Source organism: Sedimenticola selenatireducens (genome assembly GCF_963675335.2).
Taxonomy (GTDB): Bacteria; Pseudomonadota; Gammaproteobacteria; order Chromatiales; family Chromatiaceae; genus Sedimenticola; species Sedimenticola selenatireducens.
The window spans coordinates 1,782,358-1,828,532 of the sequence record NZ_CAXXYC010000004.1; the positions used below are offsets into that span (position 1 = coordinate 1,782,358).

At 58.7% G+C, this 46,175-nt stretch carries 40 protein-coding genes (1 of these 40 running past the window's edge); 18 read left to right on the forward strand and 22 right to left on the reverse strand.

What is annotated here, in order from left to right:
* Positions 1 to 1,582, reverse strand: partial view of a 2-succinyl-5-enolpyruvyl-6-hydroxy-3-cyclohexene-1-carboxylic-acid synthase gene (gene menD / locus ACHZBF_RS19545; RefSeq protein ID WP_321529363.1) — the 5' portion only. It extends 152 nt beyond the left edge of the window; 1,582 of the gene's 1,734 nt are visible here — the first part of the coding sequence; its start codon is at positions 1,580 to 1,582; its stop codon lies off the left edge, out of view.
* Positions 1,575 to 2,972 carry an isochorismate synthase gene (locus ACHZBF_RS19550; RefSeq protein WP_029133188.1) on the reverse strand — a complete coding sequence of 466 codons (1,398 nt, stop codon included), beginning with the start codon at positions 2,970 to 2,972 and terminating at the stop codon, positions 1,575 to 1,577. The genes menD and ACHZBF_RS19550 overlap by 8 nt, the downstream gene beginning before the upstream one ends.
* On the opposite strand from ACHZBF_RS19550, the gene ACHZBF_RS19555 reads away from it, so the two are divergent.
* The 5 genes from ACHZBF_RS19555 to ACHZBF_RS19575 all read left to right on the forward strand — a co-directional run bounded on the left by ACHZBF_RS19555 (position 2,957) and on the right by ACHZBF_RS19575 (position 7,455).
* Complete coding sequence (locus ACHZBF_RS19555; protein ID WP_157606772.1) at positions 2,957 to 3,139, forward strand: hypothetical protein; 183 nt, start codon at positions 2,957 to 2,959, stop codon at positions 3,137 to 3,139. The genes ACHZBF_RS19550 and ACHZBF_RS19555 overlap by 16 nt on opposite strands.
* Positions 3,140 to 3,335: 196 nt before the next feature.
* Positions 3,336 to 3,941, forward strand: a complete 606-nt coding sequence (locus tag ACHZBF_RS19560) for a c-type cytochrome (protein ID WP_321529364.1) — start codon at positions 3,336 to 3,338, stop codon at positions 3,939 to 3,941.
* A gap of 492 nt (positions 3,942 to 4,433) precedes the next feature.
* Positions 4,434 to 5,081 carry a thiol:disulfide interchange protein DsbA/DsbL gene (locus tag ACHZBF_RS19565; protein ID WP_321529365.1) on the forward strand — a complete coding sequence of 216 codons (648 nt, stop codon included), beginning with the start codon at positions 4,434 to 4,436 and terminating at the stop codon, positions 5,079 to 5,081.
* 29 nt (positions 5,082 to 5,110) lie between these two features.
* The gene (locus ACHZBF_RS19570) at positions 5,111 to 5,881 is read left to right on the forward strand and encodes an endonuclease/exonuclease/phosphatase family protein (protein ID WP_029133186.1); all 771 of its coding nucleotides are present in this window, start codon (positions 5,111 to 5,113) and stop codon (positions 5,879 to 5,881) included.
* A gap of 5 nt (positions 5,882 to 5,886) precedes the next feature.
* On the forward strand, positions 5,887 to 7,455 hold the full coding sequence (locus ACHZBF_RS19575; RefSeq protein WP_321529366.1) for a GGDEF domain-containing protein: 1,569 nt from the start codon (positions 5,887 to 5,889) through the stop codon (positions 7,453 to 7,455).
* 19 nt (positions 7,456 to 7,474) lie between these two features.
* Here the strand turns inward: ACHZBF_RS19575 and ACHZBF_RS19580 are convergent, their stop codons facing one another.
* Positions 7,475 to 8,059 (reverse strand): zinc ribbon domain-containing protein, encoded by a 585-nt coding sequence (locus tag ACHZBF_RS19580; RefSeq protein ID WP_321529367.1) that lies wholly within the window; start codon positions 8,057 to 8,059, stop codon positions 7,475 to 7,477.
* 125 nt (positions 8,060 to 8,184) lie between these two features.
* Here ACHZBF_RS19580 and ACHZBF_RS19585 point away from each other — a divergent pair, with 125 nt between their 5' ends.
* Genes ACHZBF_RS19585 through yidD form a run of 5 tightly spaced genes read left to right on the forward strand, consistent with a single transcriptional unit; the run spans position 8,185 to position 11,344 of the window.
* Positions 8,185 to 9,060 (forward strand): metal ABC transporter solute-binding protein, Zn/Mn family, encoded by an 876-nt coding sequence (locus tag ACHZBF_RS19585; RefSeq protein WP_321529368.1) that lies wholly within the window; start codon positions 8,185 to 8,187, stop codon positions 9,058 to 9,060.
* On the forward strand, positions 9,057 to 9,788 hold the full coding sequence (locus ACHZBF_RS19590; RefSeq protein ID WP_029133183.1) for a metal ABC transporter ATP-binding protein: 732 nt from the start codon (positions 9,057 to 9,059) through the stop codon (positions 9,786 to 9,788). The genes ACHZBF_RS19585 and ACHZBF_RS19590 overlap by 4 nt, the downstream gene beginning before the upstream one ends.
* A 7-nt stretch (positions 9,789 to 9,795) precedes the next feature.
* Positions 9,796 to 10,650: a metal ABC transporter permease gene (locus ACHZBF_RS19595; RefSeq protein WP_321529369.1), complete on the forward strand. Its 855-nt coding sequence runs from the start codon at positions 9,796 to 9,798 to the stop codon at positions 10,648 to 10,650.
* Positions 10,647 to 11,114 (forward strand): transcriptional repressor, encoded by a 468-nt coding sequence (locus tag ACHZBF_RS19600; protein WP_273438026.1) that lies wholly within the window; start codon positions 10,647 to 10,649, stop codon positions 11,112 to 11,114. The genes ACHZBF_RS19595 and ACHZBF_RS19600 overlap by 4 nt, the downstream gene beginning before the upstream one ends.
* On the forward strand, positions 11,111 to 11,344 hold the full coding sequence (gene yidD, locus ACHZBF_RS19605; RefSeq protein WP_029133180.1) for a membrane protein insertion efficiency factor YidD: 234 nt from the start codon (positions 11,111 to 11,113) through the stop codon (positions 11,342 to 11,344). The genes ACHZBF_RS19600 and yidD overlap by 4 nt, the downstream gene beginning before the upstream one ends.
* 295 nt (positions 11,345 to 11,639) lie before the next feature.
* Here yidD and ACHZBF_RS19610 read toward each other — a convergent pair whose 3' ends face one another.
* A complete protein-coding gene (locus ACHZBF_RS19610) occupies positions 11,640 to 13,085 on the reverse strand; it encodes a glyceraldehyde-3-phosphate dehydrogenase (RefSeq protein ID WP_321529370.1) in 1,446 nt (481 codons plus the stop codon).
* 445 nt (positions 13,086 to 13,530) lie between these two features.
* Complete coding sequence (gene phbB / locus ACHZBF_RS19615) at positions 13,531 to 14,253, reverse strand: acetoacetyl-CoA reductase (RefSeq protein ID WP_321529371.1); 723 nt, start codon at positions 14,251 to 14,253, stop codon at positions 13,531 to 13,533.
* A gap of 356 nt (positions 14,254 to 14,609) precedes the next feature.
* On the opposite strand from phbB, the gene ACHZBF_RS19620 reads away from it, so the two are divergent.
* Positions 14,610 to 15,302, forward strand: coding sequence for a hypothetical protein (locus ACHZBF_RS19620; protein WP_321529372.1), 693 nt, complete (start codon positions 14,610 to 14,612; stop codon positions 15,300 to 15,302).
* 16 nt (positions 15,303 to 15,318) lie between these two features.
* Here ACHZBF_RS19620 and ACHZBF_RS19625 read toward each other — a convergent pair whose 3' ends face one another.
* The 4 genes from ACHZBF_RS19625 to ACHZBF_RS19640 form a co-directional block, all read right to left on the reverse strand.
* The gene (locus ACHZBF_RS19625; RefSeq protein ID WP_245621701.1) at positions 15,319 to 16,017 is read right to left on the reverse strand and encodes an exonuclease domain-containing protein; all 699 of its coding nucleotides are present in this window, start codon (positions 16,015 to 16,017) and stop codon (positions 15,319 to 15,321) included.
* Positions 16,018 to 16,020: 3 nt separating this feature from the next.
* Positions 16,021 to 17,877, reverse strand: a complete 1,857-nt coding sequence (locus tag ACHZBF_RS19630) for a putative nucleotidyltransferase substrate binding domain-containing protein (protein ID WP_029133175.1) — start codon at positions 17,875 to 17,877, stop codon at positions 16,021 to 16,023.
* Between the two features lie 458 nt (positions 17,878 to 18,335).
* Positions 18,336 to 20,069, reverse strand: a complete 1,734-nt coding sequence (locus ACHZBF_RS19635; RefSeq protein WP_321529373.1) for a sodium:solute symporter family protein — start codon at positions 20,067 to 20,069, stop codon at positions 18,336 to 18,338.
* A gap of 16 nt (positions 20,070 to 20,085) precedes the next feature.
* A complete protein-coding gene (locus ACHZBF_RS19640; protein ID WP_029133174.1) occupies positions 20,086 to 20,349 on the reverse strand; it encodes a DUF4212 domain-containing protein in 264 nt (87 codons plus the stop codon).
* A gap of 397 nt (positions 20,350 to 20,746) precedes the next feature.
* Here ACHZBF_RS19640 and ACHZBF_RS19645 point away from each other — a divergent pair, with 397 nt between their 5' ends.
* The gene (locus tag ACHZBF_RS19645; protein ID WP_273438086.1) at positions 20,747 to 20,944 is read left to right on the forward strand and encodes a hypothetical protein; all 198 of its coding nucleotides are present in this window, start codon (positions 20,747 to 20,749) and stop codon (positions 20,942 to 20,944) included.
* 1 nt (position 20,945) lies between these two features.
* Positions 20,946 to 21,977, forward strand: coding sequence for a hypothetical protein (locus tag ACHZBF_RS19650; protein WP_321529374.1), 1,032 nt, complete (start codon positions 20,946 to 20,948; stop codon positions 21,975 to 21,977).
* An 88-nt stretch (positions 21,978 to 22,065) separates the two neighbouring features.
* Here the strand turns inward: ACHZBF_RS19650 and ACHZBF_RS19655 are convergent, their stop codons facing one another.
* The 11 genes from ACHZBF_RS19655 to aceB form a co-directional block, all read right to left on the reverse strand.
* The gene (locus ACHZBF_RS19655) at positions 22,066 to 23,412 is read right to left on the reverse strand and encodes a sigma-54-dependent transcriptional regulator (protein ID WP_321529375.1); all 1,347 of its coding nucleotides are present in this window, start codon (positions 23,410 to 23,412) and stop codon (positions 22,066 to 22,068) included.
* Positions 23,413 to 23,662: 250 nt separating this feature from the next.
* Complete coding sequence (locus ACHZBF_RS19660; protein WP_321529376.1) at positions 23,663 to 25,516, reverse strand: sensor histidine kinase; 1,854 nt, start codon at positions 25,514 to 25,516, stop codon at positions 23,663 to 23,665.
* Between the two features lie 248 nt (positions 25,517 to 25,764).
* Positions 25,765 to 26,490: an ABC transporter ATP-binding protein gene (locus tag ACHZBF_RS19665; RefSeq protein ID WP_029133170.1), complete on the reverse strand. Its 726-nt coding sequence runs from the start codon at positions 26,488 to 26,490 to the stop codon at positions 25,765 to 25,767.
* Positions 26,487 to 27,248 carry an ABC transporter ATP-binding protein gene (locus ACHZBF_RS19670; RefSeq protein ID WP_029133169.1) on the reverse strand — a complete coding sequence of 254 codons (762 nt, stop codon included), beginning with the start codon at positions 27,246 to 27,248 and terminating at the stop codon, positions 26,487 to 26,489. Before ACHZBF_RS19670 ends, ACHZBF_RS19665 begins: the two co-directional genes overlap by 4 nt.
* Positions 27,248 to 28,231, reverse strand: coding sequence for a branched-chain amino acid ABC transporter permease (locus ACHZBF_RS19675; protein WP_051302069.1), 984 nt, complete (start codon positions 28,229 to 28,231; stop codon positions 27,248 to 27,250). The genes ACHZBF_RS19670 and ACHZBF_RS19675 overlap by 1 nt, the downstream gene beginning before the upstream one ends.
* A 12-nt stretch (positions 28,232 to 28,243) precedes the next feature.
* Positions 28,244 to 29,110, reverse strand: a complete 867-nt coding sequence (locus ACHZBF_RS19680; protein ID WP_029133168.1) for a branched-chain amino acid ABC transporter permease — start codon at positions 29,108 to 29,110, stop codon at positions 28,244 to 28,246.
* Positions 29,111 to 29,197: 87 nt separating this feature from the next.
* Entirely contained in the window at positions 29,198 to 30,409 is a 1,212-nt protein-coding gene (locus ACHZBF_RS19685) for an ABC transporter substrate-binding protein (RefSeq protein WP_029133167.1), read from the reverse strand.
* A gap of 209 nt (positions 30,410 to 30,618) precedes the next feature.
* Positions 30,619 to 32,169 (reverse strand): benzoate-CoA ligase family protein, encoded by a 1,551-nt coding sequence (locus ACHZBF_RS19690; RefSeq protein ID WP_321529377.1) that lies wholly within the window; start codon positions 32,167 to 32,169, stop codon positions 30,619 to 30,621.
* 592 nt (positions 32,170 to 32,761) lie between these two features.
* Positions 32,762 to 33,256 (reverse strand): ribonuclease E activity regulator RraA, encoded by a 495-nt coding sequence (gene rraA, locus ACHZBF_RS19695; RefSeq protein WP_029133165.1) that lies wholly within the window; start codon positions 33,254 to 33,256, stop codon positions 32,762 to 32,764.
* A 72-nt stretch (positions 33,257 to 33,328) separates the two neighbouring features.
* The gene (gene aceA, locus ACHZBF_RS19700) at positions 33,329 to 34,639 is read right to left on the reverse strand and encodes an isocitrate lyase (protein WP_029133164.1); all 1,311 of its coding nucleotides are present in this window, start codon (positions 34,637 to 34,639) and stop codon (positions 33,329 to 33,331) included.
* 97 nt (positions 34,640 to 34,736) lie between these two features.
* Complete coding sequence (aceB, locus tag ACHZBF_RS19705) at positions 34,737 to 36,347, reverse strand: malate synthase A (RefSeq protein WP_321529378.1); 1,611 nt, start codon at positions 36,345 to 36,347, stop codon at positions 34,737 to 34,739.
* A 252-nt stretch (positions 36,348 to 36,599) separates the two neighbouring features.
* On the opposite strand from aceB, the gene aceK reads away from it, so the two are divergent.
* Complete coding sequence (gene aceK / locus ACHZBF_RS19710; protein WP_029133162.1) at positions 36,600 to 38,354, forward strand: bifunctional isocitrate dehydrogenase kinase/phosphatase; 1,755 nt, start codon at positions 36,600 to 36,602, stop codon at positions 38,352 to 38,354.
* A gap of 77 nt (positions 38,355 to 38,431) precedes the next feature.
* Here aceK and ACHZBF_RS19715 read toward each other — a convergent pair whose 3' ends face one another.
* Positions 38,432 to 39,610, reverse strand: a complete 1,179-nt coding sequence (locus tag ACHZBF_RS19715; protein ID WP_029133161.1) for a pyridoxal-phosphate-dependent aminotransferase family protein — start codon at positions 39,608 to 39,610, stop codon at positions 38,432 to 38,434.
* Positions 39,611 to 39,759: 149 nt separating this feature from the next.
* Complete coding sequence (locus tag ACHZBF_RS19720; RefSeq protein ID WP_051302066.1) at positions 39,760 to 40,530, reverse strand: type 1 glutamine amidotransferase; 771 nt, start codon at positions 40,528 to 40,530, stop codon at positions 39,760 to 39,762.
* A 748-nt stretch (positions 40,531 to 41,278) separates the two neighbouring features.
* On the opposite strand from ACHZBF_RS19720, the gene ACHZBF_RS19725 reads away from it, so the two are divergent.
* The 4 genes from ACHZBF_RS19725 to ACHZBF_RS19740 all read left to right on the forward strand — a co-directional run.
* Positions 41,279 to 42,001, forward strand: a complete 723-nt coding sequence (locus ACHZBF_RS19725) for a 4Fe-4S dicluster domain-containing protein (RefSeq protein WP_084609968.1) — start codon at positions 41,279 to 41,281, stop codon at positions 41,999 to 42,001.
* Between the two features lie 11 nt (positions 42,002 to 42,012).
* Positions 42,013 to 42,900, forward strand: coding sequence for an NrfD/PsrC family molybdoenzyme membrane anchor subunit (gene nrfD, locus ACHZBF_RS19730; RefSeq protein ID WP_029133160.1), 888 nt, complete (start codon positions 42,013 to 42,015; stop codon positions 42,898 to 42,900).
* 10 nt (positions 42,901 to 42,910) lie between these two features.
* On the forward strand, positions 42,911 to 45,580 hold the full coding sequence (locus ACHZBF_RS19735) for a molybdopterin-containing oxidoreductase family protein (RefSeq protein WP_037375027.1): 2,670 nt from the start codon (positions 42,911 to 42,913) through the stop codon (positions 45,578 to 45,580).
* Positions 45,581 to 45,642: 62 nt separating this feature from the next.
* On the forward strand, positions 45,643 to 46,175 hold a 533-nt coding region (locus tag ACHZBF_RS19740; protein WP_321529379.1), incomplete at its 3' end, for a TorD/DmsD family molecular chaperone.

Consider the following 46,175-nt stretch of genomic DNA (forward strand, 5'->3'; position numbering starts at 1 on the left):
AGCCCGACTGGCGGGTTACCCGCTGATAACCGAGGTCATACAGCGCGGCACTGTGCTGAAAGTCCAGATTGGTGGCGGTGTTCCAGTAGGGTTCATAACTCTCCAGCGCCGACTGGGGCAGGTAGCCGAAGATGCCGCCGCCGTTGTTGTTGAGCAGGACGATCACCAGGTTGCGTCCGGCCGCTGCCAGCAGGCCGTTCATGTCGTGATAGAAGGCGAGGTCCCCCAGCAATGCGACGGCTGCGGGGTAGTCGCCGCAGCTCATGCCGATGAAGGTGGAGAGGTTGCCGTCGATGCCGCTGACGCCCCGATTGGCGTGTATACGCAGACGTTTCGCGGACGATCCGCTCCAGCTGTCCAGCTGCCGGATCGGCATGGAGTTGCCGCTGAACAGCAGGCTGCCTTCCGGCAGGGTCGCCAGCAGGTCCTGGATCAGGCAGCCCTCGAACGGTCGGTCATCCCGGGTTTCAGCTGACATTATCCTGTGGCTGACCTGCTCAAGCCGCTGGAACCGCTCCAGCCAGCCGGCGGGGCCGGGAGCAGGCGCTCGCGTGTGGATGGCGTCACACAGCAGGGCCGGGTCGGCCGCCAGGGTCAGCGCGGTGTTGGGTGGGGCAACCGGCCACTGCCGATAGGGATCGCACAGGATAACCGGGGCAACGGTCCGTTCCATGAACTGCAGCAGGGGCTTGGAGACCGGCAGGGCGCCGAAGCGCAAAATCCAGCCTGGCTTCAGTTCCACGCTGCTGGCGTCCAGATAGGCGTCATAGCGACAGATCACGGTCTGCCTGTCGTGTGCGCCGAAGCGCAGGTTGCTCAGGGGATCGGTGAGGATCGGGCAATGAAGCTGTTGCGCCAGCCGGGTGACGGCGGCGGCAAAGGACTCGTCGTGGTCCGTGGCGCCGCAGACGATTATCCCCGGTTGGCCAGAGATCAATGCCAGGGTGGTATTGAGTTGTTCCGGGTCTGGCGCTGGGCGCGAGATCGGGAGGGCGGATGCATCGTCCGGTTGGGGCAGGTCAATCCTTGACTCGGGTACTAGCGGCTCCCGCAACGGCAGGTTGATCTGCAGTGGACCGGGATGGGGTTGAAGGGCCTGTTTGGCGGCGCTGTTTCCCAGGCGATGCATACGCCTTCGTGCGGCGCTATCCGCTATGGCCGGGCCCGGATCATGGAAGGCGCGCAGATGGCTGCCAAACAACCGCTGCTGATCGGTGGTCTGGTTGGCTCCCCAGCCGTGCAGTTCGGGCGGACGGTCGGCGCTCAGGAGGATCAGTGGGATGTTGCTGTGGCTCGCCTCGATCACGGCCGGATACCAGTGGGCAGGTGCACTGCCGGAGGTGGCGATCAGGATCACCGGCCGGCCACTGGCACGGGCCTGCCCCAGGGCAAGGAAGGCGGCGCAGCGTTCATCCACCTGAATGCTGATCTCGATGGCCGGGTGGGCATCGCAGGCCAATACCAGCGGGGTGGAGCGGGAGCCGGGAGAGATGACGGCACGGGTTACCCCGGCGCCGGCAAGACCATCAATCAGTGCAAAGGCCCACAGGAGGTTGCTCACTCCCTGTGGCTGGTCAGGCATATTCCAGCGCCTCCAGCATGGTGCCGAATTTCAGTTCGGTCTCCTGGAATTCGGCAATCGGACAGGATTCACTGGTGATCCCGGCGCCGGCAAACAGTTCGGCACTTTCGCCATTCAGCAGGGCGCAGCGCAACAGTACCGCCAGTTCCCCGTCTCCCTGGTGATCCAGCCAGCCGGCCGCGCCGGTATACCATCCCCGGTTATCATTCTGGTAGGTACTCAGCCAGCGTCCTGCGCTGGCGCTGGGAAAGCCGTTGACGGCGGCGGTCGGATGCAGGTCGCTGGCAATTCGCAGCAGAGTGGTGTCACCCCGCAGCTCGCCGCTGATCCCGGTCCAGAGATGTTGCAGTTTGCGCAGCCGCTTCAGTGCCGGGCTATCCGGGGCCGCCAGCTTGTCGCAGTGTGCGTTCAGGCTGGCCAGGATGCCCTTGACCACCAGGGCGTGTTCATGGCGGGATTTGGGGTCATTCAGCAGTTGCCTGCCCAGTTCGTGATCCTCGTTGCGCTCGGTGGCGCGTCGGATAGTGCCGCCGATGGCGTCGCAGCGGATCAGCTGGTTGCTGCGGGTGATCAGCCGTTCCGGGGTGGCCGCCGCGAAGGTGCTGTTGTCCAGGCAGATGGAAAACAGCAGACTGCTGGGATAGAGATCATCCAGCGAGGCCATCAGGCGTGCCGGATTGAGCGGGTGGTCGGCGCGTACACTGATGCGCCGGAACGGGACCACTTTGTCCAGACATCCCTGGCGGATCTGTTGGGTCGCCTCGTTGACCTGAACTATCCACTCATCGTAGGAAGGAATAGCGGCGGTTCTGGCCAGTCGATTGGGACCCCGGCTGGGTTCCGGGTTACGCCCCAGGGAGTCGGTCAGTTCCTGCAGCAGGTGCCGGGCGCGCAGTCTGGCGCGTCTCGGGGCGGCGTGTCTGAAACTGAAGGTCAGGGCGCAGTTATCCGGCGTCTGGTGCAACAGCAGTTCAGGAAAAAAGATCGCGGCATTGGGCAGTCCGGCCCAGTTCTGCTGCATGGGGTCGTTCGGGTCGAAGGCAAAACCGGTAAAAGCGGCGGCGCGGAATCCGCACGTGTCCGGGTCCAGGTGGTGCCAGCTGGCGCGTTGTTGCTCGAATTGATCGGACAATCTGCTGAGCCGATCTTCACCCGTTGCGGTGAGGCGCAGGGCTTCGCCAATACCGAGCAGATAACGTTGTCGGCTGGGCTCGCCCCAGTAAAACCAGTTGCCATCCAGTCGCGGCAGCCGCTGCATATGCAGCTCTGGAGTTGTCAGGGTGATACTGATCAATTCATGGGTCTGTTTGCCGGCTCTGGGCGGCAGCGAGGTCAGGGCGCTTTCAAGGCGGCCCAGTATCGTCTGGATCAGTGATGGCCGATTGGGCATGTGGCTTTGCCACCTCTGGTATTAATGACAGGGCTGATCATACTGCATTCCGGCAGTGTGGCGCATTTCATCAGGCGATGATTTTTCTGCATATGATAATTATCAAGCCGCGCGATGCGCCATCCATACCCGGTGCAGAGGTCGCTGAATATGCTGGTCACGAATGATTTTTATGGGCCAGTATAAGTCGGGTGAATTTGACCCGAAGCGGCGGCATCTGGTATACATGCACGGCTTTTTTCGGTCCCCGGGCGATCCAAGATCGATTCCCGGGGTGTTTGATTTCCGGGGGGTAATCGAATATTGCCGACCGGGGGGTTTACTAACGACTGAAGTGACTCAGTCGACACAGCAGGTTTGACCATGAATAAATGGCTAGTTTCAGTTTCCATCCTTTTGGCTATGGCAGTCGGCGGCGCTCAGGCAGCTGGCGACGCCGAGGCCGGCAAGACCAAATCCGCCACCTGTCTCGCCTGTCACGGCGCAGATGGAAACAGCGCCAACGCGCTCTGGCCGAAACTGGCGGGGCAGCACCCCAGCTACATTAAAAAGCAGTTGCTGGAGTTCAAGGGTGGTGTGCGCAAGAACGACCTGATGTCCCCGATGGCCACACCGCTCAGTGAACAGGATATGGATGATCTGGCCGCTTACTTCAGCAGCCAGACCCAGACTCCCGGTACGGCCGCGGCTGATCAGGTCGAACTGGGTGCGACTATTTATCGGGCCGGTAACGCCGCCACCGACGTGGCGGCCTGCATGGCCTGTCACGGTCCTTCCGGCATGGGTAACCCGGGTGCCAAATTTCCGCGTATCTCAGGACAGCATGCCGCCTATATTGAGAAGATGCTGAAGGATTTCCGTTCCGGCGATCGCGCCAACGATAATGCCAAGATGATGCGCAATGTGGTTGCACGCATGACCGATAACGAGATCGCAGCCGTTGCTCAGTATCTGCAGGGGCTGCGCTGATCGGGTAACCGGCCATTCATGGCCTTCGCGACATAAGTCCATCCCTGGACAAAAAGGGGCAGCGATCAGGCTGCCCTTTTTTATGGCTCTGTCCCAATTATGTGTTGGTCTTGTTTTGGCTTAGCTTGGCGATTCGCCCGGTAGGAGCGGCGCCTCGCCGCGAATTCGGCCCGGGGCGGGCCTCCTACAGGTCAAACCCCTCTCCGGCGGCCAAGCGTAGCGGTAGGAGTGGCTTCAGCCACGAATTTCGCGGATAAATCCGCTTCTACAAAAAGGCCACCCCTCATGCAACAGGGTAACTGGGACATAGCCTTTATTATTGCTGAGTGCGCAGATTGTCCCGGCAGCCGGGAGGACCGTTGGATGTGCTAAGCCCAGGGACTGTTGAACCCCGGGCGTATTGGCGGGTCCGAAAGAATCAGTGGCTTGGATATATGATTGATGCTCAATAATTCAGCCGATTGGCCGCTTAACTCCTACAGAGGTACTAATATGAAGAAACATACGCTTATCCGGGTGCTGTCTCTGTTTGCTCTCCTGTTCCTGGCGCTTGAGGCCCCGGCGCAGACAAAATTTGAAGAAGAAGTACATTATTTCTCCATAATCCCCGCGCAGCCTGGTGGTGAAGGGGACAAGGTGCAGGTGCTGGAGTTCTTCTGGTACGCCTGTCCCCACTGCTACAACTTGGAACCGCACATCAATAAATGGCTGGAGAAGAAGCCGGATAATGTTGAATTCGTCCGCATACCCGCGATGTTTCAGCGGGCGGATGTAGTGCTGCATGCCAAGACCTTCTACGCCCTGACCCTGATGGGTGTGGAGGATGAGTTGAACGCGGCGCTGTTTGATGAAATTCATGTGCGGAAAAACAAGCTGGCCGACAGTGCGCAGATGGAAGCCTTTCTGGCCCAGAAAGGGGTAGATATAGATGCCTACCGCAAGGCAATGAAATCCTTTGCCGTGCAGACCCAGTCGCGCCGTGCAGAGGTACTGGCAAGCCGGTTTGATATTCGGGGTGTGCCGGCTTTTGTGGTAGATGGAAAGTACCGCACCAGCGGGCTTGAAGGCGACCTGCAGATGCAGGCGATTGATTATCTTGTTGATAAGGTAGTCACTGAAAAAAGCCTGAAAAAGCAGTAGACTGATTACAGTGTACCGGGGGAGTTCCAATGGATGACAGTGGTGGCCCGCAGCGTCTGAAGCTACTCAGCTATAACATACAGGCTGGGATAGATACACAGCGCTACCGCCAATATCTGACCCAGAGCTGGAAGCAGGTCCTGCCGCACCGGGACCGGCAGTTCAATCTTGACCGTATCGCCATGGTCATCCACGGATATGATGTTGTCGGGCTTCAGGAGGTTGATTCTGGAAGTCTGCGTAGCGGTTTTGTGGATCAAACTGAATACCTGGCCAAGCAGGCGACGTTTCCCTACTGGTATAAACAGGTCAATCGCAGCCTCGGCAAGTTGGCGCAGAACAGTAACGGCCTGCTATCGAGATTGCGTCCGTCGGAGATTTCCGAGTACAAACTGCCCGGCTTGCCGGGGCGGGGTGTGATCGTGTGCAACTTCGGCGGGTCCACCGGATTGACCGTCTGCATTATGCATCTGGCGCTAGGAAGACGGGCCCGTTTGCGTCAAGTCTCCTATATCCGGGAACTGGTGGCGGATTTGCCGCACGTGGTGGTGATGGGGGATCTCAACTTCGGTTGTGATTCCCAGGAGATGCGCCTGTTGACCCGGGGTGGTGGACTTACCCAGCCGGCCTGTCACATGAACACCTTCCCCAGTTGGCGACCGATCAGAAAGATTGACCATATCCTGGTCTCCGATACACTGCAGGTGGAAAATGCCAAGGTGGTGGAGTATCCGCTTTCGGATCATCTGCCGATTGGCATTGATGTAATTATACCCACCGGTATGCGTTTGGCGGCCTGATAAAAATGAACGAACAAGAAATAACTGCCACCCAGGACTGGAAGGTCCGATACCTGGACCTGGCCCAGCAGCAGTCGATGGAAAAGAGCGAGGCAGCGGAGACGGAAAAACTGCTCTGTCGTATCATTATCCGACTGACCCTCGCCACTAACGGACTGGATCCTGCCCTCGACCCCCATCTCTCGTCGCTTCGCAATGCGGTGAGAAAAGGCGTACAGCCCAATTTGAAGGATCAGCTGGGTGCCATTTCTGAGGCACTGATCCGGGCCAATGATGAGCCCGCGCCCGTCGCATCAGGTGATACCGACCTGCTCTCACGGTTGATAAGCCGGTCCGGCGTGACGGGCAGGAATCTGGCTAAGCTGCGCAAATTGGCGGAGCAGCTTGTAGCCGACGGTGACGGTGCTTCAGATGAGCAGGTTGACCGGTTTCTGCATCTGTTGACCGGCGCGGAAAACCGAAACGGTTCACCGGGCTTTCTACGCCGCTTTTTCCACACTTCTGCGGCCGCATCGGACGCCTCCCCGGATGAGGCTGTTACTCCGAATCAGCAACTGCTTAAATTGCTGGAGACGCTGGATTGGCCCGCCCAGCTCAGTCTGGATATCCGGCGCATGGAGCTGGAACTGGCGGCACAAAAGGATAGTGCCGCCTGGATTGAGGTGCTCTCCTCGCTGTTGTCATTGCTCTCCCGGTCGGTGGGGGAAGTGACGACCGAGATCCAGGACACTCGTGGTTTCCTCAAGGAGTTGACCCAGCGGCTGGAGGAGATTGACAAGCATGTCAGCAGTAGCAAGGAGTTGCGGCAGAAATCGATGGTGGAGGGGCAGTCCCTGGGCCAGAAGATGCGACAACAGGTCGGCGGCATCCGCGACAATATGAACGACGCCACCAGTCTTCAGCAATTGTGCCTGGAGATTGGCCAGCATCTGGAGGCGATCGAGTCCCATGTTGGCACGTTTGTGATCAATGAGGCCGAGCGCCATAAGGCGGCAGCCGAGCTGGAAGAGCAGTTGCGCAAGCGCCTGGAAGAGGTCCAGAGCGAAAGCCGTGAGTTGCGTGCCAAGATGATCGAGGCGCACCGCCAAGCGGCTACCGATACGGTGACCGGGCTGCCCAATCGCCTGGCCTATGACGAGCGGCTGGAGCAGGAGTTCGCCCGCTGGAAACGCTTTGGGGAGCCGCTCACCCTGCTGGTCTGGGATATTGATGACTTCAAGCGAATCAATGACCGTTTCGGTCATCATGCCGGTGACAAGGCGTTGCGTATCATCGGCCAGAGTCTGTTGCTTGGCTTGCGGGAAACCGATTTTGTCGCCCGCTTTGGTGGTGAGGAGTTTGTCATGCTGCTCACCGGTACCAACAGCGATGATGCCATGAAGGTGGCGGAAGCGGTGCGCCTCGAGGTGAAGGAGAGTGGTATCCATTCCGTGGGGAACCGGGTCGAGGTCACCATCTCCTGCGGGATGAGTCAATTTGCCCAGGGCGATACCCCGATGGACGTCTTCGCCCGGGCGGATCGGGCGCTCTATGAGGCAAAGCGGGCCGGCAAGGACTGTATTGTTGTTCACTGATTATCAGGTCATTCAACCCTCAGAGTTCGCCGGGGTTTTGCCCACCCGGCCATAATAACGGTTGCTGTACATAGAAATAATCCCACTCTTCACCTCCCTGCTGCAGGGTTTGCATCAACCCGGCAGTGGGTACCGCCTCGCCAGGGAACACCTGTGAGATGGCGATAAACAGCCGGGCGGCCCCGGCCATTTGCCGCCAGTTGAGATCCCGCCAACTGCTTTCTTGCCCACACTCCGGACAGCGAATCTCCCGGTCTGGCTCAGCGATCTGCTCCTGCCACTCATGGAACCGATGGCGACAGCCGTGGCAGCGGGGTGGCCGGCTGTTTTGACCGGTTATCAATCGTGGGGCCGGATAGGGGCCCAGCAGTCGGATGGAGCAGAGGGCATTGTCACTATTGGTGTTGGCAGTCAATGGCACGCTGGGCGAGCAACCCAGAAAGGTAATGCGCTGCAGAAAGTGAGGGCCGGTCAGAAAGTGCTGCGGCATGCCCGGTAGTGGCTGGCCGGTGAGGCCGGTCTCCGACAGTCGGGTCAATAACTGTGAAACCTCCGGCAGGGGCTGGTCGGCGGTAGGGTGAAAAATCAGATATCCGGCATTCATCGGTGGGTCGGGACCTTGGAAATCGGTTTGTAGGCTGCATGGTAACGGATATCGATGCCAAGTGTCCCTGTTGGATTGTTATGTGATAACATAACAATCCAACTAAATAATTCCGTGTTCCGTCCATGCATTTGATCATACGAACCCTGCTGATATTGCTGTTGCTTGCATTTGGCACAGTGGTCTCTGCCGAACCGCTTTCGGTTTACGTCACTATCCTGCCGCAGAAGTTTTTTGTGCAACGACTGGGGGGGGAGCACGTGCGGGTCTCGGTGCTGGTGGGGCCGGGTCAGAGCCCGGAAACCTTTGAGCCATTGCCCCGGCAGATGGCGGTACTCTCCCGTGCGGCACTGTTTTATCGCATCGGGGTGCCGTTTGAGGATGCCTGGATGGATACTGTTCAAAGCGCCAATCCGCGGATTGCCCTGCTGGATGCACGCCGCGGGCTGACGTTGCGCGAGATGGAGCCCGCGGGTGGTCACCGCCATGATAATGATCACCGCCATGCACACGAGCAGGGGGATCCGCATATCTGGCTCGATCCGGCCAATGTGCGGGTTATGATCGGCCATCTGCGTGACCAGTTGATTGCACTGGACCCGCCACATGCGTCCGCCTACCGGGAGAATCACGCCCGCTTTCATCAGGAACTGCTGGAACTTGAGCAGGAGATCCAGACTCTGTTGAGCCCGTTGAAGGGACGCCGGTTCATGGTGTTTCATCCCTCCTGGGGCTACTTTGCGGATGCTTTTGGCCTGCAGCAGATGCCCATCGAAAGCGAAGGGAAAGAGGTGGGCGCCCGTACCCTGAAACGGCTGATCGAACAGGCCCGGGCGGAACAGATCCGGGTGATCTTTGTGCAGCGGCAGTTCAGTCAGAGCCAGGCGTCGGCGCTGGCGGCCGCGACGGGTGCGCGGCTGGTCTCCCTCGACCCTCTGGCAGAATCCTATATTGAGAATATGCGACAGGTTGCCAGGGCAATCAGCGAGGCCTATCAATGAACCCTTCCCCGGTGGTGTCGCTGCAGGATGTGTCGTTCTCCTATGGTGGCCCCTGTGTATTGGATAACGTCAGCCTGGAGGTCGGCGAGCATGAGTTTATCGGAATTGTCGGTCCCAATGCGGGTGGCAAGAGCACCCTGCTGAAATTGATGCTGGGACTGCTGGAACCGCTCAGGGGCAAGGTGCGGGTTTTGGGTGAGTCGCCCGAGCGCAGTCGTACCCAGATCGGCTATGTTCCCCAGTACCCCCAGTTCAGCCGGGACTTTCCGATCACCGTGGAGCAGACGGTGATGATGGGGCGGCTGGGCATGTCGGGTCTGTTTGGTAACTACCGTCGTCGTGATCGGGAAGTGGCACGGCAGGCGATGGTCGAGACCGAGGTGGCGGATCTCGCCGCCCGGCAGCTCTGCACCCTGTCGGGCGGCCAGTTGCAGCGGGTGTTGATGGCGCGGGCGCTGGCCTGCGAGCCACGCATCCTGATGCTGGATGAGCCGACGGCGAATATCGATATGCGTATTGAAACGGAGATATTCGACTTGCTGAAGCGGTTCAACCGGCACATGACCATTATCGTGGTCTCCCACGATGTCGGCTTCATCTCCGGCTATGTGAGTCGGGTCGCGTGCCTGAACCGTACCCTGATCTGTCACCACACCGCCGCCATCGATGGCGACGCCATCCGCGCGCTCTATGACGCCGATGTAAGGATGGTGGAGCATCGGCACTAGTGGGGTCATGATGGAATTTTTCAGCGCACTTTGGGAACACCCCTTTCTGCAACACGCACTGATCGGCGGCCTGCTGGCGAGTATCGGCTGCGGTATCATTGGTAGCTATGTGGTGGTCAAGCGGATCGGTTTTCTGGCCGGAGGCATTTCTCACAGCGTGCTGGGCGGCATGGGTATCGCCTTCTTTTTCGGCTTGAGCCCCCTGGGTGGGGCACTGACGGCGGCCGTGGCCTCGGCCCTGCTGATCGGCTGGGTACGGCTGACCTGGCGTGAGCAGGAGGATACCCTGATCGGCGCCCTGTGGGCGGTCGGTATGGCGATCGGTATCCTGTTCATCTCCAAGACGCCGGGCTACAGTGTCAGCCTGATGAGCTATCTTTTTGGTAATATCCTGATGGTGAACCTGGCTGATATCTGGATGATGGCAGGTATCGACCTGATTATTCTGCTGACCGTTTCACTCTGTTATCAGCAGTTTCTCGCCGTCTCTTTCGATGAGGAGTTTGCCCGACTGCGCGGTGTGCCGGTCACTTTTTTCTACCTCCTGCTGCTCTGTATGGTTGCGGTAACCGTGGTGCTGCTGATTCAGGTGGTCGGTCTTATCCTGGTCATCGCCCTGCTCACGCTTCCGGCGGCGATTGCCGCCCATCATGTGCGCAGTCTGGGTAAGATGATGCTGCTGGCGACACTGCTGGGTGCCCTTTTCACCGTGCTGGGGCTGATTATCTCCTATACGCCTGACCTGCCGGCCGGCGCCACCATCATCCTGGTGGCCGGGGTCAGCTATCTGGTCTCGTTGCTGTTCAGCACGGCCAGGAAACGCAGAGAGCTGCGCCAGCAACTGGTAAAGGCGGTGCAATGAAACCGGGATCATGTCATACCAACTGTCAACAGACGCTGCGTGTTGCAGAGCGGCTCTGTGAGGGGCGGGGTGCTCGCCTGACGCCGCAACGCCGGCAGGTTCTGGAGATCCTTTGCGCCAGCCCCAAGCCGCTGGGCGCCTACGATATCCTGGACCTGTTGAAGAGCGGGGTGCCGGCCGCCAAACCGCCGACCGTTTACCGGGCGCTGGAGTTTCTGTTGCAACAGGGCCTGGCGCACCGAATCGAGTCACTGAATGCCTATATCGGCTGTGTCCATCCGGACCATCCCCACGCCAGCCAGTTTCTGATCTGCCGTGACTGCGGCGAGGTGCGGGAATTGGAGAGCCGGAGTGTTGATCGCACCCTGGGTAGTGCCGTCAGGGAGTGTGGTTTCAAGGCCGATTCCCGGGTGATTGAAGTGACCGGCCGCTGTCTGCGGTGCAGTGAACAGGGGCGCCCATGAAACGCCTGGTGCTGCAGCTGCTCAAGGGGTACAGCTATCTGGTCAGTCCGCTGTTGGGTAACAACTGCCGCTACTATCCCAGCTGCTCGGCCTATACCCGTGAGGCGGTGGAGATTCACGGGGTGCTGCGCGGACTGTGGATGGGTACCCGGCGTATCCTGCGCTGCCATCCCTTTCATGAGGGGGGCTATGATCCGGTGCCCGGGTCGGAGTGCCGGCATAAGCACTGATACGAGGTTTCCTGATTCCCAGTCCGACTTGGCAAGCGTTCGTTTCTTTAGTCGTGAATGAACGCGAATACACGCAGATAGCGCGATTTATCCTGTTGGGGCCGTTGTGGGTGTAGGTCGCGTTAGCCGAAGGCGTAACCCGACAGATCGAGCCTGTTCGTCGGATTACGCTGCGCTAATCCGACCTACGATCCATATCCACCATCTGTAGAGCCACTCCCGGCCGTCCCTGGCCTCTGCGGCATGGACAAAAAGCCGGCCACGGGGGCCGGCTCGAGTGCCTGAAAGCGGGGAATCAGGCCGGCAGATTGATCAGCTTGAGTCCGGTCATGTCCTGCATCACCCGGATCACCTGGTTGCTGTAGCCGGCCTCATTGTCATACCAGACATAAAGCACGGCGCGGTTGCCATCGACGATAGTGGCGGCAGAGTCCACGATACCGGCCTCGGTGGATCCGACCAGGTCACTGGAGACCAGTTCGGTGGAGGTGGTGTAGCCGATCTGTTCACGCAGGGTGGAATTTAACGAGGCATCCCGCAGCAGGCCGTTCAGCTCCTCCAGGCTGGTCTCCCGGCCAAGATTCAAGTTCATGAGGGCCATCGAGACATTGGGGGTGGGGACGCGGATCGCGTTGCCGGTCAGCTTGCCCGACAGCTCGGGCAGCGCCTTGGCCACCGCCTTGGCGGCGCCGGTTGAGGTGATCACCATGTTCAGCGGAGCACTGCGTCCGCGTCTTTCCGCCTTGTGGTAGTTGTCGATAAGGTTCTGGTCGTTGGTATAGGCATGGATGGTCTCGAGGTGACCGTTATTGATGCCCAGGCTGTCGTTCAGCACCTTGAGTACCGGGACGATGGCGTTGGTGGTGCAGGAGGCGGCACAGAGGATCTGGTCTTCCGGGCTGATCTCGTCGTGGTTGACGCCGTAAACGATGTTCTTGATATCTCCCTTGGCCGGAGCGGTCAGCAGTACCTTGGAAGTGCCTTTCGATTTCAGGTGCAGACCCAGGCCGGCCTCGTCTTTCCAGATGCCGGTATTGTCTACCACCAGCGCGTTGTTAATTCCGTATTGGGTATAGTCGATGGAGTCGGGAGAGTCGGCGTAGATCACCTGAATATAATTGCCATTGGCGATGATTGCTTTGCTCTCCTCATCGATGATGATGGAGCCGTTAAAAGGGCCATGTACTGAATCGCGGCGCAGCAGGCTGGCGCGTTTTTTCAGATCGCCCTCTCGTCCCCCGCGAACCACGATGGCACGCAGACGCATCTTGTTGCCGGCACCGGTACGCTCGATCAGCAGTCGGGCGAGCAAGCGGCCAATGCGGCCGAAGCCATATAGCACCACGTCCTGGGGGCCGGCCAGCGGGCTCTTCCTGCCGGTGTTGATCTCAGCCAGCTGCTGCTCCAGGAATGCCTGCATGCCGGGGCGATCTGTCATGCTCAGGTAGGCGCTACAGAGCTTGCCGAGGTCGAGGCGTGCCGGTGAGAGGTCCATGCCGGCGATTGCCTCGAGCATGGCAAAGGAGGTGGCGATATCCAGCTCCACCCCTACCATCTGGCGGGCGTAGCGATGGGCCTTGAGAATGTCGATAGTGGTGGCATTCATCAGCCGGCGGCCGTACATCAGGATCACCAGGCCTCTGTCACGGTAAAGCTGTCCTACCAGTGGAATCATCTTCTCGGCCAGGTTCTGGCGATCTTTCCACTCATTCAGGTACTGCTCACTTGCATTCAAGCTCATGTCTCAACCCCGCTCCAGCGCGCTGTTTTTTCAGATTAAAGAAGAGTTTACTGCCTAATAAACACCTGTGGTGTGCGCGGATAATAGCAGAAAACGGCTGTTTTGTGCGGTGCAAAATAGAAAAAACGGCAAATATAATTGGATAGTTATACTAATTAACCGTCTTGTTCTGTTTTGCTTGATCGGGAGGTGTGTTGCGCGTGTCAAAATCCGTTTTTTTCGGTTTGGTTATGCTTGGTTGCCTGTGTGTGCAGCATGATGGGAGGCGGATGGCAATGCACGACACTGTCGGATGATATGGGCATGCGGGGTTGATCAACCGGGAGGCGGGCCTCTTGAAGGTTGTTCCCAAGGGCCATGAGGTATTTATTCAAATACATGCACAGTTCTTCAGCTAGATCCTGTCGGCCACGGCCGGGTGCTTGTCCCGTCCGTGGCCTTGCCCTCAATACATGTGCTGACCCCCGTTGATGGAGAGGGTCGAGCCGGTAATGAAACCGGCGCTGTCATCCACCAGGAACAGTACCGAGCGGGCGATATCTTCCGGCTGCCCCAGGCGGCCGACCGGGATGGTGCGGATGATTTTCTGCAGCACCTCTGCCGGTACGGCCCGGACCATGTCGGTCTCCACGTAGCCGGGGGCAATGGCATTGACGGTTATCCCCTTGGTGGCGCCCTCCAGGGCCAATGCCTTGGTAAAACCGTGAATACCGGATTTGGCGGCTGCGTAGTTGACCTGTCCATACTGACCCGCCTGGCCGTTTACCGATCCGATATTGACAATGCGTCCGAAATTGCGTTCGCGCATCCCATCGATCACACAGCGACAAGTGTTGAAGCAGGAGGCAAGGTTGGTCTGTATCACCTTGTCCCACTGCTCAAAGCTCATCTTGTGCATGGTGCCGTCGCGTGTGATACCTGCGTTATTGACCAGTACCTCGACCGGCCCAATGGATGACTCGATGGACTGGATGCCGGCCGCCACCTGATCAAAATCGCTCACGTCAAACTTGACGGCCTTTATTCCGGTGCGTTTGGTAAATTCAGTAGCGGCCTGTTCATTACCACCGTAGTTGGCCACAACCTCATACCCGTTATCTTTCAGAGCGACACAGATCGCTTCACCTATGCCCCTTGTGCCGCCCGTTACCAATGCTACTCGCCCCATGATCTACTCCTTTTGATGCTTTTGGATTGTCAGATGCCGATACTCCTGAGGCATCGCTTGCCTGTCGGGATGTGGCGCTGCCACAGGTGCTCCACAGCACCGGTTGGCACCATTTCTGTCGTAGCGCGTTAACTCGTGTCTGTTTTCTGTTGGGGTCCCGATGGCTGCAGTCCAGACACGATCCAGACCTTCAAGGCTGATACCATACTACCGAAAAAACGGCACTTGTGAATGAGGATCAAAATAGCAGAGAGTTCTAATATGCCGGTATTGATTGAATAGTTGCCATTTGCGGGTAATTCACGTGAAATAGCTCGTTTGGCCAACCCATAAATTCAGCCGGACGACACATTTAAATGAAATTTCTCTCCTTTTTTCATCTCGCGTTGGTCATTGTCTTTGCCGCTCTCAACGGCATCATGCTCTATCTTTTTATGCTGCAGCTCCCTTATGGCCTGGACCCGTTCCTGTTCAGTCTCGCCTCCTGGGATAAGCTCAGTCCGCAGATTGTTTACGTAGCGGCCATTTGCGCGCTGATTGCCGTGGCCGGGGCTGTTCTGGTGCAGCGCTTGCCGGAGCTATGGAAAAATCGCCTGCTCTATGCGCGTAGCCAGTTCCCACACCCGGCCAGCGATGCCTTTCTGACTACCCGCAAACAACCCTTTGAGTCGCGTGATCTGCAAGCCAAATTTCCCATGGTGAAGGACTCCGGCTTCAGTCGCAGGGTGCAGACAGAAGTGTGGCTTGATGCCTACCAGCGGCATAATGGCAAGGCAGTGGTGCTGAACACCCGCATTCATTGGGACATGTTGCGGGATATCTATATCCTGAGTCTTTATTTTCTCGGCTTCTTTCTGGTCGGCTGGATTATAAACATGGGCGTGCCTTTCCAGATTGTCGGCATCTACCTGTTTTTGTATGGAACCCAGACCCTGTTCCTGCTGTTCACTGCGCGTCGAACCGGTTTCCGGGTGGTCGATAACGTACTGGCGTTGGAGTTGGGGATGGAAGAGGACAGTAGTAAGCCGCTGGGACGGGGACGCAAGTAACCCCAGGACTTTTGATTCAGCTCACCACGATCAGATCCTTCAGTCGAGGCGGACGCTTACTGCGCCGATAGGCGGCCTGGGCCAGAAACAGCTCACCCGCCGCCAGGGCATCAGTCAATGCATTATGGGCGGGGTAGCGTGGCAGTCCGTAACGTGCGCGCGCCTTGGCCAGGCGCAGGTCGCCTGAGCGGATCGCCTGATCCTGCATTCTGTATTGGCGCACCTCAAGCGCCAGGGTATCCACTACCGGGCAGAGAAACGGATACCCATAGAGATTCCGACAGGCGTGATTCAGAAATTCGTACTCGATGGCGGCGTGGTGGGCCAGCAAGGCCTTGCCTTTTAGGGCATGCAGAATAATCGGTAGCACCTCTTCCAGCGGCTGGGCCCCGGCTGCCCTGTCATCCAGAATTCCGTGCACCACGGCGGAGGCTTCCGGAATGTCCACGGTGGGCCTGATCAGGATATGCGTGGCGTCACCCAGTATCAGGCGATCTCCCCTGACGGTCGCGTAGCCGACGCTCAGGATCTGGTCCTGGCTGGCCTCAAGTCCGGTGGTTTCGAAATCGATTGCCAGGTAGTCTACCTGCCGCCAATCGGAGTCGCGGGCTGGGAAGGGGGTTTCGTAATAATCACGTAGCGGACCATCGGGCATCTTGCGGGTCCACCAGTTTCGGCGCTCCTCCAGATTGAATAGATACTTCCAGATGGACACCGACTACCTCAGGTATCGCTGGCTGAGCACGTTCTGCATGGTGCGGACGACCGAAAAGGCGTCTTTCAGGTGGCTGCGCTCGAAATGGGAGAGATCATCCGGTGACATGTAGTTGTTGGGTGCCTCGCCCGCCTTGATCTGCCTGGCCTGGTGGCGGATGCGTAGCGAACTGACGAACTCCAGTGCATCGCGCAGATCATGTGCGCCGCCATGCGAGACCTCGCCGCCGGAGGCCACCTCCTTGAGTCGGTCCTGGGTATTGATGGCGTGGCTGCCGGCCGCCAGGGCGTAGACCCGGGCCAGATCGACAATCGGCACGATGCCGGTATGTTTCAGGTCGAAGGTGTGGTCATGCTCGCCGCCGCTGATCAGGACGAAATTACGGAAAAATCCCAGGGGTGGCTTGAAGCTCAGTGCGTTGCCGGCCATGTAGGCCAGGAAGATCTGATTACCGCGGGTCTTGTCGAGCAGGTACTGGCGCAGTTCGCGGAACAGATTTTTCTCGCCATGGATACAGCGCAAGTCAAAAAACACGCAGGTCAGCATCAGCGCCTTGGGCTCCGGCTGATTGATCCATTGATTGAAGTAGCGCTTCCAGCCAGCCAGGGGCTGGCGCCACTTGTCGGTGGTGGCCATCATCTCACCCGGGCAGTAGACGTAGCCGCAGGCATTGAGGCCGTCGCTTACAAACTGGGCGAGCGCCTTGAAGTATTCCCCGTGCGTTTTCGGATCGTAGGCGTCATCCAGTACCAGGCAGTTATCCTGGTCCGACTTCGCGGTCTGTTCACTGCGAGCCTGGGAACCGGCGGCAACCCAGGCATAGGGCACCGGCGGTGGGCCGAAACGCTCTTCGGCAAGCTGTAGCAGGCGTACGGTAATGGAGTCGACAACCGCCGTGATGACGTGGCCGATACTGTTTGCCGTGGCATCCGCGGCGGCCAGGTTGAGCAACAGTTGCGGCAGTTTGGCGCTGATGCTGGCCAGTCCCTGCGCATCGTGCTGTTTGTAGATTGAGCTGACCAGATAGACCGCCGACGTGGTGTGGCGCTGGGCAAAGTCGGTAGCCGTCAGCATGCCTGCCACTTCACCGTTACGTAGAATCGGCAGGTGATGAATGTTGGCCCGGGCCATTTGTAGCATGGCGTTAAAGGCGTAGTCACTTGCATCCAGCGTTTTAGGGTCGGCCGTCATGATGCTGCTGATCGGCAGGCTGGTGTCGAGCCCCTTGGCGACCACCCGGCGGCGCAAATCCCGGTCGGTGACGATGCCAACCAGTTTCGCATCCTGGGTAATAAGGATAGAGGAGACCCGCTCATCGGACATGACACTGGCGGTCTCCTGGATCGAGGCAGTCGGCGGCATGCTGATGGGCTCGCGGCTGATCATGTCACCGATCTGGGTAGCCATCAGCCCCAACTGGCTGCTGCCGTCTTCTCCGGTGGAGCTGATGGCATCGCGCAGCCGGTCACCGCCCGCCGGCTCAAAGAAATAGGAAAACTGCGGATGCTCCCTGCAGAACCGGTCCACATCCGCCGCCGGTAACAGGTAGACCAGGCTATCCTCCATGGCGGTACCTTGAAACTCCGCATGCCCCTCCATGTGAGAGGCGCGGTATCCGAACAGATCGCCTTCACCCAGCTGGGCCAGCAGTTCATCCTGGGTGCCGTGGATCTCCACTGCGCCACTGCGCACCAGGTAGAGATAATCATCAATGCTGCCTGAATCGGGAATGGTGGTACCGCGTCGGAAATACCTGACCTGCAGCATTTCCGGCATCTGGTTGAGGGCCTGCTCCGAAAGCTGATCAAAAGGGTGATGGGCGGAGAGGAAGTCCCGTATTTCTATCAGTTCGATTTCCATGTTTACTCCCTTTCGCAAGCTCGGTTGGTGGGGATAGTCAGTGAACTACGTATTTAGCACTTGACTCAAGTTAGCCGCGAATGAATACGAATTAACGCAAATTGGTTAACAGTTATTTACCGGTGCCCGTAGGCCGCATGTATTGCATCGTAACCGCCAAGCACGCCAAGTGCGCAAAGATTAAGGAAAGGGGTCAGTTTTCCCTGGCGTACTTCGCGTTCTTTGCGGTTACTTGCTTTTAACCGGTTCCCGGTATTGTAGGCCCATGAATTGCATCGCAACCGCGACCCTTTCGTTCTACCTACTCCAGCCCTCAAGTCGTGGCCTCCGCGGTATACGTCCATCTTTAAATACCGCCCCCGGCCATCCGTGGCCTCTGCGGTATACGTCCATCCCTGGACATAAAAAAGGGCCTGCGCGAGGCAGGCCCTATCTTACATCACATTTAACTTATGTGATTAGTGGCCGGTGGCGCCACCTGCACCCCGGGGGGTACGGATGTCCTCGACCATGTGCTGGATATGCTCGGGTGGCGCCTGGGTAACCTTGGATACCACGACTGCTGAAACGAAGTTCAGTATGGCGCCCACGGCACCGAACGCCTCCGGAGAGATTCCAAGGAACCAGTTATCCGGGCTGTTGGCCGCCATCGCGGTACCCGGGATAAAGAACCAGCCCTTGAACCAGAAGATGTAGACCAGGGTAGAGGTGATACCGACCAACATACCCACGACCGCACCGGTGTTGTTCATGCGCTTGTTGAAGATACCCATCATCAACGCCGGGAAGATCGAAGAAGCTGCCAGACCGAAGGCCAACGCCACCACCTGTGCCGCAAAGCCGGGGGGGTGCAGGCCGAAATAGCCGGCCACCGCGATGGCGCCTGCCATCGAAATACGCGCTGCCAGCAGTTCGCCTTTCTCAGTAATCTGCGGATTGAATATACCCTTCAACAGATCATGTGAAATGGCTGAGGCAATGGCCAGCAGCAGACCCGCTGCTGTTGACAGTGCCGCTGCCAGACCACCGGCGGCCACCAGGGCGATCACCCAGTTTGGCAGTTTGGCGATCTCCGGGTTGGCCAGCACCATGATGTCACGGTCAACCTTCAGCTCGTTGGTATCACCATTACGATACTCGACACGGCCGTTGCCATTCTTGTCCTCGAAGGTCAGCAGACCGGTCTTCTCCCAGTTCTTGAACCACTGGGGACGTGCCTCATACTCCAGGGCACCGTCAGCCGCGGCAACCGGGCCAGGCTGTACCGTGTTGGCCAGGTTCAGCATGGCCATGGCACCGACAGCCGGAGCGGTGGTGTAGAGGATGCTGATGAACACCAGCGCCCAGCCGGCGGATGAACGGGCATCCTTGACCTTGGGTACGGTGAAGAAGCGGATGATGACGTGCGGCAGACCCGCGGTACCGATCATCAGTGAGAAGGTATAGAGCACCAGATTCAGGGTGTTGGTCTTCTGAGCGGTATATTGCGCGAAGCCGAGATCCACAATGGTCTGGTCCAGTTTGGCCAGCAGCGGCGTGCCGTCGGCTACGGTGTTGCTGAACAGCCCCAGTTGCGGGATCGGGTTACCGGTCAGCTGCAGGGAGATGAAGATGGCCGGAATGGTGTAGGCCATGATCAGCACGCAGTACTGTGCAATCTGGGTATAGGTAATACCCTTCATGCCACCGAGCACCGCATAGAAGAATACGATCGCCATGCCCGTGTAGAGGCCGGTGTCATAATCCACTTCCAGGAAGCGACCAAAAGCTACGCCGATGCCCTTCATCTGGCCGATTACGTAGGTAAGTGAAGCTACGATCAGACAGATAACCGCCACGATACGAGCGGTCTTGGAGTAGAAGCGGTCACCGATGAATTCCGGCACGGTGAATTTGCCGAACTTACGCAGGTAAGGGGCCAGCAACATGGCCAGCAGTACATAACCACCGGTCCAGCCCATGAGGAACAGGGAGGCGTCATAGCCCTGGAAGGCAATAATGCCCGCCATAGAGATGAAGGAGGCGGCAGACATCCAGTCAGCGGCGGTTGCCATGCCGTTGGCGACCGGGTGTACTCCGCGACCGGCCGCATAGAACTCACCGGTCGTGCTTGCGCGTGCCCATACGGCAATGCCGATATAGAGCGCGAAGGTCAGACCGACGACGATATATGTGAGTGTTTGTAGTTCCATTAATCGAACCCCTTAATTAGTCTTCGTGGACGTCAAACTGACGATCCAGCTGGTTCATCTTGTAGGCGTAGAAAAAGATCAACACCAGGAATACGATCATGGAGCCCTGTTGTGCGAACCAGAATCCAAGGTCAGTGCCGCCAATCTTTATGCCGGCGAGTAAGGGGCGAAGGATGATGCCGAAACCGTATGAACATACGGCCCAGATCACCAGAGAGATTGTGATGAGTCTGACGTTGGCCTTCCAGTAGGCCATTCCAGACGTATTTTGTGTACTCATTTTAAGTCCTCCGGATTATTAGTAGTGCGCGCTCGTCTCGACGCTATGTTCCGGTCAACTACAGATGCATCATAACCGGGGCATAACAAGTCGAATTCCATCTGAACTACAGATACGGGAATCCTCCCCTGGCGACCGCGCTTCATTTTGCATGATTTAGGCCAGAAAACACAATTCCTATTTTTATCAACCAGATAGTGAATGCGGGTTGATTTCTGATGGCGCTCAAGGGTGTCTCACTGTTACCGCAGGTAGCGAAACGGTGTGGCGTCTGGGGTGTGTTTCGTTACGTTAGGTAACAAGTGCAGGCGGGCCGTCACGGTTTTTTCCTGAACGCCAACAGCCCTATAATTCAGCGCAATGATTGCCTTTTTCGATAATGGCCCGGCGTTGGCGCTTGAATCCGCTCCCTATGCTGTTTGCCGGGATCTCCCCCGGTATCGTGTTGATGTTTCTTTTGGCGGACCCGGCCAGTAATATTGCCGGTCTGGTGCTGGTGCGCCGCGAGCTGGCTGGCAAGATGCCGGAGGATGGATCTGTTGCGACCAGGCGTCCGCCCCCAGCCCAATGGATCTTTTTATTTCCAATCGAGTGATATGAGCAACTCTTTATTTGATTCACAGCAGACTTATCAGACCGCCTTTGCTGCCGGTCTGAGAGAGATGCTGGACGGATACGATGAGCTGGGTGTGTTTATCCTGGTGCTGGCCAATGCGATGATCGACCCGGTAATCTGGGACGAATTGTCCGGGCCACTGCGGCGGAAGTTTGAGCGTCTTTGTGCCCGCCATGCCGATTCCCAACAGGGCGGTTCCCTGGATGATGCCAAGGATGACCGGCTGGTGTTTTCCCAGTTGATGGCGCTGGGTCTCGACGCGATAGGGCCGATACGACTGCGCCGCCAAGGGCCTTGGGAACTTCAGTTCAATCCACTCCGCTCGCTGCGGCCACCACGCATGATTCAGCAGCGGGTGTCAGGGCTCTCGGCACCGTTCAATCCCGACGGATTTCATTTTGCCAAACCCTTTCTGCGAAAAGAGATCTTCTGGCGCGGGGCGTTGGAGGGGAGGGATGTGTCGCTGCTGTACAATAAATTTCCCTTTGTCCGGCTGCTCGGCCTGCTGGTACCCGAGGCGCGCGAGGGACGGTCACAGTTTCTGCAACAGGCTGATCATGATTACATCTGGCGGGTGACAGCCGCCCTGCAACAGGGTTTGCCGGGCGTCGGCGTCGGCTATAACAGTTATGGTGCCTGTGCTTCGGTCAATCATCTGCATTTCCACCTGTTCGTGCGGGATGAGCCACTGCCGATTACAGCCGGGCACTGGTCGCACAATGGTGGCCAGGTGGCCTATCCGGCGGCCTGCGAGCGGTTTGATTCGGCACAGGAGGCGTGGCGCCATATCCAGGAACTGCATGGTCGTAAGGTTCCCTATAACCTGATCGCCCGCCCCGGTATCCTGTACTGTTTGCCACGTGCACCGCAGGGGAGCAGGGATCTGCCGGAGTGGAGTGCCGGTTACGGCTGGTATGAGATGGCGGGAGGCTGTGTGCCGTCGGACGAGGCCCATTTCCAACTGCTTGACGAGCGCCAGTTGACGGATGAGTTACGGGCGGTCGGGGCCTGACAGGAACAGGCCATGCTCGGCGCTGACCGACTGTGGAAAAACCGCCTTTCGCTCGTCAGCGATTGATTGAACCCTGCACATTCCCAAGCTATTTTTCCGGCACCTCGATACCGTAGCTGCGGATTCTGGCATTGAGGGTGGGGCGGGAGATATCCAGGATCTGCGCGGCCCGTTTCTTTTCGTAACCGGTAAACCCGAGAATATTTTCAATATGCTCCTTCTCCAGCTCCTGGATGCTTTTGATCAGCAGCGGCAGGCGTTTTTGCGGGGTGCTGCTCTCCAGTTGCAGGGTCTCGGGCAGCAGCACATCGCTGGGTGACAGCAACACCGCCCGCCGCAGGGCATTCTCCAGCTCCCGCACATTGCCCGGCCAGGAGTAGCTTCTCAACTGCGCCATGGTCTCTTCCGGGATCATTTCCACGGAACGCCCCATCTCACGGCGGATCTTCTCCAGGAAATACTGTACCAGCAGCGGGATGTCCTCCTGGCGCTCCCGCAGGGTCGGGAGTTCGATGGTCACCACCTTGAGCCGGTAGTAGAGATCCTGGCGGAACTCGCCCTGACTTACCAGGGTGGCCAGGTCCTTGTTGGTGGCGGTGATGATGCGTACGTCGGTCTTGATGGTTTCGTTGCCGCCCACCCGCTCGAATTCGCGCTCCTGCAGAAAACGCAGCAACTTGAGCTGGATATCGGGTGAGACCTCCGAGATCTCATCCAGAAACAGGGTGCCGCCCTGGGCCAGTTCAAACTTGCCCATCTTCTGCTTGATGGCGCCGGTGAAGGCGCCCTTTTCATGGCCGAACAGCTCGCTCTCCAGGACATTGGGGGCGAGGGAGGAGCAGACCAGCGGAATAAACGGGTGGTTCCGGTACTGGCCGTTGAAGTGAATTGCCCGCGCTACCATCTCCTTGCCGGTGCCGCTTTCGCCATGCAGCAGTACCGAGGCGCGGGTGTCGGCCACCGCGCCGATGGTCTTGTAGACTGCCTTCATGCTCTTGCTGCGACCGACAATGACATTGGGCTGAAAGGTGCACTCGGTGGTATCGCAGAAGGGGATGCCATTTACCGCCAGGCTGGCCATTTCGCTGATCTTGGTGATCACCTCGTCCAGTTGATCCAGGTCCAGCGGCTTGCCCAGGTGATCGATGGCCCCCAGGCGAATGGCTTCAATGGCAGTGTGCATGTCGTCATAGGCGGTGATCATCACTACCGGCAGGGCCGGTTTTTTCTGTTTGATCTGCTGCAATACCTCAAAGCCGTCCAGCTTGGGCAGGCGCAGATCCAGCAGCACCATATCCACCGGTTCGCCCAGCGCCAGCTCCACGCCGCGCTGACCATCTTCGGCTGTCAGGACATCGAAACCTTCCTCGGTCAGGTGCAGCTCCAGGGTTCTGCGAATGGCGCGGTCATCATCGACTATCAGGGCTTTTTTCATTCTGCAAATCCCATGTCAACCGCTAAGGACGCAAAGAACGCGAGGGAAAGCATCGACTTGTAATCTCCTGATCTTTCACCCGCAGAGTTGGACCGAAGGAGTGGTGCAGGAAGGGTGGTGCTGGGATGTACCGCTAACAGAGCCGAGGATGCAGTGCACTGTATACAAACCTGAGGCCGGAAATGGAAATAAGTTATTGTATTTCTTTGCGAACCTTGCGTTCTTCGCGATTGAAACAAGGAGTTTATATTCATATCTCGCTCTCGTTTTGCTGGCGTGGGTCATGCTCCTGTGGGCCTTCCAGTGGCAGCAGCAAGGTGAAGCAGGTCTTCTCGCCCGGCGCGCTGTCCACCGTAATGGTTCCCTGGTGACGCAGTACAATACCCTGCAGGGTCGGCAACCCCAAGCCGCCACCCGAAACCTTGGTGGTATAGAAAGGATCAAAGACTTTCTCACGATCATCCGCGGCAATGCCGTGGCCGTTATCGATCACCTGGAGTGACAGGTAGGGGCGGTGACGCCGCAGGATCAGGGTCAGTTCCCGATAACCGTCACACTCTTCCAGCGCTTCGATGGCGTTGGAGACCAGGTTCAGGATTACCTGCTCGATCTGCTCCGGATCGCATACCAAAGCGAGGTCGTCCCGCAGTTGCAGCTCGGTATGGATGCCGGCCTCCTTGAAGCGCTGGGCGAATAGTTTCATCACCCGGTGAATGATGGGATTGAGGCTGGTCTGTTCCAGCCGCAGCGGGCGGGCCCGGGCGAAATCCATAACGTCGTTGACCAAGCGGTTAAGCCGCAGAATCTCCTCTTCGACAATGCTGAAGTGCTCCTCCAGCGGACCTTCCGCTTTGGTGCGTTTGCGAATCATCTGGATATTCATGCGTATGGCTGAAAGTGGGTTGCGGATTTCGTGGGCGAGGCCGAGCGCCAGATGGCCAACCGCCGCCAGCTTTTTGGACGAGAGCAGTTCGTCAAAAGTGGATTCCAGGCGGTTGCGTGCTTCGGCCAGGTCCAGCGTGCGGCGGTCCACCTGTATGGCCAGGATGTGATTCCATGACAACAGGGCGCTGAGCAGGATGAAGGTGCCGGTGAAGATGATCACCACCAGGGTACCCGAGTAGCGCTCCTGCTGTTGCAGGAAGGAGGAGAGCAGGGCGTCCACTTCCCGGGTCGGGGTGGCCACGCCCAGGGTCCAGAGCCGGTCCTCGATGCGTATCGGCTGGTAACCCACCAGCTTGCTTACCGACTGATTCGGGTCGACCGGATCAACAAAGTCATAGCTGCCGGTGCCTGGCCTGCCGTCCTGCATGGAGATCAGCAGGTTATAGAGTTTTGGCCAGCGCGGCAGAAAAGTCGCAGTGAAGTCCAGGTCGGTTACCCGGCCCAACGGGTCCACCAGTACCGACTGCTGGTTGTTATCCACCAGCCAGGCAAAGCCGTGTTCGCCGATGGTGACCGAAAGCACCTGCCGTTTCGCCAGCTTGTCAAAATTCAGGGTAAACATGGCGACGCCGTTAAAGTCACCCTGTTTGCTGTAGATTCCCTGGGCGACGATCAGTGCCTTGTCGCCCCTGTTCTGGCCCCCTTCCAGGCGCATGAAGGGAGAGAGGTACATCTGTCCGGGGCGACCTTCGTCCCGGGCCCACTGGTAATAGTCGCGCCAGGCGTAGTTGCGACCCAGGGTGTACTCGTCCGATGGGCTGATGGCCACCACAGTACCGGCCTTGTCGAATACCACCAGGTCGATAATATCCGTCTCCATCAGGCTTTCATACATTCGCTGCAGTGTGCCGCCGAGCAGCTGTGCCCGTTCCCGGTTAACCCCGTCTTCCTCGAACAGGCTGGCGACCAGGCTGAGATTTCTGCGGAAGGTGGCGAACGTCTCCTCGATGGAGTGAGCGGCCTGTTCGGCCAGGATCAGCTGCTGGCGATTGTACTGTTCAAAGAAACGCGTTTGCGCCTCCTGACGGACTGCGCTGGTGGTGTGCAGTATGCCGATCAGGGCGGCGGTGCTGACTCCCACCAGCAGACAGATTGCCACCCACAGCCAGAACGGCTTGCGGATGGTGATAGTGGAGAACAGTCGGCTGATCGCGTGCATAGTCGTTCCATCATTCTACACAGTTTCATTTTTTGCTGCGCCATTCCCGGGATCGATCGCAGCGGGGGCGCCGCCTGTAATACATCCCTTTACCTCAAGACCATACTCGTAGGAGTTGCTTTAGCTGCGACCCGTGCCGGTGGTGAAAACCAATTCGCGGCTGAAGCCGCTCCTACGGGTCAGGCAAGGCGATGTGCCCGTAGGAGGCCCGCCCCGGGCCGATTCCAGGCAGGCGTTCCTGCGACCTGCTACACCCCCAGGTACTGCTTGTGCAGTTCCGGGTTCTCCAGCAGCTCCCGGGAGCGCCCGTGATAGACCACCTCACCCTTGTTGATGATGTAGTTGCGGTCACAGATCGGCAGCAGCGCGTTGATGTCCTTGTCCACAATAATGGAGGCGATGCCGGTCGACTTGATGTGTCGGATTACCACCCAGATCTCCAGGCGGATCAGCGGGGCCAGCCCCTCGGTCGCTTCGTCCAGGATGATCAGGTCCGGGTTGGTCATCAGGGCGCGGGCGATGGTCAGCATCTGCTGTTCACCGCCGGATAGCTGGTTGCCCATGTTGGTGAGCCGTTGGCCCAGTCGCGGGAACAGCTCCAGCACCCGGTCCAGATTCCATTCGTCGCGGCCATCCGGGCCGGTACGGGCCGCCATGGTGAGATTCTCCAGTACGCTCAGATTGGGGAAGATGCCGCGGTCCTCGGGCACGAAGGCGATCCCCTGGCGAATCACCTGATGGGTGTTGAGCCGGGTGGATTCCTTGCCGCGAATGGTAATGCGTCCCCGGCGTGGCGGTGTCAGGCCAATGAGTGAACGCAGGGTCGTGGTCTTGCCCATACCGTTTCGCCCCATCAGACTGACCGTCTCACCGGCTTCGATGGAAAGGTCGATACCGCGCAGGATGTGGCTGTCGCCATAATAGGTGTGCAGCCCCTCGGCCTGCAGCAGTGGTGTGGCGGAACTCGTACTCATGCCGCATCCTCCTCGTCATGACCCAGATAGGCGTCCTGAACCGCCTGACTGTTACGTATCTGTTCAACGCTGCCGGTCTCCAGCTCCGCCCCGTCCACCATCACCGTGATGCGGTCGGCCAGAGAGAAGACGGCGTCCATATCATGTTCGATCAGGATCAGAGTTTGCTCCTTGGCCAGCTCTTTCAGTAGTGCGGTGACCTGTTGCGACTCTTCCGTGCCCATGCCGGCCAGCGGCTCATCCAGCAGCAGCAGCTCCGGTTCGGTGGCCAACATCATGGCAATCTCCAGTTGGCGTTGCTCGCCATAACTCATGGTGCCGGCGATCTGGTTGCGCTTGTTGGAGAGGCCGCAGAGTTGCAGCGCGTGATCGGCCCGCCGGTGCACCATCCGCAGGTGCTTGGCTGGACGAAAAAAACGCATCGAGGTGATGAGGCAGGACTGGGCACCGATCCAGCAGTTCTGCAGGCAGGAGAAGCCCGGCAGGATATTGGTTTTCTGGAAGCTGCGGCCGATTCCGATGCGGGAGACCTTCTCCGGGCGCGCATCGGTGATGTCGTAACCCTTGAACAGAATGCGCCCGCTACTGGGCAGCAGCTCTCCCGACAGCAGGTTGATCAGGGTGGTTTTACCGGCGCCGTTGGGGCCCAGGATAGCGTGCACCTTGCCCCGCTCGAATTCCAGCGAGACATCGTCGGTCGCCTTGAGGCCACCGAAATTTTTGCACAGGTGTTCGGTGCGCAGGATGATCTCGGACATTAACCCTCCCTCCCGCTGTTCTCTCTGGAGAAGAAACGGTTGCTGATACTGTAAATAAGTCCGGCGATGCCGTTGGGCAGGAACAGCACCACGAAAATGATAATACCGCCCATAATCAGCTTCCAGTGCTCGGTGAAGTTGGGCAGAAAATCCTGCAGCAACACCACGATAAAGGTACCGATGACAGGCCCGAACAGGGTCCCCATGCCGCCCAGAATTACCATCATGATGGCCATGCCCGACTCATGCCAGCCGAGATAGGCGGGGGTGATGAAGCTGGTGTGCGCCGCTTCCAGGAAGCCGGCCAGTCCGGCGATGGTGCCGGCGATGACGAAGCTGACCAGCTTGTAGTGGGGGGTGGAGTAACCGAGTGCCCGGACCCGCTGCTCGTTGGCTTTGATGGCGATCAGCACATGGCCGAACGGAGCGCGCAGGATCATGCTGAGGAACAGATAGACACCTACCAGCCAGGCCAGCACGAAGTAATAGAAGTCATGTTCATTGTCCAGATCCACCAGTTGCCGTGTGGCCAGGGTGATCTCCGGTTTGTTCATCATGAAAATGCCATCGTCCCCGCCGAAGCGAGGCGACTCGAAGAAAAAGTAGAAGAACATCTGGGCGAAGGCCAGAGTCAGCATGATGAAATAGATGCCCGATGTGCGGATACAGAGCCAGCCTACCAGCAGCGCCGCCAACCCGGTCAGGGATAGCGTCAGGGTCAGGGACCACCAGTAGTTGATGTGCTCCAGGTCGCCGAACAGGATCGCCAGCAGATAGGCGCCGATGCCGAAAAAAGCCGCGTGACCGAAACTGACCAGGCCGGTGAATCCGATCAGCAGATCCAGGCTGATGGTGAAGATCGAGAGGATCATGATCTTGGTCACCAGCCCGGTGTAAAAGGCGCTGCCGACCATCGGAAACAGCAGCAGCAGCGCCAGACAGAGGCAGAGGAAGATAATAATGGGACGTGTAACGGTATGCATGGGTGACCTCGTCTAGACCTTGCCGAACAGCCCCTGCGGGCGCCAGAACAGAACCGCGGCCATCAGTGTGTAGACCACCATGCTCGCCATTTCAGGTAACAGTACCTTGCCAAAGGTGTCGGCCAGACCAATCAGCAGGGCGCCGATAAAAGCCCCCTTGATCGAACCGATACCACCGATCACCACCACCACAAAGGAGATGATCAGGATGTTGTCGCCGATGCCCGGGTAGACCGTGTTGACCGGCGCCGCCAGCATGCCGGCGAAGGCGGCCAGGGCGGCGCCCATGCTGAATACGATGGCGAACAGCCAGTTGATGTTGATGCCCAACGCCTGCACCATCTCCCGGTTGCTCGCGCCGGCACGGATGGTCATGCCCAGGCGGGTCTTCTGAATTACCCAGTACATGACGGCCGCCAGTAAAATACAGGTGGCGGAGATAAACAGCCGGTAGACCGGGTAGGCCTGGTTGTCGGTTAGCTGCACCGAACCTCTCAGCAGTTCAGGGATCGGCACGCTATGCACATCATTGCCCCACAAGATGCTCTGCAGTTCATTGGCTATCAGGATCAGCGCATAGGTGAGCAGCACCTGATAGAGATGGTCGCGCCGGTACAGGTAGGAGATTGCCAGTCGCTCCACCGCGTAGCCGACCAGAATGCTCAGCGGGATGGCCAGCAGGATACCGGTGAACAGATTGCCGGTGATACCGGTCAGCCAGTAACAGAGGTAGGCGCCGACCATGTAGAAGGCGCCATGTGCCAGGTTGATAATGCCCATGATACCGAAGATCAGGGTCAGTCCACTGGCCATCAGAAACAGCAGGAATCCGTACTGGATGCCGTTCAGCAGCTGGATGAAATAGAAAGAACTCTCCATGGGGCCTCGGGAAATCAGTGTGAGGTCAGGTATGCCCGGCGGCAGTTCGCCGCCAGGCACCAAGGGCCGTACAAGGCCGGTTAGCGATCAGCCGATCTTGCACCCTTCGGCCGGGTCTTCCACCGCTTTCTGCACGGTTCGGATGACCTGATTCTGGCCGTTGACCACTTCACGCAGGTAGATGTCCTGGATCGGGTTGTGCGCCTTGGAGAAGGTGAACTTGCCGCGCGGGCTGTCGATGGTGGCACTCTCCATCGCCTTGATCATCTCTGCCTTGGCCCTGACATCCCCCTCCACGGCGGCCATACCCTGGACCAGCAGGTCACCGGCGTCATAGCCCTGTACAGCGTAGACATCGGCCTGGTTGCCGGTTGCCTTCAGGAACGCCTCACGGAATCGGTGGTTGGCCGGCAGGTCGAGCGTGTCGGCGTAGTGCAGCGTGGTGCGAACGCCTTCGGCCGCTTCGCCCTGGGCTCCGGTCACACCCTCGGTGAGGAAGCCCGCACCGTACAGCGGAATGCTCTTGTGCAGTCCTGCAGCGGCATAATCCTTGACAAATTTCACCGCGCCGCCACCGGCATAGAAGGTGAATACCGCGTCCGGTTTCAAGGCGGCCACTTCGGTCAGATAGGCCTGGAACTCCACCTTGGGGAAGGGGGTGGGAATCTCCTTGACGATATTGCCGCCACCGGCCAGAAACGACTGCTTGAAGGCTGCCGCGGTCTCCTTGCCGAAGCCGTAGTTCCAGTACATCAGCACCACGTTTTTGTGGCCGTCCTCCAGCATGGCAGTGCCGCCCGGGAAGCCGGGCTGATAGCTGGAGAAGGAGGTGCGGAAGATGTTGGGTGCGCAGAGCGCTCCGGTGAGACCGTTGGCGCCGGCGTTGGGGATTACCGCAATCACATCGGTGTTGCGCGCCGCCTTGACCATTGCCATGCCGACCACGGAGTGGACCGGTCCGATCAGGAAGTCCACCTGCTCCTTTTTCAGCAGCTTGTTGGTCAGTTCCGGCGCCTTGGGAGGAGAGGCTTCGCTGTCGATATTGATATATTCCACTTCGCGCCCGCCCAGCTTGCCGCCGGCCTCGTTGATGCGCAGTTGCAGGGCATCCTTGATGTTGGCGCCGAGCTTGGCATAGGTGCCGGTGTAGGGTAGCAGAATGCCGACCTTCACCTTGGCGGTGTTGCCGATGGCAAACCGGGTGGGGATGAGACTGGATGCCGTCACCAATCCAGCCGCCGCCGCACCACCCTTGATAATGTCACGCCGGCTGATGCCGGTTTTTTTCTGATCACTCATCTGCTTCTCCTCTCTATGATTATCATCAGCGCAAAAGATGCTTTTGTGCCTGTGTTCGCGTGCTCGGGTTACCCCGTCCACGCCATGTCACGCTTGGTTTTCAGTGTCTGTTGATTGCCTCACGCCATGTTTTGGTGATTGTTTGATACCCGGTGATGTTCGGGAATCATAGGGCGGGCTGTGCCCGCCCTATGGCCTTGGCCGATTGCTTATGAGTCGTCCAGCTTCCGCAGCTCAAAGCGTTTAATCTTGCCAGTGGCGGTCTTGGGCAACTCGTCGATGAATTCGAGCCAGCGGGGGTACTTGTACGGGGCCAGGGTGTTCTTCACGTACAGCTTGATCTCTTCGGCCAGTTCGTCGCTCGGTTGCTGGCCGGCCTTCAGTACCACATAGGCCTTGGGCTTGACCAGGTCCTCGGCATCGGTGGCGGCCACCACGGCGCACTCCAGTACCGCCGGGTGGGAGATGATGCAGGCCTCCACCTCAACTGGTGAAAGCCAGATGCCGCCTACCTTGAGCATATCGTCGGTGCGTCCCGCATAGAAAAACAGGCCATTCTCATCCATGAAGAACTTGTCCCCGGTGTTGAACCAGGGGCCGAGCATGGTCTGGCGGGTCTTCTCCCGTTTGTTCCAGTAATAGGCCGCGGCACTGCCGCTATTCACCAGCAGGGTGCCGACCTCGCCCTGCGGCACCTCCTCCATGTTTTCGTCGACGATCTTCGCCTCGTGGCCCGGCACCAGTCGCCCGGTACTGCCGGGATGGATATCGCCCGGGTAGTTGGAGATGAAGATGTGCACCAGTTCGGTGGAGCCGATGCCGTCCAGGATGTCGACACCGAAGCGCTCTTTCCAGCGCTTCAGGATGTCCGCCGGCAGTGCCTCACCGGCCGAGACGCAGATGCGTACCCCGTCCAGCGACCCCTCGGTGTCCAGCATGGAGGCGTAGAGCGTGGGCACGCCATAAAAAATGGTCGGCCGCTGCTCCTTGATGGTCTGGTAGACCGCCTCTGGGGTGGGCCGGTCCGGCATATAGACTGCGGTGGCGCCGACGCTGAACGGGAAGTAGAGGCCGTTACCCAGCCCGTAGGCAAAAAACAGCTTGGCGGCGGAGAAGCAGACGTCCCCCTCTTTCACGCCCAGTACCTGTTTTCCGTAGGTCTCGCAGGAGTAGACCATGTCTCGCTGCAGATGCACCGTGCCCTTGGGTTGTCCCGTGGAGCCTGAGCTGTAGAGCCAGAAACAGGCGTCATCCGGGGTAGTGGGTGCCGCTTCCATCTGGTCCGGCTGGTCCGCCCAGAGGCTGTCGAGCGCCAGATCACCGGCCGGCGCCTCACCATTGACTACGATGATGTGCTGTACAAAGCGCAGTTTGTTGCGTATCGGTTCCAGGCTCGGTAGCAGGTGGGCGTCGATCACCAGCACCCGGGCGCGACTGTCATTGAGGAAATATTCATAATCCTTGGGACGCATCAGGGTGTTGAGGCAGATAGGCACGGCGCCCAGCTTGATCGAACCGAAGAACGCCTGGGGGTAGAGCTCGGTGTCCAACATCAGCAGAGCGACGCGCTCCTCCATGCGAACGCCGAGATGGTTCAGGGTATTGCCGAAGCGATTGACTCCCGCCTGGACGTCGGCATAGCTGAGGCTGGTGCTGCCGCAGCGCACCGCGGTCTTGTCACCCCGGCCCTCCCGGACGTTTCTATCCACAAAATAGTCCGCGGCATTAAAGGTCTCGGGTAAATCGAGTTCAAGGGTCATCACATCTCTCCGTCACTTAAATATAGATTGACTTCCGATCTTTGGAGTTTAGGCCTTAATCCGCCATCGGCACTGGTGACCGGTTTATCACCTTGGTATTACAAGGGTTGTGCCAACCTGGAGCAGTAACGGAGGATGATGGGGTTATTTGGATAATGTATTGATATTTCAGTGAAAAAACCACCAGGATTGTAGGTATTTCTGGGGCGGCGGAAACTGAATCGGCTATCCGGTGTAAAAAAAACGGTTTTGGTGTAAAAAATACGTTGTTCCGGATGGGGGCCTGAATGAGCCTGTTCCGCGAAGGCATGGCCCTCCCACCACCCGGCCAGCCCGTGGCCTGCGGATGGGTAGAGGGGCGGCACTGGTGGTGACCATCAGATTGGTGAAGCCCTGCTGTCGCAGATACTGTTCAAATGGGGTGTTCTGCTGCACGGCGATAGCGCTCATCTGGCGTGCCTGATCAAGGTCCGCGTTGTCCGTTCAGTGGGACGAAGACCTGGTGAATTGGCGCCGCTTCAACGGCCCAGTCGAAGTGGGGTTCCCGTTCAGTGGTACGGGTGAGCGGTGAGGATCGGCTGCAGAGGCGATGTTATGCCTTGGCCGGTAATACCACCACCCCGTCTTCATCGGCATAGAGCCAGTCGCCGGGGCGGAAGGTGACCAGGGCAAAGGTAACCGGTACTTCGGCTTCGCCGGCACCTTTTTTTACGCTCTTCTTTGGGATGGTGGCGAGTGCCTTGACCCCGATCGGCATCTCCGAGATCTCCCGGGCATCGCGAATGCAGCCGTACATCAACACCCCGGCCCAGCCGTTATCCACGCCTTTTTGCGCCAGGATATCCCCCAGCATGGCGCAGCGCATGGAGCCGCCGGCATCCACCACCAGAACCCGGCCGTTACCCGGTTTACCCAACAGTTCCCTTACCAGCGAATTGTCTTCATGACACTTGATGGTGACTATTTGACCACTGAAGCGGATGTGGCCGCCGTAATCCCTGAAAATCGGTTCGCAGACCTGGATCGCCGCTTCATGTTCGTCATAAATATCCGCAGTCTTTTCCAGGGTGGTAGGTGCCTGAGTCATCTTTTTTTCTCCTGTGAGTAAAAACGGCCACACCCTTGCGGGTGTGACCGATCGTGCAGTCAGGCCAGGCGTTTAACCTTCGAACTGCTCTTCCTCGGTAGAACCGGTCAATGCCGTGACGGAAGATGCGCCACCCTGGATGGTGGTGGTGACGTCGTCGAAGTAGCCGACGCCTACTTCCTGCTGGTGGGAGACGAAGGTGTAACCCTTGTCGCGGGCCGCGAATTCGGGCTCCTGGACCTTCTCCACGTAGTGCTTCATGCCTTCGCCGCGGGCATAGTCATAGGCCAGGTCGAACATGTTGTACCACATGTTGTGGATGCCGGCCAAAGTGATGAATTGGTACTTGTAGCCCATGTCGGACAGCTCATCCTGGAACTTGGCGATGGTGGCATCATCCAGGTTCTTCTTCCAGTTGAACGAGGGCGAGCAGTTGTAGGCCAGCAGTTTGCCGGGGTTTTTCTCCAGCACCGCCTCGGCAAATTCGCGGGCGAAACCGAGATCCGGAGTACCGGTTTCACACCAGACCAGGTCAGCATAGGGGGCATAGGCGACACCGCGGGAGATGGCCTGCTCCAGGCCGTTCTTCACGTTGTAGAAGCCTTCCGGGGTGCGCTCGCCGGTGACAAAGGGTTTGTCATTGGGATCGAAGTCGGAGGTCAGCAGGGTAGCTGCCTCTGCATCGGTACGCGCCAGCAGCAGGGTGGGGACGCCGCAGACGTCGGCGGCCAGACGGGCCGCAATCAGTTTCTGTACCGCTTCCTGGGTCGGTACCAGTACCTTGCCGCCCATGTGACCGCACTTCTTGACAGCTGCCAGCTGATCTTCGAAATGTACGCCGGCCGCGCCGTTGGCGATCATGTTCTTCATCAGCTCAAAGGCGTTCAGGACGCCGCCAAAACCGGCCTCGGCATCCGCCACGATCGGCAGGAAGTAGTCGATATAACCCTGATCCTCCGGGCCGGTGCCACGGGACCACTGAATCTCATCGGCACGCTTGAACGCGTTGTTGATACGACGCACCATGGTCGGTACCGAGTCATAGGCATACAGTGACTGGTCGGGATACATGGTCTCGGAGGTATTGCCGTCGGCAGCTACCTGCCAGCCGGAGAGGTAGATTGCTTCAATGCCCGCTTTTGCCTGCTGCATCGCCTGACCGCCGGTGATGGCGCCCATGCAGTTGACGTAGCCTTTCTTGGCGCTGCCGTGGACCAGATCCCACAGTTTATCGGCGCCGCGCTTGGCGTAGGTGTATTCCGGCTGGACCGACCCGCGCAGACGGACCACATCCTCTGCCGAATAGCCGCGCTTGACGGTTTTCCAGCGGGGATTCTCTGCCCAGTCTTTTTCCAAGGCTTCAATCTGTTGTTTACGGTTCATAGGACAATCTCCTTCAGTATTGCTGTCATCAAACCTCCTCCGTTCAATCGTTCCTCCGGCTGGAGGAGGGACTTACGGTTTTGGTTATGCGGTTATATCAGGCCAGCGTTTGGTATGCGGGCAGTGTAAGGAACTCAACAAAGCGGTCATTGGCGACAATGTCGCTGAACAGGTCGGCTGCCGCCGGGTAGTGGCTGGCTGCAAATGCCTCATCCCCCACTCCCTGGCGGATCTGCTCCAGTTCTTGCGCAACGCCCTCGCTGAACAGCTCGAAGGTGATGTTGCGTCCATCTTCCATGATCCCTTTGGGGTAGCGTACCCACTGCCAGATCTGGGCTCTGGCGATCTCGGCGGTGGCGGCGTCTTCCATCAAGCTATGCACCGGTACGGCCCCCCGGCCGTCCAGCCAGGCGGCCAGGTAACGCAGGCCTATACTGATGTTGTCGCTGAGGCCGGCCTGGCTGATCAGTCCCTGCGGAATCTGCAGCAGATCGGCTTCGCTGACGGTCAGTTCGTTCAGCTGGCGGTCAAGCTGGTTCGGCTGCGGCATGACCCGGTCGAACACGGCTTTCGCCACCGCCACCAGTCCGGGATGAACCACCCAGGTGCCATCATGGCCATCGGTCGCCTCGCGCTCCTTGTCGCAGCGGACCTTCTCCCGGACATCGATGTCGGCGGTGGGGTCATCCGTGATCTGTGCGGCCATGCTGCCAATGGCGTGTGCGCCACGTCGATGACAGGTCTTGATCAGCAGTTGTGAACAGGCCCGTAAAAAGCCGGACTCCATGGTGATTTGGCTGCGCTCCGGGAATACCCACTCGGGATTGGCGTGGAATCTCTTGATAAAACTGAAGATATAATCCCAGCGACCACAGTTTAGTCCAACCGCGTAATCCCGCAAGGTATAGAGCATCTCCTCCATCTCGAACGCCGCCGGCAGGGTCTCGATCAGCACGGTGCAGCAGATGCTGCCGTGATTCAGGCCCAGGCTCTCTTCGGCATAGGCGAATACATCGGCCCAGAGCTGCGCCTCGATATAACTCTCCAGCTTGGGCAGATAGAAATAGGGGCCGCTACCCTGCTCATGCAGTTGTACACCGTTGTGGAAGATGAACAGGCCAAAGTCGAACAGACTGGCGGACGCCGGCTGACCATCCACATGCAGATGCTTCTCTTCCATGTGCCAGCCACGGGGCCGCATCCACAGGGTGGCCCGCTGAGGGTTCAGTCGGTACTGTTCCCCTTCCGGACTCTGGTAGTCGAGACGACCCCTGATAGCGTCATACAGGTTGATCTGGCCTTCAACGGTGCCGCTCCAGGTCGGTGAGTGCGCGTCTTCGAAATCGGCCACGAAACCGTTGGCGCCGGAATTGAGGGCGGTGATGACCTCCTTGCGATCTGCTGCGCCGGTGGTGATCTCCACGCGGCGGTCCTGCAGGTCGGCAGGTGCTTTTTTTACCTGCCAGTTTGCTGCCCTGAGCTCGGCGGTCTCCACCCGGAAACCGGGTAACTCACCTTTGTTGAGGCGTGATTGCCGATCCGCACGGAGACCCAGCAACTGTTTACGCCGCTTTCCGAAGCGCCGCTCAAGTTCAGCGATAAACTGGAGTGCTTCTGGAACGAGTATCCGGTGGTGATTTTCAGCCAGTGGTGCGTTGACTCGAATGCGCTGGCTGGATGCATCGGTACTGAGCTGAGTAGCTGTCATTTCCGGTATCTCCCAGGATGCTTATTAGGAAAATACCCGAGAATTCAGGTAAAACCTTAGTAATAACAAGCAAATAGATATATCAACGGCATAGAGCATACGCAATTGTGAAGTATTAAGAACGATAAATACTTTAATCCTTTGTATTGAAATTCTTTATGCTGCGTTGCAGAAGAAAATGGGGTAGTAATAATTCTTTAATGTGGCATGCTCTTAATGATTTCGGGCCGCATCTATCAGGAGTAGGGGTACATGACAGATCTCGCGCAGCAGCTTGCCCGCACCATATTTACCGGCTTCGAGCGCCACTTCTCCTTTTTTCAGGAGATCACCCGGCAGGTACGGCAGGGCTTTGAGCAGGCGGACTGGGAGGCAATTCGCCAGGCCTCGGTGGACCGGATCAGCTTCTATGACCGGCGTGTGCAAGAGGCGATCAGCAAGGTCCGTTCCACCTTCGATGTCTCCCATGTGGACGATGCCCTGTGGCAACAGGTGAAGACCCAGTACCAGCAGTTCCTGGTCAATTACCGGCGCCCGGAGCTGGCCGAGACGTTTTACAACTCGGTGTTCTGCAAGATGTTCGATCGCCAGTACTTCGACAATGACAAGATTTTTATCGAGTCCGGGGTGGATCGGGAGGAGCTGACCCGGCGGGATCGGGTCTTCATGTCGTTCCATTTGAAAGACGGCGGCCTGGAGACTTGCCTGCGCGAAATCCTCTCCGGCTTCTATTTCAGAATCCCCTATCAGGATATGGAGCGGGATATCGCCCATGTCGCCGATGCCTTCAGGCGGCGTTCCGCCTTTGGCCAGCTGCCCGATGACGGTTTGCGCATCGATGTGCTGGAGGCGCCTTTTTATCGTAACAAGGCGGCCTATCTGATTGGCCGGGTAGTGAGTGATCAGGGAGTGCAACCGCTGGTGTTGCCTCTGCTGAACTACCAGGGAAGCATTTTTGTAGACAGTCTGCTCACCTCCAATGAGGAGGTGGAGGCGCTGTTCAGTTTTGCCCGCGCCTATTTCATGGCAAATAATTCGATTCCGGCGGCCACGGTCAGCTTTCTGCAGAGCATCATGCCCAACAAACCGCTGGCAGAGCTCTACATGAGTATCGGTTTTCACAAGCAGGCCAAGAATGAGTTTTACCGGGACCTGCTGAGCCATCTCAAGGACAGCAATGACCGCTTTATTGTCGCCCCGGGTGTCCGGGGGCTGGTGATGATGGTGTTCACGCTCCCCTCCTATCCGTTCGTCTTCAAGGTGATCCGGGACCGCTTTGCCCCGCAGAAGAACATCACCCATGCCCAGGTAAAGGAGCGCTACCTGCAGGTCAAGTTGCATGATCGGGTGGGACGGATGGCGGACACCCTGGAGTTCTCCAAGACCGCCTTTCCCCGGGACCGTATCGACCCGGAGCTGATGGCGGAATTGGAGGAGTCGATACCGTCCCAACTGGAGATGGACGGAGACAACGTCATTATCAACCACCTCTATATCGAGCATCGTATGATACCGCTGGATATCTGTCTGGCCGAGGGCTCACCAGAGACGGTGCGAACGATGCTGGATGACTGGGGGCTGGCCATCAAGCAGCTGATGGCGGCGGACATTTTCCCCGGTGATTTGCTGTTCAAGAATTTTGGCGTGACGCACCAGGGTAAGGTGGTGTTCTATGATTACGATGAGATCACCCGGATGACCGAGTGCAATTTCCGACAGATCCCGCCGCCGCGCACCCCCGAGGATGAGATGAGCAGCGAACCCTGGTATTCAGTGGCCGATGACGATGTGTTTCCGGAGGAGTTTCTCACCTTCCTCAGCGCCAGCCCGCTGATCCGCAAAACACTGCTTGAATTGCATCCGGATCTGTTTGATGCACATTACTGGCAGCAGCGGCAACTGGATATTGGTCGTGGCATCCATGCCGATGTGTTTCCCTATCCGCAGGATATCCGCTTTATCAACCTGCACCGCGAGGCGTTTGAGAAGTCCGCCGCCACCGCGTAAGCGCGTGGCACGGTTTTCAGGCTCACCGGCACCCTAAAGGTATTGGCCTTGTAGGGTGCCGCACCAATTCACTTCATTCAATCGAGCGCCTTCTGCATGGCAGCCAGCGCCACGCCCTGATTGATATCGGCCCCCATGTCGGAGAGTACCGCCTCCAGGGCGCCGACACAGAGCAGGATGTTCTCGGCACGGCTGGCGTGTCCCATCAGACCGATGCGCCACACCTTGCCCGCTAGGGCGCCGAGGCCGGCGCCGATCTCCAGGTTATATTCATTCAGCAGGCGGCCACGCACTGTGGCGTCATCCACGCCTTGTGGAATCGAGACGGCGTTGAGCTGGGGCAGGCGGTCCGCTTCATTGACAATGAAGGTCAGCCCCATCGCCTCCAGGCCGGCACGCAGCGCCAGGTGGTTTTTCCGGTGGCGCGCCCAGGCGTTCTCCAGCCCCTCCTCCTGCAGCATCAGCAGTGCCTCATGCAAACCGTACAGGGCGTTGATCGGCGCGGTGTGATGGTAGGCCCGCTTGGTGCCGCCACCCCAGTAGCCCATCACCAGATTCAGATCCATGAACCAGCTCTGCACCTTCTGTTTGCGGCTGCGGATCTTCTCCAGCGCGCGCTCGCTAAAGCTCACCGGCGACAGGCCGGGGGTACAGGATAGGCATTTCTGGGTGCCGGAGTAGATGGCGTCAATGGCCCACTCGTCCACCTTGACCGGTGTGCCGCCCAGTGAGGTAACTGTATCCACGATGGTCAGGCAGTCATGCTGGTGGGCCAGCTTGACCAGGCTTTCGGCATCCGACTGGGCGCCGGTGGAGGTCTCGGCATGTACAAAGGCGACGATGGTGGCGTCCGGGTTGGCCTTCAGGGCTGCTTCCAGCTTGTTCGCGTCGACCGCTTCGCCCCAGGTGTCCTCGACCATGATGGCGGTACCGCCACAGCGCTCCACGTTCTCTTTCATGCGCCCGCCGAATACGCCGTTCTGGCACACGATGACCTGGTCACCCGGTTCCACCAGGTTGGCGAAACAGGTCTCCATACCGGCAGAGCCGGGGGCGGAGACCGGCATGGTCAGCTCGTTTTTGGTCTGGAAGGCATATTGGAGCAGCGTCTTCACCTCCTCCATCATCTGAATGAAAGCGGGGTCCAGGTGGCCGATGGTTGGCCGTGACATCGCTTCCAGAATACGCGGATGGACATCGGAAGGGCCGGGGCCCATCAGGGTGCGAACAGGGGGGTTGAAGGGGCGAAATTGCATATCGGTAATCCTGGCTGATTATTTGAATCGGTGGCGATATCCGGGGGAGTATCGTCCATAGTCAATAAATCGCGAAACCGCGAGCGAACTGCATTCTAACCGAAACCGCCCGGCGCGGAAGCCCCGACGGGGAAAAGTATCCGTGGAGTTTATCGGGGATTATGTGTCGGGTTCACCTGCTTGAGCCACCAGTCGAACAGGTTGTCGGACATCTGCCGCATGGCTGTCAGTTTTTGCGGCAAGTCCTGCAAAATGGCGTTGTGGTCCTGGCGGCAAAGGGTGGGATTGTCGACGCAGGCCTCATAGCGGGCCACCCATTCGCGGACGATCTCCTCGGTGACCTCCGGATGAAACTGGACCGCCAGGCAGCCCCGGTACAGGAAGCCCTGGTTGCCGATACAACCGCCGCTGAACAGGGGCACGGCCCCGGCGGGCAGGGTAAAAGTATCTTCGTGCCACTCAAAGGCGGTGAACTGTGCCGGTATCGGATTGCCGTTAAACAGTTGCCGGCCCTGCTCGGTGATCGTGACCGGATGCCAGCCGATCTGCATGGTGGAGGCCGTGAATACCTCGCCGCCGAACGCCTTGCTGATCAGTTGACCGCCAAAGCAGATACCGAACACCGGGATGTTCCGCTCTGCGCAGTCGCGCACCAGTCTTATCTCCCGTTCAATCCAGGCTTGATCGCTGTTGACGCTCACCGGGGCGCCCAGCAGTACCAGGCCGGACAAACGGTCTGGTGAGGGTAGCGGTTCACCTGATTCGATGCTGAACCGCTGATAGGGCAGCCGGTGCCGGTCCAGGTATTCGCACAGATAGCCAGGGCGGCTGCAGGCGACGTGGCTGATAATGAGCAGGGGTTTCATGAATTCATTGACATCTGTATTGCGGTTGGCTGCCGGGTATGAGGGCGGCATCATTCAGAGCTTGTCCGATAAGCCGCATCATAACAACCTGCCGCGGATGTGGGTATAGGGAGCCGGTCACCCCGCCTGACGGGGCAGCTCTATTCATCTCTCCATGAGTAGATCCTTGCGCTCAGACCACTCCCCATCGCCCCGTCATACAGCCTGACACAATGATTGCCCAGCATGGCATATTCAATTCACCGGTTGAGTGCGGCGCGGTGCCTCCCCCCAACAGTTGTGCTGGGCGCTTCGGTCATAGTCTCCCCCCGTCAGGTGCAACTTTTAAGATGAACCACGCCGCCCGGTTGGGCATAGGTAGCGTTACCGAATAGTAACGACAGCGGGCGGCAATGCGGTGGGTCAGGCCTTTTGGGGTCGTACATCGGGTCTGTTTGTCACTTGCCCGGGGAGGGGGGGTGGCGTCCGTTACGAGAGGGTAACATCTGCCCGTTATCGGGGTGGCGCGTAAAAAAACCATGTAAATCAACAAGTAATGAATGAGTATAAAGGCGCCCGTTACCGATCTGTAACCCTCCTGGGGTAAAGGGATTGGCAAATGGCCGTGTATGGGTGCGGCTGTTGTATAAATTATTATAAATAACAATAAGTTAAAAAACACACTAAAAAACTGTGGTATGGATCATGCTGAAGTGTCTTCTGTCAAGAACGGTGCCGCAAAGCAGACAAGAATGGCCTGAAAGGTTCCTGACAGCAGTCGGTTTTTTGCCGCATCAACACAAAAACTTAAGGAGGATATCCCATGCCCGTTGGTCTTCAGACTGAACCATCCCTGGGCGTGCCCGGTAAAAAACGTTGGGCCATGGTCGTCGACCTGCGTCGATGTATCGGTTGCATGGCTTGCGTTTGTGCAGACAAGGCTGAATACGATGTGCCGCTTGGTGTATGGCGCACTACTGTAAAGGTCAAGGATACCGGTCATTACCCAAACACCAAGCGTCATTTCATGCCCCGCTTGTGCAACCATTGCGACAATCCCCCCTGCGTCCGTAACTGCCCGACCCAGGCGACTTACAAGCATGAGGACGGGTTTGTATTGCAGCGTTATGAACGCTGCATCTCCTGCCGCACCTGTATTGCGGCCTGCCCCTACAATGCGCGCCACGTGCTGCCGAAAAACCGGGACCGGGTGAAGATCGGCGGCGTGGTGGACAAGTGCACTTTTTGCAATCACCGCGTTGAAAAGGGCCTGGCGCCCGCCTGTGTACAGACCTGCCTGGGCCGTTCGCGCATCTTCGGCGATCTGAACGACCCCAACAGCGAGGTCTCGCGCCTGGTGGCCCGGCACAAGACGGTGGTGCTGAAGCCGGATAAGGGTACCCGTCCGCAGGTGTACTACATCAAGCCGGATCGTGCCCAGACCGAGCAGGTGTTCAGCGCGCCGCAATCCTATGCTGCTCGCTCCGATGCGCAGGCGTTCTACCAGCGCAACCGGGGCAGCAAGTTCTTTTCAGGTGTTCTATAGGGGAATGCATCATGTTTGAGTACATGGACTACAACATCGCCCCCTGGGGGCACGAAATCGTCATCTACTTCTTCCTGATCGGCGCCGCCGGTATGACCTTTGTCTACGCCGCGGCACCCGTGGTATTCGGCAATGTTTTTGGCGGTGCGGCGAAGTCGATGGAGCCGTTCCAGAGGGTCGGCCTGATCGCCTCCCTGGTACTGCTGGCCATCTGCGGACCGCTGCTGATCGTGGATCTTGGCCAGCCGGCCAGGTTCCTCTACCCGATTCTCTATTTCCACTGGACCTCGCCGCTCTCCTGGGGCTCGCTGTTCCTGCCGCTGTTCGGTCTTTGTATTGTCGGTTTTTATTACGGATCGATAAAGGATAACCAGGGCCTGATGCGCTGGACCGGTATCCTGGGTTCCTTGTTGGCACTCTCCATGCCGCTCTATACCGGCCTCGATCTGATGGTGAACCAGACCCGGGAACTGTGGAGCAACCCGACCATCCCGCTGCTGTTCGTAATTCTATCCATGAGTTCCGGTACCGCGGTGGTGGCGGTCATCCAGCTGCTGCGCGGTCAACTTGACCAGCGGGCTGCCGAGTTTCTGCACGCGTTTCTCTACCTCTCCCTGGCGGTCACCTTCGCCCTGTTCCTGGCCGAGTGGGTGGTGCTCAACTACGGCACCGGCGAGAAGCAGCAGGCGTGGGAGATCATCAATCAGCAGTTTGCCTTCAAGTACTGGGGGATGACCTTCCTGATCGGGATCCTGGCGCCGCTGGTGCTGGTCGCCATACCGAAGTTGGGTCGTGATCCAAAAATACTGACCCTGGCGGCGGTGCTGAGCGCGGTGGGTGCTTACAGCTTCAGGGAAGTGCTGATCTATGCCGGTCAGCTCACCCAGATCAATTTCTGAGGAGACAAAGATGAGTGACTCTATAAAATTCACCCGCCGCGATTTTATCAAGTTCGGCGGCGCGGTGGGGACTGCGGCCGGCGCCCTGGGCCTGACCAGCAGTCGCCTGGTCGCCATGGAGCAGGAGCTGGGAGGCAAGGACTACTCGCCGACCACCGGTGCGGAACGCCAGGCGGTGCCCTATACCTGCATGGCCTGCAATATCGAGGACGGCGGTGTCGCCTATGTGGAGAACGGCCGTATCGTCAAGCTGGAAGGCAACATGGATCACCCGAACACCCGTGGCAAGCTGTGCGCCAAGGGCAACTCCGGCTTCCTGCATGTCTACGATCCGGACCGCATCATGACGCCGCTACTGCGCACCGGCAAGCGGGGCGAGGGCAAGTGGAAGCGTATCTCCTACGACGAGGCCACCACCCTGCTAGCCAGCAAACTGCGCGAGGTGATCGATCGTGCCAATGCCGAGCACAAGCCGGAAATTCTCAACGAGATGGTGTTCAAGTGGGGGCGTGATCGTACCGGCGGCGCCGTGGGCCGCTTTATGCACGCCCTCGGCTCCAACACCATGCTCAACCACACCAATATCTGCGAATCCTCCAAGAAGGTCGGGCTGGAGCCCACTTGGGGGCCGGATATTGAGTCGTGTGACTGGGCCAACACCAAGTACATCCTCAACTTCGGCTCCAATGTGCTGGAGACCGCCTACTTCATGAATCCCAATGCCCAGCGGCTGGTGGACGGTGTGGTCGGCAACAAGGCAAAGCTGGTGAGCTTCGACGTGCGCATGTCCAACACCTCGGGCTTCGCCGACGAGGCCTACTTCCCCTACCCGGGGACCGATGGCGCCATCGCCCTGGCCATGGCCCACGTAATCATGAATGAGGGTCTGTACGATGCCGACTTCATTGATAACTGGACCAACGTCAGCGCCCGGCAGTTGATCGATCACCTGAAGCCCTACACGCCGGAGTTTGCCGAGGAGGAGTCGGGAATGGCGGCCAAGGACATTCGGCGCATCGCCCGCGAGTTCGCCACCACCAAGCCGGCCACCACCTTCTCCTACCGGGGGCCCTGCAAGCATGTCTGGGGTTCCTACCAGGAAGCAGCCATCAACATGCTGAATGTGATCACCGGCAACGTGGAGAAGAAGGGCGGTTATTGCCTGCCGCGCGGCATGGGCTGGCCGCAGCCGCAGCCGGTACCGCCCAAGGGCAAGACAGCCAGCGTAATCGCCGCGCCGCCACTCTATCCGCTGGCCTCGCATCATGTATCGACGCATGCCCCCTACATGATCAAGAAGGGCGAGGCCAAGGTGTCGGTATGGATGACCTACTATGACAATCCGGTCTACACCTATCCGTCGAGTCATGTCTGGAAGGAGATGCTGAGCGACGAAAACACGGTGCCCTTCTATGCATCCTTCAGTCCCTACATGTCGGAGAGTACCGAGCTGGCGGATCTGATCATTCCCGATGTCACCTACCTGGAACGGCACGATCCCGAGTCGATGCCCGGCGGGCTCTATCCCTGCCTCTCCATCCGGCAGCCGGTGATCAAACCGCTGGGCGGCACTCAGGAGTTCCGCCAGACGCTGATCGATGTGATCCGCAAGGTTGATCCGGATGGCGCCCTGGGAATCAAGAAATACTTCGCCTTCAACAGCGTCGAGGATTGGATGCGGGCCCACTTCGATGCGATTCCGGGCCTCAAGGAGGATGGCGGCTGGGACTTCATGAAGAAGAAAGGGGTCTGGCCCATCTATGGCGAGGTGGACAAGGAGACCGCCAAGATCGTGGACAAGAACGGTAACGAGGTGGAGCCCGATTACGGTCTCTACACCAAGGAGCTTTCCGCGTCCGACATGGCCGGTGCCGAGGTCGATAACGACGGCACCATCAAGAAGGACGGGCAGGCGATCGGTGTGCAGGTCAACGGCCGGAACATGGTCGGCTTCGGCACCCCCTCGCGGCGCATGGAAATCTACAAGGAGAGCTACCGCAAGTACGGCTTCAACCCGTTGCCGGTCTACAAGCGCCTGCCTTCCCGGGACAAGAAGCCGGATGAACTGGTGCTCACCACCTACAAGGTGAATGTGCACACCCAGAGCCGGACCGCTTCGCTGAAATACCTGGCCGAGCTCTATCACAAGAATCCGGCCTGGATCAATCCGAAGACGGCGGCGGCGCGCGGACTCTCCGACGGGGACCTGATCCGGGTCACCTCTCCGCTGGGTTATATCGTGACTCGTGCCCACGTCACCGAGGGAATCCATCCGGATGTGGTGGCCATCTCCACCGCTTGCGGCCACAGTGCATACGGACGTCTGGCGCAGCTGAAACAGCGTGAGCAGGCTGCCGATTACATGCAGGGCGGGGATGCGGATATCGCCAACAATGTCTGGTGGAACGACAAGGGAGTGCATCCCAATCCGATCATCCGCCTGGCGGTGGATCCGATCGGCGGTTCCCAGGGCTGGTATGACACGGTGGTCACCGTCGCCAAGGCCCAGCCCGGGGACAAATACGGTGATACCGATGTCAGCGTCGAGGCCTCGATGAAGGATTACGAGGAGACCCTGCGCTACGCCTATACCGGCGACATCCACCGTGCCAAGCACAAAGAGGTGGATATCGACTGGAACAGCCTCCCGGAACCGGAGCTGCATGGCGGCGGCCACTAACCTGCCACACCCCCCGGTGTCCCGGATGCCGGGGGTGTACTTGCTGACTGGGAGGAGAAGAGATGCAGACAACAACGACTATGGCATCGGAAGCAATAATGGAAAACGGTTTTGAACAAGAGCAGGTGGATGAGACGCAGGCCCTGGCCGGGCTGTTCGGCTTTCTGGCACGCTGTCTCGAAGAGGAGGCGGACGCGGCTCTGATCGACCTGATCCGCGGCGAACTGCGCGGGCCGCTGGCCGCGGCCGGCCTGGGATTTGACGAGGATTTTTACCACACCCCGACCGCGACCCTGGTGGAGGCCCTGGCCGAGGAGTATACCGGGCTGTTCGTGGCGCCGGGCTGTGTCAGCCCTTACGCCTCGGTCGTCGAGACCGGTTGCATGTTCAAGGAGCCGGCGGATCGCGCCGCGGCGGCCTATCGCCATGCCGGCCTGGATTATCGCAACCGCCTGAGCGGGGAGTTCCCTGATCATATCGGCACCATGCTCGGGTTTTATGCTTTTCTGGCCGAAGCCGAGGCGACCGCACGGCTTGCCGGAGATAACGAACGGGCCGAACAGTACCGGACACAGCGTGAGACCTTCCTGCTGGA

Coding starts and splice junctions, on each gene's coding strand:
- ACHZBF_RS19555 (WP_157606772.1), top strand. CDS start 2,957: ATGGCCGATTGGGCATGTGGCTTTGCCACCTCTGGTATTAATGACAGG.
- ACHZBF_RS19550 (WP_029133188.1), bottom strand. CDS start 2,972: ATGCCCAATCGGCCATCACTGATCCAGACGATACTGGGCCGCCTTGAA.
- ACHZBF_RS19560 (WP_321529364.1), top strand. CDS start 3,336: ATGAATAAATGGCTAGTTTCAGTTTCCATCCTTTTGGCTATGGCAGTC.
- ACHZBF_RS19565 (WP_321529365.1), top strand. CDS start 4,434: ATGAAGAAACATACGCTTATCCGGGTGCTGTCTCTGTTTGCTCTCCTG.
- ACHZBF_RS19570 (WP_029133186.1), top strand. CDS start 5,111: ATGGATGACAGTGGTGGCCCGCAGCGTCTGAAGCTACTCAGCTATAAC.
- ACHZBF_RS19575 (WP_321529366.1), top strand. CDS start 5,887: ATGAACGAACAAGAAATAACTGCCACCCAGGACTGGAAGGTCCGATAC.
- ACHZBF_RS19580 (WP_321529367.1), bottom strand. CDS start 8,059: ATGAATGCCGGATATCTGATTTTTCACCCTACCGCCGACCAGCCCCTG.
- ACHZBF_RS19585 (WP_321529368.1), top strand. CDS start 8,185: ATGCATTTGATCATACGAACCCTGCTGATATTGCTGTTGCTTGCATTT.
- ACHZBF_RS19590 (WP_029133183.1), top strand. CDS start 9,057: ATGAACCCTTCCCCGGTGGTGTCGCTGCAGGATGTGTCGTTCTCCTAT.
- ACHZBF_RS19595 (WP_321529369.1), top strand. CDS start 9,796: ATGATGGAATTTTTCAGCGCACTTTGGGAACACCCCTTTCTGCAACAC.
- ACHZBF_RS19600 (WP_273438026.1), top strand. CDS start 10,647: ATGAAACCGGGATCATGTCATACCAACTGTCAACAGACGCTGCGTGTT.
- yidD (WP_029133180.1), top strand. CDS start 11,111: ATGAAACGCCTGGTGCTGCAGCTGCTCAAGGGGTACAGCTATCTGGTC.
- ACHZBF_RS19610 (WP_321529370.1), bottom strand. CDS start 13,085: ATGAGCTTGAATGCAAGTGAGCAGTACCTGAATGAGTGGAAAGATCGC.
- phbB (WP_321529371.1), bottom strand. CDS start 14,253: ATGGGGCGAGTAGCATTGGTAACGGGCGGCACAAGGGGCATAGGTGAA.
- ACHZBF_RS19620 (WP_321529372.1), top strand. CDS start 14,610: ATGAAATTTCTCTCCTTTTTTCATCTCGCGTTGGTCATTGTCTTTGCC.
- ACHZBF_RS19630 (WP_029133175.1), bottom strand. CDS start 17,877: ATGGAAATCGAACTGATAGAAATACGGGACTTCCTCTCCGCCCATCAC.
- ACHZBF_RS19635 (WP_321529373.1), bottom strand. CDS start 20,069: ATGGAACTACAAACACTCACATATATCGTCGTCGGTCTGACCTTCGCG.
- ACHZBF_RS19640 (WP_029133174.1), bottom strand. CDS start 20,349: ATGAGTACACAAAATACGTCTGGAATGGCCTACTGGAAGGCCAACGTC.
- ACHZBF_RS19650 (WP_321529374.1), top strand. CDS start 20,946: ATGAGCAACTCTTTATTTGATTCACAGCAGACTTATCAGACCGCCTTT.
- ACHZBF_RS19655 (WP_321529375.1), bottom strand. CDS start 23,412: ATGAAAAAAGCCCTGATAGTCGATGATGACCGCGCCATTCGCAGAACC.
- ACHZBF_RS19660 (WP_321529376.1), bottom strand. CDS start 25,516: ATGCACGCGATCAGCCGACTGTTCTCCACTATCACCATCCGCAAGCCG.
- ACHZBF_RS19665 (WP_029133170.1), bottom strand. CDS start 26,490: ATGAGTACGAGTTCCGCCACACCACTGCTGCAGGCCGAGGGGCTGCAC.
- ACHZBF_RS19670 (WP_029133169.1), bottom strand. CDS start 27,248: ATGTCCGAGATCATCCTGCGCACCGAACACCTGTGCAAAAATTTCGGT.
- ACHZBF_RS19675 (WP_051302069.1), bottom strand. CDS start 28,231: ATGCATACCGTTACACGTCCCATTATTATCTTCCTCTGCCTCTGTCTG.
- ACHZBF_RS19680 (WP_029133168.1), bottom strand. CDS start 29,110: ATGGAGAGTTCTTTCTATTTCATCCAGCTGCTGAACGGCATCCAGTAC.
- ACHZBF_RS19685 (WP_029133167.1), bottom strand. CDS start 30,409: ATGAGTGATCAGAAAAAAACCGGCATCAGCCGGCGTGACATTATCAAG.
- ACHZBF_RS19690 (WP_321529377.1), bottom strand. CDS start 32,169: ATGACCCTTGAACTCGATTTACCCGAGACCTTTAATGCCGCGGACTAT.
- rraA (WP_029133165.1), bottom strand. CDS start 33,256: ATGACTCAGGCACCTACCACCCTGGAAAAGACTGCGGATATTTATGAC.
- aceA (WP_029133164.1), bottom strand. CDS start 34,639: ATGAACCGTAAACAACAGATTGAAGCCTTGGAAAAAGACTGGGCAGAG.
- aceB (WP_321529378.1), bottom strand. CDS start 36,347: ATGACAGCTACTCAGCTCAGTACCGATGCATCCAGCCAGCGCATTCGA.
- aceK (WP_029133162.1), top strand. CDS start 36,600: ATGACAGATCTCGCGCAGCAGCTTGCCCGCACCATATTTACCGGCTTC.
- ACHZBF_RS19715 (WP_029133161.1), bottom strand. CDS start 39,610: ATGCAATTTCGCCCCTTCAACCCCCCTGTTCGCACCCTGATGGGCCCC.
- ACHZBF_RS19720 (WP_051302066.1), bottom strand. CDS start 40,530: ATGATGCCGCCCTCATACCCGGCAGCCAACCGCAATACAGATGTCAAT.
- ACHZBF_RS19725 (WP_084609968.1), top strand. CDS start 41,279: ATGCCCGTTGGTCTTCAGACTGAACCATCCCTGGGCGTGCCCGGTAAA.
- nrfD (WP_029133160.1), top strand. CDS start 42,013: ATGTTTGAGTACATGGACTACAACATCGCCCCCTGGGGGCACGAAATC.
- ACHZBF_RS19735 (WP_037375027.1), top strand. CDS start 42,911: ATGAGTGACTCTATAAAATTCACCCGCCGCGATTTTATCAAGTTCGGC.